This window comes from Vreelandella sp. 162(4c) (assembly GCF_058152265.1).
Genome location: NZ_CM176981.1, coordinates 4,518,490 through 4,576,160 on the forward strand (window position 1 = coordinate 4,518,490; position 57,671 = coordinate 4,576,160).

Here is a 57,671-nt window from a genome sequence, read left to right on the forward strand (position 1 = left end):
GAAAAGTTCTGTTTGATGCCCCTGTGGCCGCCTAGCGCGGTGGCGGAGCACTTCAGTTAACTCCTTGCTTCCCTGTCGTCGTTTATTGCGTTAAGCAATGGCACACAAAGGAAGCTGTCAAACCGCAAGGAGATCCCATGCGTCATTACGAAATCGTGTTTATGGTCCACCCGGATCAAAGCGAGCAGGTGCCGGCAATGGTCGAGCGCTACACCAGCATCGTTACCGAAAACAGCGGCACTGTGCATCGTCTAGAAGATTGGGGCCGTCGTCACTTGGCTTACCCGATCAACAAGATCCACAAAGCCCACTACGTGCTGATGAACGTTGAATGTAGCGGCGAGACTCTCGACGAGATCGAGAACATCTTCCGTTACAACGACGCCATTATCCGCAGCCTGGTTGTTCGCTGCAAAGAAGCTGTTACTGAAGCTTCCCCGATGATGAAACCGGCAGAAGAAAAACGTCCGCGTCGCGAAGAAAAACCGCGCGCTGAAGAAGAAACTGCCTGATTTTATTCACTGCACGTTTTAAGGAGCTAGTCCATGGCACGTTTTTTCCGTCGCCGTAAGTTTTGCCGCTTCACCGCTGAAGGCATCAAGCAGATCGATTACAAAGATCTGGACACGCTGAAGGCTTACATCACCGAAACCGGCAAGATCGTTCCAAGCCGTATTACCGGCACCAAAGCACGCTATCAGCGTCAGTTGGCGACCGCTATCAAGCGTTCGCGTTATCTGGCACTGCTGCCCTACTCCGATAGCCACCAGTAAGCGTTTAACGTGATGCTGGCACTAGCCCGATGGCTAATGCGGGGCACGCCTTACGCTGCAGGCGGGGCGGCCTTGGCAACGCTAGTGCCTTGGCTGTTCTGGTTAGGAGCAGCCATCGCTGCGTTGATGACGCTGCGCAGAGGTTTTGCCCCTGCGCTACCGGTCATCATCGCCGCAGCACTACCAGCCGGTTGGTGGTGGGCTCAGGGTGATGTGATTCCGCTTGCTAGCATACTGCTGGTTACGCTGATGGCCGTTATCCTGCGCGAGAGGATGCGTTGGGGAGAAACCTTGATTGTGGGGACGTTGGTCGCCTCTGTCATGGTTCAACTCGGCATCTTCAGTCCGCCAGGTGGCACTGAGCTAATGCTTGAGCAGTTGCGAGAAGGTTCAGAAGAAGTGGATCGCATGCTCACGGAATTTGCCAATCAAGGCTACGATACTCAAACCATTGCCGCACTGGTGGTGGGTGGAGTAACCGGGCTTGTGGTGCTGTTGGCAGCCATAGTGTGCTTGGCACTTGCGCGGAGTTGGCAAGCTGGGTTGTACAACCCAGGTGGCTTTCGCGAAGAGTTTCACGCACTGCGCTTGACCCCTAAAGAACTGGCCGTGCTGGTCGTCATTGGGGTGATAGGTATGCTGCTAGGCGCTCATGCGCTGGCGATGCTTGGTTGGATTCCGCTGTTGGTAGCTGGCGTTGCGTTAGTGCACGGGTTTATTGGAATAAAGGGGATGAACGGGCTGTGGCTGGTAGCATTTTATGTGCTACTGATCACGACCTGGCCCACGATTCTCATTGTGCTGCTGTTGGGGCTGATTGATACATTCGCGAACGTTCGCGCACGCCTTGCCCGCAGCAACTGACAAGAGGTTTACGAGATGGAAGTCATTCTGCTCGACAACATTGGTAAGCTGGGCGGCCTGGGTGACAAGGTCACCGTGAAGCCTGGTTATGGTCGTAACTACTTGGTGCCTTACGGCTTAGCCGTACCGGCCACCAAAGACAACATCGAAGCGTTTGAAGCACAGCGTGCTGAGCTCGAAGCGCAAGCCGCTGAGCGTAAGGCAGAAGCCGAAGCGCGCGCTGAGCAGCTAAACGACATCGAACTGTCTTTGGTTTCCAAAGCAGGCGATGAAGGCAAGCTGTTTGGTTCTATTGGTCCGCGTGACCTGGCCGACGCGATTTCCTCTGCTGGCATCGATATTGCCAAAAGCGAAGTCCGCATGCCAAATGGCCCAATTCGTCAAACTGGCGAATACGACATCACTCTTCACTTGCACGCTGAAGTGGATGCCGTTGTACGCGTAGTGGTAGTTGCAGAGTAATTGAGCGAGTAGTTAAGTTAGTAACGACGTAAAGTCGTTACTAACGGCAGCTAATACAGCTGCCTCAAAAGGCGCGGGGTTTCTCCCGCGCCTTTTGTTTTTCCGGGTATCCGCTAGTTCTGGATATTCGCTATTTTTTGGGCGTTGCCAAAACTATCCAGCCCATCCCCCGCTGGGTATTTTAAGACAACGCCTTGATCATGTTGGTAGTCGCACCGCATGCGGCTAAGATAAGCATCTTCACCGGCTACGCAGTAGTGTTTAAAGGAGCTCGCTATGCAGGACCAGCCTTCTGCTGATACAGAAACGGCAGCGCTAAAACTGCCGCCGCATTCATTAGAGGCGGAGCAGTCGGTACTAGGCGGGCTCATGCTAGACAACCAGGCCTGGGATAACGTTTCAGAGCGGTTGGTCGCTGATGACTTCTACCGCTATGAGCACCGTTTGGTGTTCAACGTGATGATTCATCTGGCTGAAGCCGGTCAGCCGCTGGATGTGGTGACGCTTTCTGAAGCGCTGGAAGCGCGTGATCACTTGGATACCGTAGGCGGCCTGGCGTTTTTGGCAGAGCTTGCTCGTAACACGCCCTCTGCCAGTAATATTCGCGCCTATGCTGATATCGTGCGTGAGCGGGCAACGCTGCGCAAGCTGATCCGTGCGGCTAATCAAATTGCCGATAGTGCCTTTACTCCCCAGGGGCGCCCGGCTGATGAATTGCTTAACGAAGCCGAGCGGTTAGTGTTCCAGATTGCCGAGGAGCGCCCCAAAACGGGCGGCCCCATTGGCATGAGCGATCTATTGACCAAGGCGGTGGATCGTATTGATGAGCTGTTTAATCTGAAAGGTGAAATGACCGGGCTTTCCACTGGTTTTCGTGATCTGGATGAAATGACCACCGGGTTGCAGCCATCCGATATGGTGGTCATCGCCGGTCGACCCTCGATGGGTAAAACGACCTTCGCTATGAACCTGGTTGAACATGCGGTGATTTCCAGCGACAAGCCAGTCATGGTGTTCTCCATGGAGATGCCCGCAGAGTCGCTCATGCTGAGGATGCTGTCTTCCCTGGGCCGAATCGATCAAACCCGTGTGCGTACCGGGCAACTGGAGGACGAGGATTGGCCGCGTTTAACCTCAGCGGTTAATCTGCTCAAAGACAAACAGCTGTTTATCGACGACACCGCGGCCTTGTCGCCTAACGAAATGCGCTCAAGGTTGCGCCGTGTGGTGCGTGAACATGGCAATATCGCACTGGTCATGATCGATTATCTTCAGTTGATGCAGATCCCTGGCTTTAGCGAAAACCGCACCGGTGAGATTTCCGAGATTTCGCGCTCCTTGAAGGGGTTGGCGAAAGAGTTTAACTGCCCTGTGGTGGCTCTTTCTCAGTTGAACCGCTCCTTGGAGCAGCGCCCCAACAAACGCCCGGTTATGTCGGATCTGAGGGAATCTGGTGCGATCGAGCAGGATGCCGACGTCATTGCCTTCGTTTATCGCGATGAGGTCTATAATCCAGATAATCCCGACAATCAGGGGATTGCTGAGTTAATTATCGGTAAGCAGCGTAATGGTCCTATCGGCACGGTGCATATGGCCTTTATCGGCAAATATACCCGCTTTGAGGATTTGGCTCCGGATAGTTACGGCCAAGCGTTCGGCGACTAAGTTAATGATGACTGGTTTGTGATGACAGGCTAGTGATAAGTAGCTTGAGGATGGGGGGCGAGTTCGTATAATGCCTCACCCACGATATGTAAAAACGGGAGCAGCAAATGGCAGGTGGATTTCGGCGCGGTAACCGGCAGCGTCTTCCTAAGTTAGAAGGTCGCGGTGAGCTAGAGGCGATAGAGCGCGAAGGCCCTTTTAAAGAGTGGCTAGGTATGCCGGATCTTTATCGCTACCATTTAGTGGTCGCAGGCGAGAAGTATAGTTACCAGACTGAAGATGGTGAGCTGCCTGTGACGGTGGGAGATAAGGTCGTGTTCCGCTACAAAGAGACTAAAGGCGGCAACTGGATTGACCGCAATTCGCTTGGCAAAGCGATCGACCCCTCTGAATATCAATAATCAATTGATATCTTGACCTTCCGGTCAGGAACTCTCTTGCACTATTGACCTCCTAGCTATTAATGTCTAGTTATTGCTTGTTGTCATTACATTGCAATGACGGGGCAACAGAAGTGTCATGGGGTACAGTCATGCTGTGCCCTGATGACATGCCGTCTGACATAACGTATGAAATAGCCAAATAATAGGAGGGAACCATGGAACTTAAGGATCTTAAGCAGTTTGTCGCCAATCACGACAATTTTGAAATTCGCGTGATTACCCATTCGGGCAGCCGTTTTTATCAGGTTGAGCTGGAAGACGTTGAAGGCGAGCGTCATATGCTGACGCAGCGTACCAAGCCAATGCTGTTTCGCTCGCTAGATGATGCCTATATGGATCTCAAGCGCGCCGGGATTCATCGCGCTTACCTGGTACAGCATGTGCCCCACGATGAAGTGATAGGCCGCGACGCGCACTATAGTGAGCCGCTCACATCGCGTATGCCGCTTGTTTTTTAACGCTGCTCTCACCCATCAACGTTTAGCCTGACGCTTTTCCCACCACTGCCCAAGCCGAATTCGGCGACGGGCAAAAAATCGGTAACCGGCATTCATTATGCCGTGTACTCCCGGTAAGCACGAAAACCTCACCAGCCGCCGATAGCCCAACACTGCATAGAGGGCACGGCTGGCATCCATGCCGATGTACCATCTCCCTTGACTATCACGCAGGTGCAACTGGCCCATCATGGCGTTAAATTCTTGCCCATACGCCTGAGCGTTAAAATCACGGGCCTGAATATCTATCAGCGCGATGTGTTCCCGATGGCGATGCTTTTCCAGCCACGCGACTTCCTGTTGGCAAAAGGGGCAGTGACCATCGTGAAATAGCGTAACTGGCGGTGCAGCATGTAGTGGCGTGTAGCGGCTCATGGTGACTCCTGGTTGGTATTGGCCGAATAACCTGCTGTGTGGCAGGGCTGCCCGTAGCCAGGCGATGTTTCCAATTGATCCAAAAAGTGCTCAGCCTGTTGGCGGATAGCCTCGCGCTTCTCGTCGGCCATGCGGTTGAGGGAGCCGTAAATCAGCTTCATGCGAGGGGTCTTACTCAGACGCTCAGCGTTGGTTTCGAGAAAGTGCCAGTAAAGGCTGTTGAAAGGGCAGGCTTTTGGCCCCGTGACCTGCTTGGGTGAGTAACGGCAGTGCTGACAATGGTCGGACATTTTGTCGATATACTTGCCCGACGCACAGTAGGGCTTTGAGCCCATTAAGCCGCCGTCGGCATGGAGCACCATCCCTAGGGTGTTAGGCAGCTCTACCCACTCACTGGCATCTGCATAAACCGCTAAGTACCAGTCGCATAGCGCCTCAGGTTTAACTCCGCATAGTAAGGCGAAATTGCCTGTCACCATCAGTCGTTGAATATGGTGGGCGTAGCTATTGTCGATGGTCATCTGAATAGCGCGCTGCAAGCAGCGCATATCGGTATCCGCGTCCCAGTAAAACGCTGGCAGGTCGCGCTCAAAACCTAGCTGATTAGACCCTTTGTAGCTGGGCATCTGCGTCCAGTAGAGCCCTCGCACATACTCACGCCAGCCAAGAATTTGGCGGATAAACCCTTCCACGGCGTTGATCGACACGTCACCGCCATAGTAACGCTGCTCGGCGGCTTCGCAGACTTCATGGGGCGACAGCAGGCCGATGTTCATCGCAGCTGAGAGGCGCGAGTGATACAAATAAGGTGCAGAGTCACTGATTGCATCTTGATAGCGGCCAAAATCAGCCAATCCATGGTCTATAAAATGGTGTAAATCCACCAACGCTTGTCGACGAGTGACTGGCAGGTTGAAATTATCCAGAGACCCCATATGGTCGCCAAAATGGCGCTTGGCATCGTTTAGCGCTTCTTGGGTGATCGCATCCTGACGATGTTGAGGTAGCTCAGGGAAATCCAGTTTGGCTTTGATAGGCTGGCGATTGTCGTGGTCAAAATTCCATTTGCCGCCAACGGGCTCGTCGCCCTCCATCAAGTACCCGGTACGTTTGCGCTGTTCTCGGTAAAAGTACTCAAGGCGCAGCTGTTTGCGTCCGCTTGCCCATTGGCTAAAGTCATCGGGTGTGGTGAAAAAGCGCTCATCCTCAAGTAGTCGCCACGGAATCGTTGCGTTTTCGCGCTGCTGCATCGTCTCCCATAGCCGCCATTCGCCAGGTCGGGCAACGCGTATCTCATTGCAGCCGTACTGTTGCGCGATGCGTTCGGCTTCCTCAATAAGGGAGTGGCAATTATCTGCATCATCCAGCGCGCTGTAGTGCACTTGAAAGCCTTTTTCGCGCAGTGCCTGGGCAAAGTGACGCATGGCAGCCAAAAAGAAGCCAATTTTATGGATATGATGGGGAACATAGCGCGCTTCCTCGCCAACTTCGCACAGGGCAACCACGGCATTGGCGGGCGCGTCTTGCAGCGTTGTGAGTGAAAACGAGAGCTGGTCGCCGAGCACCAAAAGCAAAGGCTTGGACATGAGTTAGCCTGTAATTATACAAATGATGCCGATAGTATAACTTTATACCGCCACTTTGCCGAAAAGTGATAGGATTTAATTAATTGATAGATGTACTGAGTACCATCGTTATTTTTCAGGAGCATGAGTAATGACCGAGAATGTCGTCAAGGATCAGCCGGGCGAGGGCCGCTTGGCCCATGCACCCAGCGATCATCCACCGGTAGCGCGAGCCAAGGTGGGTGTTGTGCTGGCAAACCTGGGAACCCCGGATGCCACCGACTACTGGTCAATGCGTCGTTACCTCAATGAGTTTCTTTCTGATAAGCGCGTGGTTGACTATGCCGGTTGGAAATGGCAACCGTTGCTACAACTGATTATTTTGACCAAGCGTCCCTTCTCATCGGGCAAGGCCTACCGGGGGATCTGGAATAACGAGAAAAACGAAAGCCCGCTGCTGACCACAACGCGTGCTCAGACCGAGAAGATGACCGCTCGATTAAAAGCGCTTTACGGTGATGACGTCGAAGTCGATTTCTGCATGCGCTATGGTAACCCCTCGACGGAAAGCGTGCTGACGCGATTAAAAGAGAAGGGTTGCGAGCGAATCGTGTTTTTTCCGCTCTATCCTCAATACGGTTCGCCCACCACGGCGACGGCGAATGATCAGGCGTTTCGCACCCTGATGAAGATGAAGTGGCAGCCTTATATACGTACGGTGCCCGCTTATTTTGAACATCCTGCCTACGTTCAGGCGTTGGCCAACTCGGTGCAAGAAGCCTACGACGGTCTCTCGACCCGGCCGACCAAGTTGGTTGCCAGCTACCATGGCGTTCCCGAGCGCTACCTGATGGAGGGGGATCCTTACCACTGTCAGTGCCAGAAAACGACGCGCCTGCTCCGTGAGAAACTTGGTTTTAGCAAAGAGGAAGTGGATACCGCTTTCCAGTCGCAGTTTGGTCCCGAGAAATGGGTCGGCCCGCAAACCGTTAAGCATGTGGCCGAACTCGCCCAGCAGGGGCATAAACACATTGCGATTATGTCGCCTGCCTTCTCTTCCGACTGTGTTGAAACCTTGGAAGAGATCGAAGAGGAGATCCGCGATAGCTTTATGGAAGCGGGTGGCGAAACGTTCAGCTATATACCTTGCCTGAATGATCGCGATGACCATATTGAGGCTCTGTTAGCCGTCATCAATAATGAATTAGCAGGATGGCTATCGACCCCAAACCCTAGCGTTTAGCTAGCTACTCGTCATAACTGAAAGCTAATAGCAGCCGCCCTGCGAAATTAATCGCTGTGCGGCTGTTTGCGTTTAAGCGTTTGACTGGTCAGTCAAAACTGCCTGTTATATGGTGTACAACTTTAGAATCACTATTATTCAACGCTGGCATATCATTGGCAAAGTAAGGTGTCTAACCGCTAGCGGCTGTCTTGGTGGTGAGCCTTTCGTTTTTCAGGAGGTTTCGCTTGATACAATTTGCCGTGTTAATGGGTTTCGTACTGGCGGCGCTATCGCCCATGTTAAACCACTGGTTCGGTCAGCGTACCAGCCTAGTACTGGCCCTATTTCCTGCCGGATTGGCGGCGTGGTTGGCACTTCAAGCCCCTGAGGTCATTGAGAACGGTAGCCTGCTTTTAGAGTGGCAGTGGGTGCCTTCTCTGGGAATCAGCCTTACCTTCCTGTTGGACGGTCTATCGTTGCTCTTTGGGCTATTGATTACCGTTATGGGGGCCTGCGTGCTGGTATATGCCGGCGGCTACCTTAAAGATCACCCTGATATTGCCCGATTTCACATCGCCTTGGTCGCCTTCATGGTGTCGATGCTGGGGCTGGTATTGGCTGATGGCCTATTAACGCTATTCGTTTTTTGGGAATTGACCAGCATTACCTCCTATTTGCTGATTGGTTTTAACCACGCTGATATCAATGCGCGAAAATCAGCGCGGCAGGGCTTATTCGTTACTGTGGCGGGCGGATTAGCATTAATGGCTGGGCTGGTGCTGCTAGGGATTGCCAGCGGTAGCTGGTCGCTGGCGGAGATTCTCGATCAGGAGGCTGACCTGCGTGAACATGCACTCTACACGCCTATGTTGATCTGTTTACTACTGGGGGCCTTCACCAAATCGGCTCAGTTTCCGTTTCACTTTTGGTTACCCAACGCCATGGCCGCGCCGACTCCGGTTTCGGCTTACCTGCACTCGGCCACCATGGTGAAAGCGGGTATTTATCTGCTGGCGCGCTTACACCCGGAGCTGGGCGGCACTGCGATGTGGGTTGGCGTTCTTTCCGTGGTCGGCGCGACCACTATGCTGGTGGGTGCGTTTTTAGCGATTCATCACACCAATATCAAAAAGCTGCTCGCTTACTCGACTATTATGGCGCTGGGCACGCTGACGATGCTATTGGGCATCGGTACCGAGTACGCGATGACCGCGTTTGTTACATTTCTTTTGGCGCACTCTCTCTATAAAGGGGCGCTGTTTATGGTCGCCGGTATTCTTGATCATGAAACCGGCACGAAAGATGTCACCCAGATGGGCGGGTTACGCTCAGTGATGCCGCTGACTGCCACCATTGCGTTGGTGGCTGCGCTTTCGCTTGCCGGTGTGCCGCCGCTACTCGGTTTTATCGGTAAAGAACTGATGCTTGAATCAGTTCTCGGCGCCGATAGCTTCCGAACACTGCTGGTGCTGTTCGCCTTTCTGGCCTCTATTTTAACTATCGCCGTTGCTTTCATTGTGGCGCTACGTCCTTTTTACGGTAAGCGTCACCAAACCCCGCTTGAGCCACATGAAGCCCCGCCTGGTATGCTGCTTGGGCCCGCGCTGCTCGCACTAGGGTCGCTCCTGTTAGGCTTGATGCCCGCTGTGCTGGGTGCTGATGCGTTGTTAACGGCAACCGCCACTGCTATATCCGGGCAAACAGTAGAAGTGGCGCTGTCGCTTTGGTATGGCATTAACGTCGCGTTGATAATGTCGATCGTTAGCCTTGGTTTAGGCTTTTTGCTGTTTAGGCGTTGGGACAGCGTGCGTGGCAAGCTCTCTGTATTGGCACCGGTGATGCGCCATGGCCCCGAGGCTGGGTATGAAAGCATGATGAATGGCATTGTGCACTTCTCAGAGTGGCAAACTCGGCTGCTCCAAAACGGCTATATGCGTAACTACATTTTAGTGATGTTAGCGACGCTTATTGCACTGATCGGTAATTCAATTCTATTACGCCATTCGCCTGTGTTTGCCGTTGACCTGGATGTGCGTTTTCACGAGGTAGTCGTGGCTGGCACTATGGTGATGGGGGCACTGTTTGCGACCATTTCTCGATCGCGGCTGGGGGCAGTGGTTTCCGTGGGCATCATGGGTTTTTCCATTGCATTGATTTTTGTTCTGTTCAGTGCGCCAGATTTAGCGATTACCCAACTGCTGGTAGAGACCTTAACGGTTATTTTGCTGGTACTGGTGCTGTTTCGCCTGCCACGCTTCTCGAATCTTTCCACCAGCTTGGAGCGCATACGCGACGGCGTGGTGGCCGCTATGGTGGGTATCTTGATCTGCCTACTGATTATGACCTCCTGGAGCATTCAACAGTTTGAGCCCATTTCGACCTACATGATTGAGAACAGCGCGCCTTTGGCGTATGGCCGCAACATCGTTAACGTCATTTTGGTCGACTACCGTGCCCTGGATACCTTAGGTGAGATGTTCGTGTTAGCGCTTGCCGCCATCGGCGTGATCGCCATGTTAAAGCTACGCAATAACACCAAAACCACCGACAGCAGTAAAGTAGCTGCCAAGGAGCCTTACGATGGTTAAGTCAGGCACGATTATTCTTAATACCGCCGCACGGTTTTTAATGCCGCTGCAACTGATGTTTTCTATTTTCCTATTGCTGCGAGGGCATGACGAGCCGGGCGGAGGATTTATTGCCGGCTTGGTAGCGGCAGGGGCGTTTACGCTGTATCTGTTTGCCTTTGGTGTAAGTGCCACCAAAGAAGTGCTGCGCATGGTCGACCCCCGAGACCTGATTGGGGTTGGGCTATTGCTGGGAATGATCTCGGTAGTGCCTGCCTGGTTTATGGGGCAGCCATTTCTGACAGCCCAGTGGTGGACTATCCCGGTTATCGACTTTAAAGCTTCCACGCCGCTGATTTTCGATGTAGGCGTCTATTTTGCTGTGCTGGGTTCGGTCACCGGCATGGTGATGACGCTTATGGAGGTCGACAAGGATGAACCTTGAGTTAACAGGAGGCACAGCATGGAACCATTAATGGCAGTGGCGATTGGCCTGCTGTATGCGACGGCTATTTTTATGATGTTGCGTCGTTCTATCGTCAAACTGGTGATTGGTCTGATGCTGCTCTCTAATGCCGCCAATTTACTGATTTTTACCACGGCGGGCATGACCCGTGGAGCACCTCCGCTTATCCCTGAGGGGATGATGCTGCCGCCCAGCGGGGTAGCCGACCCCTTACCCCAAGCGGTTGTGCTGACGGCCATTGTGATTGCCTTTGGGGTGCTTGCCTTTGCCGTGGTATTGATTCGACGCGCCTACGAAGTCGTTAAGGCTGATGATCTCGATAAGATGAAGGATACTGATACGTGAGGCCTGAAGTTGCTCTTCCCGTCCTCTTGCCCCTGCTAACCGGGGCAGTCTCCTTGTTGTTTTGGCGCGCGCGCCCCATGCAGCGCTTTTTGGCGGTGGCAGGTAATGTTGCGCTACTCATGGTTAGCCTGTGGCTGTTTGTATCTACGTTGTCAGATGGCTATGTCACCATGCAAATGGGTAGCTGGCCAGCTCCCTTCGGGATTACCTTAATAGCCGATCTGTTAAGTGCGGTGATGGTGTTAATGACGGCTATTATCGGTTTGGCAATGGGTGTTTACTCGCTGGCCACCACTGGCCGCGGCCACGAAAAATTTGGCTACTATCCGTTAATGCACCTGCTGCTCGCCGGGGTGATGGGGGCCTTCTTAACCGGCGATATCTTTAACCTCTATGTATGGTTTGAGGTAATGCTGGTGGCCTCTTTTGCGCTGCTGATTCTGGGGGGAGAACGCGCGCAGATGGAAGGGGCGATTAAGTACGTCACCTTGAACCTGTTGGCATCGGTCATCTTCCTGACCGCGGTGGGGCTACTCTATGGCATGGTGGGTACACTCAACATGGCCGACATTGCGTTGCGCATGGATGAGGCAGAGCACACCGGTATGGTGGAAGTGCTGGCGGTCATGTTTATGGTGGCCTTCGGCATCAAAGCCGCCGCCTTTCCGCTATTTTTCTGGCTGCCAGCCTCGTATCACACCCCACCGGTCGCTGTTTCGGCGCTGTTTGCCGGGTTGCTCACCAAGGTGGGGGTGTATGCGATGTTCCGTGTCTTTACCCTGATGTTCGATCAAACCATGGGCTATCTCCAGGAGATTATGCTCTGGGGTGCTGCCTTCACTATGGTAACAGGCGTGCTCGGTGCCGCCGCCCAGCATGAGTTTAGGCGAATCTTGTCGTTTCATATCGTCAGCCAGATTGGCTATATGATCTTAGGCTTAGCTCTTTACACACCTTTGGCGATCGCCGGTGGCGTGTTTGCCATCGTGCATAACATGGTGGTGAAGACCAATCTCTTCTTGATCAGTGGTATCACCCACCGTTTGCAGGGAACCTACCAGCTTAAAAAAATGGGCGGGCTGTACCGAGATCGCCCTTGGCTTGCCGTGGCGTTCTTTCTTTCTGCATTCTCGCTGGCGGGGGTGCCGCCGCTGTCAGGCTTTTTTGCCAAATTCGTGATTGTGCGTGCAGGCCTGGAAGTTGAAGCCTATGTGGTGACCGGCATTGCACTGGCGGTGGGATTGATGACGCTTTATTCCATGGTGAAAATTTGGAATGAAGTGTTTTGGAAGTCGTTACCCGAAGATAACGACGTGCCTGCGACTGCCACGCCAACTGGTGACGACGGTCGTCTGTTAAAGCCTAGCCTGTGGATGATGTATTCGCCCGTTATGGTGTTGGCGTTATTTTCTCTGCTCATTGGTGTGCTTGCAGAACCTATTATGTGGGTGATGATGGGTATTGGTGATCAACTGTTTGAACCTTCGGGGTACATCGAAGCCGTATTGGGTGCTTCAGCCAGTGCAGACGATGTTCTGCTGCAGCCAACGGGGGCGGCAGAAGATCAACCTGAGGCGGACGCCGGGGAGACAGCGCGATGACCGGAGCCATTTGGAACCTACTGCTAGGCCTTGCTTGGGTACTGTTAAGCGGTGATTTTAGCGGCTTAAACCTCCTTGTCGGGCTAATATTTGGCTACATTACGCTGATACTCATCGAACCTCAGCTTGATTCCCTAAAAGGCTATCCTGCGCGAGTACCGCGTTTTATCGGCTTTATTGGTTTTTTTCTAAAAGAACTTGTTCAAGCCAACTTGCGTGTCGCTTTTGATATTGTCACCCCCCCTTGGCATATGAAGCCTGGGGTCATTGCGATGCCGCTTTCCGCGCGTACCGAAATGGAAATTACTCTGGTAGCCAATCTGATTTCATTGACACCAGGAACGTTGAGCCTGGATGTATCAGATGACCGTAAAGTCTTGTATATCCACGCGATGTTTTTAGACAATGAAGAGGAGCTACGGCGCAACTTAAAAGAGATGGAGCACCGGGCTTTGGAGCTATTTCGCTAATGGATACCGTCATTTTAATAAGCCAAGTCATCATGAGCCTGGCGCTTATCTTTACTTTTGTGCGTGTAGTGCGCGGGCCGAGTTTGCCTGATCGGGTGGTGGCGTTAGAGCTTTTTTCTACCACCGTGGTGGGATTGGTCGGGGTTTATGCCATCAAGTCTGACGTGGCTAGCTTTCTGGATGCCGCCATTGTGATCGCATTAATGGGGTTCTTAGCGGCAATTGCGTTTGCGCGCTTTTTGGAAAGGGGAGGCCCAAGGGATGATTGATTTCATAAAGGGCGCGTTAATCATTGGTGGTGCACTATTTATACTGCTTGCCTCAGTCGGATTGCTGCGGTTGCCCGATTTGTTAACCCGCATGCATGCCACTACCAAGGCCGCGGCGTTAGGCGTTATCTTAATTATGTTGGCAGCGGCCATGCACTTTGCTGAAGTGGGGATCGTGGCCCGCTCATTTGCCATCATCGTGTTTATCCTGATGACCGCCCCCGTGGCGGCCCACGTGATTGGCCGTGCCGGGTACTTTGTTGGCTCGAAGCTGTGGAGCGGTACCGTAAAGGATGAGTTGCGCCCGAACTATGATCCCTTAACCCATGAGCTTAAAAGCGGCCTGGAAACCCAGGAAAACGCCAAGCGCCAACCCCGCGAGACTGACCCTGACTAGGCTTGACTAGAGCAAACCACAGCGTAGTAGCCATTGAATAACCGCTGCTAAGCCACCTTCGGGTGGTTTTTTTGCGTCTGGAGATGGGGTGTATTAAGACACGAGTAATTAGTTCGCCCTTAACAAATAATGTACAATAAAAACCATGTACAATAATTGTACTGTATAAGATAATGCGTTCATGTTTTACCCCATGCCCCGCAGAAATGTGATTAAACGTGACCATGCGACGCAAACAACACCTGCCACAGAAAGACTGTGCTCAATGCCAGCGACCGTTTCTCTGGCGGAAAAAATGGGCGCGCTGCTGGGACGAGGTGCGCTACTGCAGTGAGCGGTGCCGTCGTAGTGCCAAGTAGCCAAGCAAGCCACGGTGATAGCACCAAGTTCTGGGCAGGAATGTACCCCTAGGAGGCACAAGCATGTACAGCACGATTGATATTGTCTGGCTGCAAGACGACCTGCGTATTGCTGATAATCCTCTTTTACACTTTGCCTCTCCTCCTAGTTATCTGATGTGTATCTACGTGTTAGATGAGCGATGGTTCTTGCCATTATTTGACGGCGAATCAACGCCGCGTATTGGGCCTGCGCGGTTGCGCTTTTTATGGCAAAGCTTAATGGAGTTGCGTGGTGAGCTCCTAAAGCGTGGCAGCGATCTGCTGGTGCGCATTGGCAAGCCTAGTGATGTGGTGATTGAGTTGGCGTCAAAGCTAAACGCACGAGAGGTGCGTGTTGCTGACCATGCAGGGGTTGAGGAATTCGCGCATATTCAGGCGGTTGAGCAAGGCCTGCCTAGTCAAACTGCCCTCAATTGCATAGAGAGTGGGCTACTCATTGATCGAAAGGCGCTGCCTTTTGAGCGGGAAGCGCTGCCTGGGAGTTTTTCTGCCTTTAGGCGCAGTGTGGAGAGCGAATGTGCTGTGCCTGCCAGCCGCTGCGCTCCAATAACGTTGCCCCCTTGGCCCGAGGCGGCAAGGGGATTTCCGCCGCTAAAAGCCGTCTGTGAGCAGAGCGCTACCTGGCAGCCCGATCCTCGCCAAGGTTACGCTTATAGGGGAGGAGAGTCAGCGGCTCATGGGCGTCTGAAGGATTACTTGTGGCGTCAACAGGGCGGTGAAACCTACAAGAAAACCCGCAACGGGCTATTGGGGGCTAATTTTTCAACCCGCGTTTCACCCTGGCTGGCGCGAGGTTGCCTGTCAGCTCGTCAAGTCTATGAGGCTGTGAAAGCATGGGAAGCGGAAAACGGCAGTAATGAGTCAAGCTACTGGATTAGCTTCGAACTGCTCTGGCGGGAGTATTTTATCCGTGCCGCTCAGTTGGAAGGGACGAAAATGTTTGGCTCACGCCAGACTGACCAGCCGTGTGCCGCTTTCGATGCCTGGCGTAACGGCACCACGGGGTTGCCGTTTGTGGATGCCGCTATGCTGGAGCTTCGCCACACTGGCTGGCTATCCAATCGTGCCCGGCAAAACGTGGCCAGCTTTTTAGTTAAAGACTTAAAGGTAGATTGGCGTTTGGGGGCGTTATGGTTCGAGCACTGCCTGATTGATTATGACGTGGCCAGCAACTGGGGCAATTGGCGCTATATTGCTGGTGTTGGGCGCGATCCTCGCCAAGATCGTTACTTTAATGTGCTCAAACAGGCGGGCCATTACGATCCCCAGGGGCTCTATGTTGCTCACTGGCTGGAGCAGCTCGAAACACTGCCCAATGGCCTGGAGCGCCATCAGCCGTGGCGTGCAGACCCCTTGAGGTTTGATGCTCCCTGCGTTGTGCCCGAGCAGTGGGAGCGATGGCTAATTCCTCGCTGTGAAGTAGGCACTTTAGCTGAGTCGTCCGCCGTGGAGAGCGTTATAAAGTAATTATCACCTTCGGCCAGACCCTAGTATCTACCTCTTTTCTAGGCCATCATTCCAGATATGCCAAGGACTGCCTAAGGATCGATATAATGTCTGGTAATTTCTCTATTGGGCGGCGCTGCAGCCCTCTTTTGTGTGTTTCCATAGTCGCAGCGCTAAGCGCTCCTTTCGCGTCAAGCGTAGCGGTCGCTAACCCTCAGCTAATGTCAGAAGTCGATACCCAGGCTGCTTCTGAGGTTAGCTATGCTAATTTTCAGCAGTGGCTTCGAGATTTTCGCCAGTACGCTGCAGGCCAAGGGGTCAGCGAAGCCACATTAAGCAACGCCCTGGATGGCGTTCGTTATCGTGAGCGTGTGATTGAACTCGACGGCTACCAGCCCGAATTTGTTCGCCCTATTTGGGAGTATCTGGATACCGCGGTTTCATCCACGCGTATTACTAACGGTCAAGAAAAGCTGGCTGATCACCGTGACACTGCTCAGCAAATGGAGCAGCGCTATGGGGTGCCAGCAGAAATAATCGTCGCCATTTGGGGCATCGAAAGTAACTATGGCAGTAATTTTGGCGATTTTTCGACGTTGGAGTCCCTGGCCACGCTGGCTTACGATGGTCGACGCCGTGACTTTGCTCGAGGTGAGCTGCTCGCGGCGTTACGGATTATTGATCAAGGTGATATCGCTGCTGAAGACATGAAGGGCTCCTGGGCTGGGGCGATGGGACATACTCAGTTTATTCCCAGTAGCTTCGAAGCCTATGCCGTCGATGGCGACGGTGACGGTCGGCGCGATATTTGGGACAGCATCCCCGATGTCATGGCATCAACGGCCAACTATCTTGACCGAGCCGGATGGCAAACCGGTCAACCCTGGGGTATTGAGGTACGCCTGCCCGAAGGGTTTGATTACGCCCAGACCGAACGCCGCAGCAGTGCCGAGTGGCGCAACCAAGGCGTACAGGCGCAGCAGGGCGAATTGCCGAACTTCGATAGCGCCGCTATCGTGGTACCCGCTGGCGCTAATGGCCCTGCATTTTTGGTAGGTGCTAATTTCCGTGCGATTTTACGCTATAACAATGCCACCAGTTATGCACTGGCCGTTGCGACTTTAGGCGATGCGATCGCTGGACGCGAGGGCATTCAGCACAGCTGGCCCCGGGATCAAGCGCCACTTACCCGTGACAATGTTCAAGAACTTCAGCGCGCATTGAACCGGGTAGGATACTCTGTAGGCGGCGCGGACGGCATTATGGGGCCCAACACCCGGCAAGGTTTGCGGAACTTTCAGCGTGATCAAGGGTTAATACCGGATGGGTTTGCGACCCAGGAGCTACTTGAACAGCTACGCCAGCGTTCGCAGTAAGCAGTGTTAAAAGGGTGCTTCTAATTTCCAAGGATGATGTTATGCAGTTGATAGGTAAGATGTTTTTTAACAGAGTGATGTTAGGTGCCGTGTTGTTAGGTTCTGGTCTGTCTGCTTCCATGGCGATGGCAGATGATGACCAGGTATTCGGCTGGGTTGAAAAAGCCACCCTGCAACCCTGGGATATCGAGGTAAAAGCCAAGCTCGATAGCGGAGCATTAACCTCTTCATTAGACGCTCGCGATATAGAGATGTTCGAGCAGGATGACGAGGAGTGGGTGCGCTTTCGTTTGAAGCTTGAAGATCAAGGAAGCGGAGACGTATTCAGCGACCAAATTGAGCGGCCGCTTTATCGAGAATTGGCTGTTCGCGGAGCAGGCGGCCGCGACGAGCGTCCCGTGGTGTTGTTGGAAGTATGTATGGGCGACACCATTTACGAAGAGCAGTTTAGTCTACGTGACCGTGAAGAAATGAACTATCCGCTGCTGCTCGGTCGTCGTACCATTAGCCACCTTGGCTTGCTGGATGTGCGTGAAACCTTCTTGCAGGAGCCCGAGTGTGGGGAAAACGCCACCGTTGTGCCCCACGACCCAGAAGATGAACAGTCCTAACTTGCCTGTCGATAAACGCTTAAAACAGCCGTGATAGAAGCGCGGTCACGGCTGTTTCAACGCGTAAAATGCGCGGGCCAAGATGCATACCCTCGCAACCTGCTAGCATTAGTTGCTCTACCTCCCAAGCAATAAAACCGCCCTCTGGGCCTACCAATAGCAGGGTAGGTTCACTTATGCCTCTTGGGCAGGCGTTGGGCATGCCAGGATGGGCTACGAGTCCGCGGCGTTCGCTGAGTAAGCCAGGCAGTTGCTGCTCCAAAAAAGGACGAAAGCCTTTGCTCAGGGTGACCGATGGTAGCTGGGTGTCGCGGGCTTGCTCTAAGCCGAGTACCAAGTGCTGGTGGATTTTCTCCGGGCGTAACTCAGGGGATTGCCAGTAGCTCTTCTCAACCCGTTTAGTATGTAGCAGGGTGATCTCTTTGACGCCTAGTGCTGTCACATGCTCTAACGTGCGCGCCAACATACGTGGACGGGGCAGAGCTAATGCCAAATGTACGGGTAACGGTGGCGGCGGTGGCTCATCAAGGTTTTCCAATTGGAAATATGCGCGCTCAGCGGTGAGCTCTTTTAGCATCGCTTTGCCCATGGCGCCGCCTTGCACACCTACGGTGAGCAGGTCGCCAGGTGCCGATCGATGGACATCACGAAGGTGTTTTAGTCGGCGTGGATCGGTGATGCAGACGTGGCCGTCATTGGTGAGATCGTTGGGATTGAGCAGAATCAAATTCATAATGATGGTCTATTGGTCACAAAGCAGGCACGGTACGCCTTGCTAAACTATTAAGGTGGCTTGCATAGGCGCGTGGTGCAGGCACAATATCAGCAACGGAACCAGTAACGGGAATAAAAAGTCCCTATCGCGTTTAAGGAGATGCGCCGTGCGCGTAATTCGCAAATATGCAAACCGCAGGTTGTACGATACTCAGCAGAGTCGTTATGTGACGCTGGAAGACCTGCGTCGTTTAATCATCGAAGAAGAGCCGTTCAGGGTGGAAGATGCCAAAAGCGGAGAAGACCTGACGCGGACTATTCTGCTCTCTATCATTATTGAGCAGGAGCAAGCGGATAGCGAAGCGGAAGTGTTTTCAAACGATCTTCTAGCGCAGCTTATCCGGGTTTACGATATGACCTCACCGTTGCCGCTGTCGCGTTACCTCGAACAGGGTACGCAACTGATGTTGGAGCAGCAGAAACGTTTGCAGAGCCAGTGGAAACAGGCAATGCGCAACACGCCGTTAGAATTTATGCGTGAGCTTGCCGAAGAGAACATGCGCTTTTGGCAAAATACCTTGAATCAGCCGGGTCAAGCCGATGAGTCGAGTGATGCTGAGCAGCCTGAGAGCGATAGCAACGATACCAGCAAAGATAACAAACCCTCCTCCTGACCCCACTTGGTGCTGCGCTGTGGCATAATGCCGCCGATATACGCTCTCCCGTTTGAGAAGGATGCACATGAAGGTTTTGATGATAGGCGGCGGTGGTCGCGAGCACGCCCTGGCTTGGAAATTGGCGCAATCTACCCAGGTTGAGCAGGTCTTTGTCGCCCCCGGCAATGCCGGCACCGCGGCGGAAGCGAAGCTGACCAACGTAGCGATTGCCGCAACGGATCTCGACAGCCTGGTCGCTTTTGCCCGTGATGAGCAGATTGGCTTGACCGTGGTGGGGCCGGAGGCTCCCTTGGTTGAAGGTGTTGTTGACCGGTTCCAAGCGGCCGGTCTGACTATCTTTGGCCCTACTCAGGCGGCTGCTCAGTTGGAAGGCTCAAAATCATTTACCAAGGACTTCCTGGCCCGTCATGATATTCCTTCGGCTGACTACCAAACGTTTACTGACGTAGACTCTGCGCTTGCCTATTTAAGCAAAATGGGCGCACCCATTGTGATTAAGGCGGATGGCCTAGCAGCGGGCAAAGGCGTCATCGTGGCGCTGAGTGAAGCCGAAGCTGAGGCTGCTATTCGCGATATGCTGGAGGCCAATGCCTTCGGCGGTGCAGGCGCTCGCGTGGTTATCGAAGAGTTTCTGGAGGGCGAAGAGGCGAGCTTTATTGTCATGGTGGACGGCGAGCATGTGGTACCCATGGCCACCAGCCAAGACCACAAACGCGCTTATGATGGTGATACCGGCCCTAATACCGGCGGTATGGGCGCCTATTCACCAGCGCCTGTGGTCACGCCCGAGGTTGATGCACGTATCATGGAGCAGGTCATTCTGCCCACCGTGAGGGGCATGGCTGCAGAAGGCAATGCTTATACAGGGTTCTTATATGCAGGCCTGATGATCGACGCGGCGGGTAACCCCAAGGTTATTGAGTACAACTGCCGCTTTGGTGATCCTGAAACTCAGCCAATCATGCTGCGCTTAACCTCTGACTTCGCTGAGCTTTGCTTAGCGGGTGCCCAGGGCAAGCTGGATGGGCAACGCTGCGAATGGGATTCCCGTGCAGCGGTGGGCGTGGTGCTGGCGGCCGGAGGCTACCCTGGCAGCTACCGCAAGGGTGATGTGATTCACGGCTTAGCTGCGGCTGAAGAAACGGGCTGCAAAGTGTTTCACGCCGGTACCGCGCAGGATTCCCAGGGCGAGATTATTACGGCAGGTGGCCGTGTGCTGTGTGTAACGGCATTGGGCAATAGCGTCTCCGCGGCGCAGCAGCAAGCGTACCAAGGCGTTAATGCTATTCACTGGGATGGCGTCGAGTGTCGCCGTGATATCGCCTTCAGGGCGATTGCCCGAGAGGAGTAAGCACGCCTTACGCTAAGCGAATACTGACGAGGAAACAGGCATGGAGCGTGTCAAGCTGGACTTTCCCGCTGAGGCGGTCATACATCGTCACCCCTTGACCGTGAGGGTAACCGATATGAACTACGGCCGTCACTTGGGGCATGATGCGCTGGTATCACTGCTCCACGAGGCGCGCATTCAAGCCTTTGCTGCCCTGGATCTGCCTGAGTGGGATATGCATGGATACCCTTCGGTGGTCGCTGATCTCGCCGTTCAGTATCAAAGTGAAGCGCGCTGGCCCGATGGCCTAACGATTGCCACCGCTGTACCCGAGCCCCAAGGCAAAGCGTTGACGATCTATCAGCGCATCTACCAGGCAGATTCTCAGCAGGTAGTCGCTACCGCACGGATCAATCAGCTACTGATTGATCGTGCTACTGGGCGTCCTGTCGAAGTACCCGAGCAGGTTAAACAAGCGCTTTCCCACGCGAGGTATGGCTGATGTCTCGGGAGTATCCGATTATCGCGGTAACCGGTTCCTCAGGGGCGGGTACCACCACCGTGAAGCGCAGCTTTGAGCGCATGTTTCTGCGCGAAGATGTGCATGCAGCAATGGTCGATGGCGATGCCTTTCACCGCTATACCCGTGATGACCTGCACCGCATCTTCCGAGAAGAGCCAGAACGCAAAGACGAACTTTCGCATTTTGCCGTAGAGGCGAATTTGCTGGATCGTCTGGAAGGGTTGTTTAGTGAGTATGGCGAACACGGTTCGGGTACTTTTCGGCACTATATCCATGCTGAAGATAAGCAGAAAATTGAAGCAGGCTGCCGGGTAGGTACTTTCACCGAGTGGCAGTCGCTGCCCTGTGGTACCGACCTGCTGTTTTATGAAGGCTTGCACGGTGGGCTGGTCACTGAGGAGTATGACATTGCCCGCCATGTGGATCTGTTGGTTGGTGTGGCGCCAACCATGAATCTTGAGTGGATTCAAAAGATCGACCGTGATACCAAGCTGCGGGGCTACTCACAAGAAGCGGTCATTGACACTATCCTGGGTCGGATGGATGACTATGTGCGCTACATCCAACCGCAGTTTTCGCGTACTCACATCAATTTTCAACGTGTGCCCACCGTCGATACCTCTAACCCCTTTGAAGTGCAGGATATTCCCACCGACGCTGAGTCGTTCGTGGTCATCCGTTTTCGTGATCCCTCCACCGTTGATTTCCCTTGGCTGCTGGCGATGATTAAGGACTCGTTTATGACCCGTCCGCACACGTTGGTGGTGCCGGGGGCGCGGATGTCGCTGGCGATGGAGTTGATTCTTGCCCCCTTGGTTAGGCATCTTCTTTCCCAGAGACGCTTTCGTTAAAAGGTAGCGGGCTTGAAGCTACCTCTCACCGGTGCAATTCATCGGTGCAATCATCAGACTGGCAGAGATAATTCGACACTTAAGTGGCAAGTAGTTAATAAAGGAGAGCTGTATGGATTGTCTGTTTTGTAAAATCATTAACCGTGAAATTCCCGCTGATATCGTTTATGAAGATGACCACGTGTTGGCATTCAATGATATTGGCCCCCAGGCGCCTACTCATCAGCTAATCATTCCTAAAAAGCATATCGCCACGCTCAATGATATCGATGAGGCTGATATTGCCACAGTAGGGCGGCTTCAGTTTACCGCCGCCAAGCTTGCCCGCGAGCAGGGGTTTGCTGAAGATGGCTACCGCGTGGTGATGAACTGCAACGAAATGGGCGGACAAACGGTCTACCATATTCATATGCATCTACTCGGTGGGCGTGCATTCACATGGCCTGCCGGTTGAGTTCGGCAGATCGCTATCGCAAGTCAACGGAGTGTTGCCATGGATCGTCAACAGAGTCGTTCAGATCGCCTGATACATCAGTTCGATACCGTTTTACGAACGCTTATGCCACACGCTGCTTCACCACAGCGCACCAGCCCCGCTGAAGGTGTGGCTGAGGGAACGTTCGACGATCAAGAGCGCCGCCATGCAGCAGGTTTGATGCGTATCAACCATACTGGTGAGGTGTGTGTTCAAGCGCTGTATCAGGGGCAGGGCGTGACCGCTAAACTTCCTCATGTGCGTCACCAGATGGAGCAGTCGGCGCTAGAGGAGATCGATCATCTTGCCTGGTGTGATGAGCGTCTAGAGCAGTTGCAGAGCCGAACAAGCTGCTTAAACCCGTTGTTTTATGCCGCTTCCTTTGGCATTGGCGTGGCCACTGGGGCGGTCAGTGATCGTATTAGTTTGGGATTGGTCGCCGCGACCGAAGAGCAGGTAGGTAAGCATCTTGATTCACACCAACAGTCGCTACCCCGTGGCGACAACCGCTCCCGCGCCATACTGCGCCAGATGGCAGTTGATGAAGCTCACCATGCTCAGCTTGCCTTAGAAGCGGGGGGCGTTCGCTTTCCGGCACCGGTGAAGTGGGGCATACGGCTGGCCTCTAAGGTAATGACTAAAAGCGCCTATCATCTCTGAGACATATTCACGTTGCATAATGGGTTAAGTGGCGGTGTAGGGAAGTCGTTACCAAGGAGAGGAGCAAGAAGATGCTAGGCAATGCAGTGCTGTTTTTAATTATTGCGATCATCGCTGGGGCGGTCGGTTTTTCTGGCATTGCCGGGGCGGCGTCCACCATTGCGCAAATTTTGTTTGTGCTGTTTCTTATTTTGTTTCTTGTGTCATTTTTTACCGGCCGCAGACGTTAGGGCTTTGCGCTAGCGTCAGTGCAAACACAAACTAAAAGGCCCCGCTCTGCGGGGCCTTTTGCTGTCAGCATTGACTGCCAGCGTGATGCTAATGATTAAGCATCAATACGCTTATACTTCATGCGCTTAGGCGTATCGTTTCCGACCCGCTTTCTATGATCCTCTTCGTACTCCGCGTAGTTGCCTTCAAATAAGACCACTTCAGAGTCACCTTCAAAGGCCATAATGTGCGTGGCGATACGGTCAAGGAACCAACGATCGTGAGAGATCACCATAGCGCAGCCCGGGAAGGCTAGAAGCGCGTCCTCCAGTGCCCGCAGGGTTTCAATATCCAGGTCGTTGGAGGGCTCATCGAGCAGCAGCACGTTAGCGCCTTGCTTGAGCGTTTGGGCAAGCTGTAAGCGACCGCGCTCACCACCGGAAAGCTCCGACAAACGCTTCTGCTGGTCGTTACCCTTAAAGTTGAAGCGACCCACATAGGCACGCGAGGAGACTTCGTAGCCGTTAATATTAAGGATATCCTGACCATCCGAAACGGCTTCCCACACGCTCTGCTTGTCATCTAAGCCGTCGCGTAGCTGTTCGACGTAAGCGATATCGACCGTTTCACCCACCAGGACTTCGCCTTCGTCCGGCTGCTCTTTACCGGTAATCAGTTTAAAGAGCGTCGATTTACCCGCACCGTTACCACCGACGATACCAACGATCGCACCCTGGGGAATGGTGAAGGAGAGGTTCTGGTAGAGCAGCTTGTCATCGAAGCGTTTAGCCACATCACGAAACTCAATGACGTTATCGCCCAGGCGCGGGCCAGGCGGAATATAAATTTCATTGGTCTCATTACGCTTTTGGAAGTCGCCAGACTGCATCTCTTCAAAGCGGTTGAGGCGTGCTTTGCTCTTTGCCTGGCGGCCTTTGGCGTTACTGCGCACCCACTCAAGCTCTTGCTTGATGGCTTTCTGACGCGAGGCTTCCTGCTTGGCTTCCTGGTTCAAACGCTGATCTTTCTGCTCCAGCCACTGGGAGTAGTTACCCTCGAAGGGTATGCCTTGGCCACGATCAAGCTCCAAAATCCAACCCGCCACGTTGTCCAGGAAGTAGCGGTCGTGGGTGATCGCCACTACTGTACCGTTATAGTCGTGAAGGAAGCGTTCAAGCCAAGCCACCGATTCTGCATCCAGGTGGTTGGTAGGCTCGTCAAGCAGCAGCATATCGGGGCTGGAGAGCAGTAAGCGGCAGAGTGCTACACGACGGCGCTCACCACCTGAGAGGTTACCCACTTTGGCATCCCAGGGGGGGAGTCGCAGTGCTTCGGCAGCAACGTCAAGTTTGCGTTCCAGGTTATGCGCATCAGCAGCTTCGATAATATTTTCAAGCCGGGCCTGCTCGCTGGCTAGCGCATCAAAGTCGGCGTCGGGCTCTGCGTAGGCCGCATACACCCCATCCAACTTCTCCTGGGCATCTTTGATCGCCCCCAGTGCTTCTTCGACGGTGTCGCGGACGTTTTTCTCGTCATCTAGCTGCGGCTCCTGTGGAAGGTAGCCAACATTGATGCCAGGCATCGGACGAGCTTCACCTTCAAACTCTTTATCGACACCGGCCATAATGCGCAGCAGTGTGGATTTGCCCGAACCGTTAAGCCCCAGAACGCCGATTTTGGCGCCAGGGAAAAACGAGAGCGAAATATCCTTGAGAATTTGCTTTTTGGGCGGCACTACTTTGCCAACCCGGTTCATGGTGAAAACGTATTGCGCCATGGAGATCCGTTAAGTTGTTGAAAAGAAGAAAGCGACAGCAGCAGACTGCTGGCTCTTATTGCTGGCTGAAGCGTGATGATAGTGGTCTGCACCAGGAAAGGCTAGGCTACTTGAGGTGTTGGCTAGCCAGGCCCGCTCATTTGCTGAGAAGGCCAAGCTGCTCAAGGATTACTCTTCTTCGTCCCAGTCATCTTCGATGGCGCGCTGAAGTCGTCGCTCTTCCAACCACGCCTCGACTTGGCGCCGCGCGCGTAAGCTGTCAGCTTTGCTCGGTTTGCTTCTGTTGTAGTGGTCGTCATTGACGGCGTCTAAGCTTTCGAACTCATCTGAGTCGAGTGTTTCGTTGCCTAAGGTTTCATGACTTAGGGTCTCACGACTTAGGGGATCACGGCTCATGTGATGTCCTCCAACCCAGCCGGCGTGCCGGCGTAACAACGGCTTCACGCGAGTACATGTGCAGTTTATTAAACACATGCCAACTGCAAAGTGAAGCGCCTAGCGCAATTCAAGCGCCTTGCCGCTATATAACGCCAGTTGGGATGAAGTTCAAGCTTTATAGTTTTTTTTAGTGAGAAAGTTAATGATTAGCTGTTTTCTCGCTGCTTTTGTAACTCCGCTAGCGCAAGCTGTGTTTCTACACGCTCCGTTACATCTTTTTGCACGCCAATGTAATACATCAGCTTGTCTGCTTCGTCATAGACCGGCGTAATGGAAAGTTCATTCCAAAACATGGTGCCGTCTTTGCGATAATTACGCAGTACTTCTCGAGAAGGTCGGCCCTCGTTTAGCGCATCTCGAATGGCGACAAGCGCGTCCTGGTCGCGGTCTTCGTTCTGTAAAAAGCGGCAATCGCGATACAGAATTTCATCAGCACTATAGCCCGTCAAGCGCTCAAAGCCTTTGTTGACGTAGATGAGGATATTTTCATCCCCTTCCTGTTCGGCAACGACAATGCCGTCTTCCGATGCGTCAACAATACGTTCGAGCAATTCTGGACTGATCAATGGAGATCGTTTCATCAAGGGGTTCCTGTTGCAGCTCCAATCCTTTCCGTCGTTCACAGTCGCTTTCGCCCATGAGCTAACGGAGTTTCCAATCACTTATTATAGGCAGCATAGCAAAGGCGCCACTACATCACTGCTATTCGGCCCTATCATGGCGAGCGTTGTCACGCATTGCAATCGCGAACGCTACGCTAATGTAGGTAGAGCTCTCGATAGCACGCTTGAATACATGTGGTTACCAGTGGCGCGTCACTCGACTTCAGGTAATTGATGGGTGCTAAGTATGGCCCCCACGGCGGTAGCCGCTAGCATGAGGAGTAATGTGCCGCTACCAAACCACTGGGCAAAGGCGCCAATAAGGCCACCTACAATCAACATTAATACGCCGGTTAAGGTATTCGAGAGCGCCACGTAAAGCGCACGATTATCTTGGCTGGCCATATCGACGAGGTAGGTTTTACGCCCTAAGCGTACGCCGTGGTGAACAATCACGAGTAGTGCATAAACTGCCGCATAGGGCCATATGCTGTGTGTCCACTCGCCGGGTAACCAAGCTAAACTAGCGCCCATTATGCAGCAAATGGCGGTACCGATCGCCGCATCGCGCATCACGCCACGGCTCGACTGATCCGCCCGTTTCCCCCATACCGGGCTAGCTACCATCGCGGCCAGCCCCGACACCACAATCAGTATGCCCAGGCCTCCCAGGTCGGTGCCGCTTTGGTTTTGCCCTAGCAGGGCGATGTAGGGTAGGGCGAGTGCACTTGAGAGCAGCAGCGCCCTGGCAAGGTTGAAGTGTAAAAAAGTACGGTCATCTTTTAACAGCGACAGTCCCTGTTTAATACTGTCCCAGCCGTTTTCGCCGCCTTCTACTGCCCCAGGGGCTTCTTTGATGCGTGCGGCGGCGATGGCATTGATTAGCCACCCGCAGGCAGCTATGGCCAGCAGTATCGCCACCACTAAATGGCCGGGTCGGCTCTCAAACAACATTAGCAGTGTCCCAGCGACCAGCGTTGCACCACCAGCAATGCTGCCGCTCCAGCCCATTAGCGTACCGCGGCGGCGCTTGGCAATGGTTTTGCCCAGCACATCTTTTGTGGCAATTGAGGATAAGCCACGTGCCAGTGAGAGCAGAACTAATGCTGTGAGCACTAACGCTCCGCCCAAGGTGCCGGTGGCGAACAACGCCAGTACGGCAAGCGTTAAGGCAGCGAAGGCTTGGGTCAGCGCGCCGACCACCCACACCCATTTGCGCTTAGGTTTTAAGCGAATAAACCCCGCTACGAAGATTTGCGGCAGCAGGGCACCCGATTCTCGGATGGGGACCAGCAGACCTACCATCCAGATGGGAGCGCCAATAATGCCCATCAGCCAGGGTAAGACTAAACGCGCGCTCGACAGCTCGTCAGCCAGTTTATTGCCCAAAGAGGCCCATATATGTAGAAAAAAATTACGCGGTTGTTCGTCGCAGGCGCTTTCAGGTATGTCGTCGCACATGCGGCTGTCGTCATCGCCCGTTAGCCACTCATACAGGCGAGTTTGTGAAACGTTATGTTCGGCCATTGGGACTCCTTCTTAATCGACCTATCTCAAGCGACCTGTCTCAAGAGAGCTATTTCAAGAGAGCTATCTCAAGCCATCTCAAAATGACAGAATATCCTTTTAGAATGCCACATTAACTTGCCTGGGAGATCAGGGATGTCACGTATTCAAATCCGTTATTGCACGCAATGCCAATGGCTGCTGCGCAGTGGTTGGTATGCACAGGAGTTGCTCTCAACCTTTGGTGAAGATTTAAGCGAGGTCTCATTAGCCCCTTCCCATGGCGGTACGTTCGAGATCTGGTGTGATGATCTGCTGTTATGGGAGCGCAAGCGCGATGGCGGTTTCCCAGATATCAAGCTTCTTAAGCAGCGTGTACGCGACCAGTTGGAGCCGGGTCGAGATTTAGGGCATATCGACCGATGAATCAGGATAGGCAAGCAATCCTGTTTGGCTTAGGGGCCGTCGCATTATGGTCGACGGTGGCAACGGCCTTCAAAGTGGCACTCGCTTGGATGAGCCCTCTAGAGCTGATGTGGCTCGCAGCGCTTGTTTCTTGGGCACTGATGGGGGCGCTGGTCATCAAGCAGGGAAATATCGCCACAGCGTTGCGCACCGGTTGGAAGACAGCAGCGTGGGCAGGGCTTATGAACCCAGTGGCTTATTATTTGGTGCTCTTCGCCGCCTATGACCGTCTCCCAGGGCAAGAGGCGATGGCACTAAATTACACCTGGGCCTTAGCGATGGCGTTTTTGGCCGTGCCTTTGCTCGGGCAGCGCTTAACGCGTATGGATATTGTTGCTGGGCTGGTCGCCTACGCAGGCGTATGGGTGATAGCAACACGAGGCGCGGTTTTAAATGTCTCTTTTGCCGACCCGTTAGGGGTCGTGCTGGCACTCGCTTCGACTCTTCTTTGGGCGCTGTATTGGCTGCTTAATGCGCGGGATAGCCGACCACCCCTTGTTGGCCAGTGGCAAAACTTTAGCGTTGGCCTACCTGTGTTGACCCTATTGCTATTACTGGGCCCTGGTTACCAGTGGCACGGTTGGCCTGCCTTTGGTGCTGGTGTGTATGTGGGGCTATTTGAAATGGGGGTGGCCTTCATTCTGTGGCAGTTGGCAGTGCATAAAGTGTCGCGCACGGCCAAAGTCTCCAACCTGATTTTTCTCTCACCTCCTGTATCACTGCTGTTACTTTTCCTGGTAGTGGGAGAGCCTATTTTGCCTTCAACGTTGATTGGGCTAGTGCTGATACTGCTGGGTCTCGGGCTGCAACAAGCACAGAAAAACGAATAATTCTGAATATTTTTTTGTGTTTTAATGGTGTTCTTATTGTAATTTTTTGTGACATTTGGTTTTATAGCCTCAGGATGAGTAGGAAATTAACTAAATTAGGCTAAGCTCAGCTAATTAAGTTTTATCTACCATGTGTTTACTTCAAAAATTGGGCGCTCGTAGAGGGACACAGGCTCACTTCGGGATGAGACTTCGCGGGCTTACGCTTGAAGCAATAGTGCAGCATGGCTCAATGGGTCACACGAATAATGAGCTGCGTGCGATGAGTGCCACATCATAGGGAACGCTGACGATGAAAAAAAATGCCGTATCGAGACTAAAAAAAACCTTCTGTCACCATGTTTTTAAGCCGCTGACAATGACCACGTTAGCGTGTGTCCCGCTTACGGCATTAGCGCAGTCGCTACCCGCTAGCCTCTACGCGCCAGGTGCCACTGATCTTCCCAGTACTATTCAACAAACGATCATTACTAATCCCGATGTAAACGCTGCATGGGCGAACTTTAGCGCTTCTGGGAGCGATGTCAGAGTCGCAAAGGGTAATTATTTGCCTTCTATTGATATCTCTGCGGGCGTGGGTCGGCAAGACCAGCAAAATGATGGGCGCGGAAGCTATAGCAGTGACTTTGCTGAGCTCACGCTCACCCAAATGGTGTTTGATGGGTTTGCCACCCGTAGCGAAGTAGAGCGTTTGGATCGCACTCGGCTGATTGCCTATTTTGAGCTGCTGGGTGCAAGTGAAGAGGTGACGCTTGAAGCTTTTCGCACCTACCTTGATGTGCTTCGCTACCGCGAGATGGTGCGTTTAGCTCAAGATAATTACCGCGAACACCAACGTGTGTTCTCGCAAATTGAAGAGCGTGCGCTTTCCGGGGCGGGCCGTGGCGTTGACCTAGAGCAAATTAGCGGCCGTTTGGCATTAGCCGAATCCAACTTGATGACCGAGGCGTCGAACCTGCACGATGTAACGGCTCGCTATCAGCGTATCGTAGGCGAACTTCCTCCTCAGAATATGTCGCCTGCACCTAGCTTGGCCGATGAACTACCCGCTGGTGTCAACCAAGCGATCGAAATGGCATTTGAGGGGAACCCTGAGTTCCATGCCGCGATTGAAAATATTGCTGTGCAACGTGCGGAACAAGAGGCTGCGAAGGCCGCCTTTATGCCCCGCCTGGATATACAGGGACGTACGGGCACCAATAATCAAGACGACTCGATAGCTGGGCGCAGTGATGAGCACAGTATTCAACTGGTCGCCAGCATGAACCTCTATCGCGGTGGTTCTGATAGTGCAGCTTTTGATGCGGCGGCCACGCGTATTGAACAAGCTGTCAACCAGCGCGAAACGGCCTGTACAAACGTACGTCAAACCACGCAAATTGCTTATAACGATACCCAGCGTTTGGGTGAGCAATTGAGCTATCTGAATGATCATCGCCAATCGATCAACCGGGTTCGTGGGGCTTACCAGCAGCAGTTTGATATTGGTCAACGTACTTTGTTGGACGTGCTTGATAGTGAAAACGAGTACTTCGAAGCCAGTCGAGCCTACGCGAATGCAGAGTTTGACTTAACTTTGGCTCAAGCGCGTACGCTAGCAGCAATGGGGCAACTTATGCACACCCTTGAAGTGGTGCGTGACGATATCCCCACTCTTGACGAATTGGGGTACGACGACGCCACACTTAGCGCTGAGATGGCCTGTGGAACGGAAGGGCCTCGTGGCTTTAATTTAGAAGACTTTACGCGCGGTATTTCTTCGCTACCCACTCAAGTAGATATGATAGCTTTGTCTTATTCCGCCAATGAGGAGCCAGTCATTACTTCTCAAAATCTACAATTGAGTCACGAGGATACGTTTGTCACTAACGGCTAACGTGTCTGGATGTTTCTGTATAAAAAAACAGGGTTGTTCGTCGTCTGGCGGCGAAGGATTAGCGGCTTTCGCTAATCATAGGGGAAATAGATGCCTAAATAGGCATTAGGGGAATGAGGTCTCTGTGACACAAACCAAGCTGGAAAGGCCGGCCGCTGCAAATGCTAGCGAGCAGCCAGTAGGCGATGAGTTACTCGAATGTTTGAAAGCGGTTGCCTCATTTCATCAGCATGAGGTGTCATCAGAGGCCCTTAGAGCTGGCTTGCCCTTGGAGCAGGGCAAGCTAACGCCTTCCGTATTTGGTAGGGCTGCCTCCCGTGCTGGACTGACGGCGCGAATTGTTAAAAGCAAGCTGTCGGCGCTTAACCCAGCGCTCTTCCCCGCTATTCTATTGTTGGAACCAGGTAGGGCGTGCGTGCTGTTGGGAATTGATCTCAAACAGCAAAAAGCGAACGTCATTTTTCCTGAACTATCTGAATCAAACGTTGAACTGCCCCTAGATGAACTCTATGCGGGCTATAGCGGTGAAGCTATATACGTTCGTCCTAAGTTTCTAGTGGATAACGCGTCTGAACCAGGCGTCAAGAAGCGCCGCGACCAGCACTGGTTTTGGGGCGTCATTCGCGAAAATAGATCTCTCTACCGCGATATCGTGTTGGGGTCGGTGGCGATCAATGTGTTCGCCATCGCCATGCCGCTGTTCGTGCTTAACGTCTATGACCGAGTAGTGCCCAATCAGGCAACGGAAACGCTATGGGTGCTGGCAATAGGCATCTTTATAGTGCTGTGCTTTGATTTGGTACTCAGGCTAATGCGCAGCAGCTTTGTCGACTTAGCTGCTAGCCGTGCGGATGTGAAGCTCTCTTCCTCAATCATGGCTAAAGCATTGGGCCTTCGTTTAGAAGAGCGCCCCGCATCAACCGGCTCGTTCACTTCGACGCTCCAGTCTTTTGAGTCGGTACGCGCGTTTATTGGTTCTGCGACCATTCTGGGGATTGTCGATCTTCCGTTCGTACTGATGTTTGCGGCGATTATCGCGCTGATTAATCCCTGGCTAGTGCTGCCGGTATTGGTGGGCATCGTGTTTGTGCTGCTCTACGCGCTGGCTGCTCAGGGTAAGCTTCATGAACTTTCTCAAACTACCTGGGAAGTCGGCGCACAGCGCAACTCACTGTTGGTGGAGTCTATTTCCCAATTAGAAAATGTTAAGGCCCTGCGGGCTGAAAGCCGTATCCAGCGCCATTGGGAAAAATCATCGGCCTTCCTTTCCCGTACTGGCGCGCAGCTTAAGATGGTGAGCACCTCAGTCTCCAGCGTGGCCCAGTGGGCGCAGCACAGTGTGGCGGTGTGCGTCATTATCGTCGGTGTGTATCAAATCATCGAAGGTAACCTCACCCAGGGTGGGTTGATTGCCGCTTATATGCTCTCTTCCCGGGCGATGGCACCTATAAGTCAGGCTGCAGCGCTGCTGGCGCAATATCATCAATCCTCCACGGCGCTTGAGTCACTCAATGCGGTAATGGATAAGAAGGTTGAGCGCCATGAAGGCAAGGCTTATGTAGAAAAGCCCAGCTTCGCCGGCAATATACGCCTTGAGAAAGTCACTCTTCGTTACCCCAATGAAGAGCGCGAGGCGCTAAAGGATGTATCGATAACTGTCAAAGCCGGTGAGAAAGTTGCGCTACTTGGCCGCATTGGTTGCGGCAAATCTTCATTAAACAAGCTAGTGCTAGGGTTTTATCAGCCAACCTCGGGGGCCGTGCTGGTTGATAACGTGGATATTCGCCAGTTAGACCCACTGCAGCTGCGCCGTCATATTGGCTATGTTCCTCAAGACGTTAGCCTGTTTTCAGGATCTCTGCGGGACAATATTGTGGCGGGTGGCGGTAGCGACCGCGTTGAGGATGAGGCATTGCTTAGAGCGATTGACTTGGCCGGCCTAGAGTCACTCGTCAACAACCATCCACATGGCGTGGATTTGCAAGTAGGTGAACGCGGCCAAGCACTTTCCGGCGGGCAAAAACAGTCTGTCGCCATTGCCCGTGCGCTAGTGCAGGATCCGCCTATTTTGCTGTTAGATGAACCGACAAGCTCTATGGATAATGCTAGCGAAGAAGCGTTTAAAGCCAACCTTAAAAACGTCGCTGCTGGCAAAACCATCCTAGTGGTCACGCACCGTACCTCGCTCCTCTCATTGGTCGACCGAATTATTGTCATGGATGCCGGCAAGGTCGTGGCGGATGGCCCGAGGGATACAGTGGTAGAGGCATTGCGTAAAGGCCAGATCGGGAGGGCATCGTAATGGCGCGTAAACCCTCTTCCACGACCGAGCAAAAAGGTTTTGACGCCATTGGCCGTTTCTCAGAAAAAGGCCAAAAACCATTTCGCCCTTTTATGGATCGGTTGTTTGCCAAGCGTGTGACCTCTGCCCACCTAAACCGCGATTGGGCAAGCGATACCGACTGGGCGCGTATGCAGCAAGAGCCCATTCGTGCACGGTTATTCCTCTATACCGTCCTGCTCACTGTGGTTGCGTTGTTAGTGTGGGCGTATTTTGCTTCTATCGATGAAGTAACCCGTGGGGCAGGGCGAGTGATCCCTGCAAGCCAACTACAGCGTATCCAGTCTTTTGATGGTGGCGTTGTTGAACAGATCTTTATTCGCGAAGGGCAGGTCGTCGAGGCAGGTCAAGTGCTGATGCAGATCGACCCTACGCGCTTTGTTTCTGATTTTCGAGAAAACCGTGCCCAGCGTTATGCGCTTCAGGCGCGTGCTGAAAGGCTACGTGCGCTAGCAACGGGCACTGCGTTTGAGCCTTCCGAAGAGCTCCGTCAAGAAGTGCCTGACATTGTGATGCAAGAGCGCGAGGTTTATGAAAGCCGTCGTGAAGAGTTGCGCGAACAAGAAAATGTGCTTAATGACCGCATTCGTCAGCGTCAGGAAGAGCTGCGAGAGGCGCAAGCTCGCCGTGATACAGCCCAGCGTGAAGTCAATATGGCCAGTCAAGAGCTTAACTTGACTCGCCCGCTGTTGGCTTCGGGGGCTGTGTCTGAGGTAGAAGTGCTACGCTTAGAGAGAGATGTATCTAGTGCCACAGGGGAGCGTAACCAAGCGGATGCCGCTGTTTCACGTTTAGAGGCCGGGGTGGAAGAAGCAGAAGGGCAATTGCTGGAGCTGGGTGCCGAACGCCGGAGTGAGTGGCGGAATGATCTGGCTCAAACGTTGGGCGACCTAAATGCATTGCAACAATCGGGAACTGGTTTGCAGGATAGGGTACGACTGACCGAAATTCGCTCGCCGGTTGATGGTATTGTTCAGCGCATACATATCAACACCATAGGTGGTGTTGCTCAGCCAGGGGGAGAGGTTGTTGAAATCGTGCCTACTGACGACCAACTGCTGGTTGAGGCGCGCATCGCCCCGCAAGATATCGCCTTTTTGCATCCTGGGCAGCCTGCGACTATCAAACTGACGGCCTATGACTATGCCATTTATGGTGGCTTACAGGCCGAGCTTGAGCGTATTAGCGCCGATACCATTACTGATGATGACGGTAATACCTTCTATCAAGTGCGGGTGCGCAGTTTAGAAAACGAAAATGTCGCCGATAAACTACAAGTAATTCCCGGCATGACGGCGCAAGTGGACATAGTAACGGGCAAGCGCACAGTGATGCAGTTTATGCTGAAACCTGTCTTAAGAGCGTGGCGTGATTCCATGGGGGAACGCTGATGAAGCATTGGTTCATTACGACGGATGGAAACTTAAAAGCGCGTTGGAAAAAAGCGTTTCCCGAGATGGTAGCCTCCAAACCAGATGTGTTTATTAATAAAACACAGCCTAATGATGTGGTTTGGCTGTCTACGACTGTTGAAGGGTGGTCAGAGCTTATCGGTACCGTAACTGCCAAGGGAGCTGTTGTTGTTGTACTAAGTTACTCGCCGGATGACCGTGAGGCGTTAAGGTCACTGGATCTGGGGGCGCGGGGATATGTTCATACGCTTGCTGCGCCCGAGGTACTTAAGCAAGTGGCGTTGGTGGTCACTAACCAAGGCGTGTGGGTTGGTCAAGAGTTGCTTGCTAAGGTGCTTGGAGGCTCTTTTAAAGCGTTGCAGCAAAGGGCTGAAGGTGGCAGTTCTTTCAATACAGAGCAGCTTGGAGATTTAACCGACCGTGAACGGGGCGTTGCACTTGCTGTGGTGCGCGGCGCTACAAATAAGGAAGTCGCGCGTCAGTTAGATATTACGGAGCGTACAGTAAAAGCGCATCTTAGCGCTATTTTCAAAAAGCTGGCTGTTCGAGACCGCTTACAGCTTATTTTGAAGCTAGCACCGGTAGTGGAACGCATTCCAGAGCGCTTTTAATGTTTATAACTTAGCGCGAGCAGCGCCTCTATATGTTGCAGCGCTTATTCAATACATTTCTGTCCCTCACATTAGCCTCTATTATTGAGCAACTTAATGCCGGGTATTAAAGATTCTTCACTGTATTGCTCGCTTCCATTAAGTAAGTCGAGTGCTGAACACTCCTCCCGAGCGGCGGAAATTTCGCATGTGTTGGATAGCATGGGTGACACCGTGATGCCTATGTGGTTGGACAGACACACAGAGTTTGCGGAATTTTCGCAGGTAATGTTGATTTCAGTAAGCGATGGCTATGAGCGTGCACAAGTCACGTCTGTGCAACTTGATTTGAGCAGCTTGCAGGCAGGCAACTGGGCGGCGTTATTACCCACTTTGAAGCAAGCAGTGACAAGACTGGAGCGAAAGTTCTCCCATCCTTTGGTGTGGTGTCGGTTGGAATGGCCTTTTGCCGTACGAGAGTGGCAGTGGCAGGCGCTAAAACAGGAGATGAAGCGCTATAAGCGCAGCTATTTTCGCAGCGGCCTAGCCTTTGTTGGTAAGAGGCTCCCGCGACTTTTGTTGACTGAGATGGAGCTAAACGCCAATGCCTGTTTGTACGCAGGAGGGCATGTTGAGCATGCTGAAGTCAACCAACATCACCTTGAGCGCTACATGAAAGCGCGTCACGGCTCAAGCCAGATGCCGGACTTTGCCGACAACATGACGATGTGGAGTTTTTCCACTACCGGCATATTTGTGGATGTTAGCGGTGAGACAACAAGTGTGCATGCACTGGAAACCCGACCAAGGCGCTGGAGTAGGCGGGAGATGCCACCGCTGACAGTGGCTTCCACAGGGGAACTGATAGCCCGCTCGACCCGCTTTTTAGGCAAACAGGTTGGCCAGGATGGTCGATACATATATGGCTATTTTCCTTGTTTTGATCGCCTCATTAATACTTACAATGTATTACGTCACGCCAGCAGTACTTATGCTTTGTTGGAGGGGTATGAGGCTTGCTCTGATCAACTGCTTTTAAGTGATGAGCAGCTTGGGCTGGTACGCCAACAGATATCTTGGGCGCTTTCGGGCTTATGTTCCGAGTTTGTCGTTCATCGCCAAGGGGCGGCCTATGTGGTGGATAGGGGCGATATCATCAAGTTGGGAGCCAATGCGGTCGCCATTCTTGCGTTGGTGAAGTATCACCAAGTCATGGGAGATGATCGTTATGCTGATTTGGTGGATGCACTGGCGCTAGGGATTTCAAGAATGCAGGAAGCCGACGGTAGCTTTGTGCACGTACTCAATGCTGCGGATTTATCGGTTAAGGAAAAGACCCGGATAATTTATTACGATGGTGAAGCCGCTTTTGCTCTGATGCGACTTTACGATCATACCCGCAATAGTCGTTGGCTGGACTGCGTTGTCAAAGCGTTTGACTACTTTATCGCTAACGGGCACGAAAAGGCACATGACCATTGGCTTGCTTATTGCGCAAATGAATTGGTGGCGCATTGTCCAGAGCGACAATATTTTGCGTTTGCGGTGCGCAACATAGAAGGTTATGTCGATTTTATTCGCGAGCGGGTGACCACTTTTCCAACACTGCTTGAGCTGTCAATGGCGTTTCACAAGACGCTGCTCAAGCTGGAGACACGCCCTGATTTAATCGATGTGCTGAACGGTTTTGATATCAATGCGTTTTATCGGGCACTGCACGCCAGAGCGAACTATCTTCTGAATGGTTTTTTCTGGCCGGAAGTAGCGATGTACTTTAAGTCACCCGCTACTATCCTGGATGGTTTTTTTATTCGCCATCACGGTTTTCGCGTAAGGATTGACGATGTAGAGCACTACCTTTCAGGGCTGGTGGCCTATCAGCAACTGCTGTGTAAGGGAAAATATGCCAGTATCAAGCCACCGTTAGAAAATAAGCTTGATGCAGAGGCTATGGCCTCGGCAACGGGGGGAGAATGGATAACATCTCCTCCTGATAAATGGTTGGCAAGTGGAGTATGCTGCTGGCCGAAATCCTTTCAACCTGGGCAGGTGGTTGTCGCTCGGGGCAAGGAGATGAGCAAAGGTTTTTTGCCATTCGCGGCGGTGAAATCACTGGTCACTAAAGGTGCTTCCTCAGTGCTTTGTGATGATGGCGAGGTATATCGTGATATCGGTGTGCCCGTGTTACAGGTAGACGATATTCGCGCAGCAACACTGGCCATAGGGCAGTGGCAACGGCGCTGCTACGCAGGTCGTGTCGTTGGTATTACCGGAAGCGCAGGCAAAACAACGGCAGTGGCGATGCTAGCCCATGTGCTGAGCTACAACAGTTCAGTAGGGCAAACGCAAGGCAGTGCCAACCTGCCGATTGGTATTGCCTGGAACATCGCTTCAATGCCTCCAGAGGCGCCATACTGGGTTGTTGAAATGGCCATCGGCTCCATGGCCCACAATACGGATATTGCTCGCCCTGATATCGCCATTGTTACGAATATCGCTGCGTCGCACCTGGAATATCACCACTCGTTGGACGAAATTGCTCGTAAGAAAGCGCTTATTTTTCAGGGTATGCCAGCCAATGGGGTCGCAATTCTCTATCGTGATATGCCGCAGTATGCCTATCTTGCTGAGCAGGCAAGGAGCTACCACCTAAAAGTAGTCAGCTTTGGCGAGCATGCTGACGCTGACATACGCATGCTTGAGTTTTCAGGCAATAGCGGGCGCATTACGTTCGATGGCGCTTCGTATGAACTATGCATGAGCGCCGCTGGGCGTCATATGCTGCTTAACGCTATGGCAGTGCTGGCAGTGGCCAGGCACGACAACCTTCCTTTAGACACCGTTATGGCTCGCCTAGCCTCTTTTCAGGCTGTGGCAGGGAGGGGGGAGGTGCGGGCCATTGATTACCACGGAGTGGCGATCACTGTGTACGATGAAGCTTATAATGCCAATCCGTTATCGATGCGTATGGCACTGGAAGCTTTCTCCGCACTACCTGTCGATGCGGATCACAAGCTATTGATTATTGGCGATATGCTGGAGCTTGGCTCAGAATCAGAGGTGCTGCACCTGGAGCTTGTTCCCATACTTAACGCGTTATCGGCCAGGCAAATACTGCTGTGCGGTCAACATTGCCAAGCGTTAGCGCCACTACTGGGAGGGGAGGCCGCCGGAGTGTTTCATTTCTCGGGTGTCAAAGCACTTGAAGCAGCATTGCCTAACCACATGATGTCGCAAGATAGCGTACTTGTTAAGGCATCCCATGGTATTGGGTTACACGCGCTTTTTTCACACCTGACCCGTGGATAAATACTTATCGTCAAGCCGGCGCTGGTGGGGCGCTCTGCTATTGCTTTGTGCGATAGGCAAGCTAGCGCCTGCTGTTGCTCAGTCGCAGCATGAAGCCGGTGAATGCTACTACCTGCAGGGTGATGGATCGCTCGAGGAGTTGGCAAATGAGCCGAATCCTGCGAAGGGTTTTGATGACATTCACTTCTTTGTCGAGAGCCCTGACCAGAGTGCGGCGCTAAACGCAACGCAACTTGAAGACTTGGAGCTTCAGTTGGCGGCTGCCGATGCGCTTTATCGCGACGTGCTGGGGCTCACACCACCTTTGCTCATGCCACGCTATCAGCGTGCGCACTTCATTATGGTGGTTTTACGTACTGATCAAACACGTAGCGGGCAGGCTTATGACGAAGTTGTACGCAGCGCTGCCTCGCCAGATTGTCATATTCGCATGGCTCTGGGTGGGCATGTGAATGCAGCACGGAGCTTAACGCCTGCACATGAACTGTTTCATCTATACCAAAACGCACACATGATGTTCAAGCAAGGTTGGGTGCATGAAGGGTTGGCTCGCTGGTCGGAATCGCTGTTGAGAGGGGATGTACAACAGGGGGATTCCCTGCCCGCTAATATCGAGGCGCTTGAGAGGGTGATGCAAGAGAGCTACGGCGCAGCGCCATTTTGGCAGCGGTTGTTTTACCTGCTTGACCCCCAAGGGGATATATCCATTCCTGATGCGCTTCGAGATATACGCTATCACGATGGCAGCCAAGTAGTGGCGGTGACCGAGCTTTATGGGAGCGCGTTTCTGCCGCTGCTATTCTCTTCACTAAACGAGGCCGGGAAGGCCCTTGCGACCCAAGAACAATGGCCAGTGTACAGCTGGGCAGAGGCACAGCAGCGCAGTCTGCGCCACAATGAGGCCATCCTATCTGCAGTGCATCATGCAGTTTCAACGTATATGTCGGTAGCAGATCAGCCGGAAGAGTTACGTGTATTCATGCAACTTATTAAGCCAATGACTGATTGATGAGCAATCTGGTGACTGAGACGAATGAGATCCATGGCGATCAGGTTCGTGACTTAATGATGGCGCTGGCTCGCGAGGTGCTGTGGCCATTTCGCTGGCGCGTGGCCACTATCCTGTTGATGCAGATCGCAACTCAAGTAATGCTGTTGGCAAGCTTGGTACTCCCCTGGCAACTGCTCCAAATGTTGATAACTGGCCGTAGCCGCATCGACGGATGGGTTTTCTGGACGGATGCCAACAGTGAAAAAATAGCGGTTCTGATCGCATTGGCAGTACTCTGTTTTTGTGCCTATGCCTTGCTTAAATGGCTAGTTAAAAAAGCCATTGCCAGCCTTTCAGCTTCAATACTGCAGCACTTGAATAAAACTCGGCTAGTTGCCAACCATCGATTACTTGGTAAACGTGTACTGGGTGTTGTGTTAGGCGCCTTATCATCAGCAGTTATTGCCATACTGTTCTGTCTGATGATCGCTCTTCTACATCCTCTTCTAGCACTATTGGCTGTTTTATGTGTGCTTGGGTTGGTGATGGTGGTGGGCTTTTACTACCGCTTTGAAAGGGTGCAAAAAATCCAGGATACGCTTCAAGGCAATGTTCTCACAGTGATCAATATCAGTTTTGTACTGGGTTTTCTGATCATTGTGCTGGATTATCTTAATGGCACTATGCGGCCACTGTTGACGCTATTCATACTGCTGCTGGGAGTACGCCAATTAATGGCGGCGAGTGTCAATGGGCTAGTAAGCTTTTTGAGCATCATCAAGCGTTTTCAGCAGATTAACATGTTGCTTTTGCCGCGCTCTCAACAGATATCTCTCTTTTCAACCACGGATTTTGTTCAACGTTTTGAACAAAGGGCTCTCAAACAGTGGCTGTTACCGTGGCTGGTTGAGCGTAAGCACTGCAACAGCGACATTGATGTTTTACAGTGCCGCCTGATTCATGGGCGAGCTATAGCACAGGTATTGATTCGTGATACTGATGCCAGCGGTGTCCCACGTTATAAATTGCTCAAGTGTTATGTCTCAGCGCGAGAAAATGAAGCTCTGCATGAAACCGCGCTGCTGAACGAAGTAAATGGCCATTACCATGGTGTCATTCCCGCTGTGCCGATCTTGTTGGAGAGTGGTAGGTTGCCGTGGTGCTCTTTTGTATTGTTGGAGATAGGTGGCCAACTTCCTCAGTGGAAAAACTCAGAAGAACGAAAACCCTGGATGACTGAGCTGCGTCAATGTCTGCTTCATGTCCCTTTGCCTAACCGGCTTATTGCGCAATACACAGCAACTTTTGCCTCTTTACCCGAGCGCATGAAGAAAATAGACGCTTCGCATTTTGGGTATTTGACGCAAGAGGATAAAGAAAGCTTTCAAATTGATCATTTTATGCGGTTATGGCCCCTTATGGTGGCTGAGGTGGAAAGGATTCCCAAGAGCCTGACGGTGCAAAATCCGAGTAGTGCACGCATGGCGAATATAGATGGCCATATGCTTCTGATGGACTGGTTTGGTTGGGTATACGACACGGTTGGGGCATTCTGGCCATTATCTGCAAAACTGCATGCCGAAGTGCTTGAAGTGATTGGCAACCAGTGGGAGGGTTCAAATACTCAGCCACGCTGGTTTGAATTTGATACCCCGGTCACTGCTGCGAACTACGTTGCATTGGCTGCACGCGCGCACGAATTTTGTCAGCGTTGTCATGCTAATAACGATTCTGGTGCACTCAATATGATGGCTGGTCTTATTAAAGCTTATGAGGCAGTCAATCATAGCCATTCTTTCTCTACCCTGCGGCGTGATATTGCCAGCTTGCACCATAGTGTAAATTAGGAGAAAGGGTAGCTACTGTTCATCAGCTCCTGTATCAGCTTCTTTGATCAGCTAGCGTTAGCGATCTCTGTTCTTTTGTTCGGTGAATTGGCTGTAAGTGCCCCCTGACACGACAGTTGCGAACCTCACCAACACACTCTTCCTATTATTTTGCCCGTATTGTCCACCGGTACAATATGCAACTGTCTTAATCAAGACTAGCCTTGTTCCAAAATGCCGCTAATAGCTATTTTTCACAGGGCTTGGCAAAGCGGCGACCTCTTTAATTAAACGGTGGGTGGAGAACAGCGCATGGCAACGGCGACGGTTACAGCGATTTCAGGTCAGGCATGGGCACGTGACGAAGACGGCAACTTGCGCGAACTGCGCATTGGCGACGTTCTTCAGGAGGGCGAAACGCTCATCACATCTGAGGATGGTCGTGTGGAGCTAGACTTTGCCGACGGAACAGGCGCTAACGTTGTCGAGGGTGGCCAAGAAGTTGCTGTTACGCCCGAGCTTGATGTTGACGCAATTGTAGCCACAGATGCCAGCGCCCAAGACGACGATCTTGAAGCGCTACTTGCCGCTCTTGACGACGAAGAAGGAGATCTCCTCGATCTTCTTGACGCGACTGCTGCCGGTGGTGGCGCCGGCGGCGGTGGTGGCGGTAGCGATTTCGTTCGCGTTGCACGTATTGCTGAAGAAACCGACCCATTAAGTTTCGAGGCTGCTGAAGGCGGTTTAGACTCCGCTGAGCTTGTTGAATTTGATGATGTTGCGTTGGCTGCCGACGCGGATGCGGACGCAGATGCAGATGCAGATGCTGATGCGGATGCAGACGCCGATGCGGATGCAGACGCCGACGCAGATGCAGACGCAGACGCTGATGCTGATGCTGATGCCGACGCCGATGCCGATGCCGATGCGGATGCTGATGCGGATGCGGATGCGGATGCGGATGCAGACGCTGACGCGGATGCGGATGCAGATGCGGATGCAGATGCCGATGCGGATGCAGACGCCGATGCAGACGCGGATGCCGACGCAGATGCAGACGCTGATGCCGATGCTGACGCGGATGCAGATGCCGATGCAGATGCAGATGCAGATGCAGATGCCGATGCAGATGCCGATGCAGATGCCGACGCGGATGCAGATGCAGATGCCGACGCGGATGCCGATGCCGATGCTGACGCTGACGCTGACGCTGACGCTGACGCTGACGCAGATGCGGATGCTGACGCCGATGCCGATGCGGATGCAGACGCGGATGCTGATGCCGACGCCGACGCCGACGCCGACGCCGACGCCGACGCCGACGCCGACGCCGACGCCGACGCCGACGCAGATGCCGATGCGGACGCTGATGCAGATGCTGACTCAGATGCCGATGCGGACGCTGATGCGGATGCCGATGCCGATGCAGATGCCGATGCAGACGCGGACGCTGATGCAGACGCCGATGCGGATGCTGATGCAGACGCCGATGCAGATGCCGACGCTGATGCCGACGCTGATGCCGATGCAGACGCGGACGCTGATGCAGACGCCGATGCGGATGCTGATGCAGACGCTGATGCAGATGCCGACGCTGATGCCGACGCTGATGCCGATGCAGACGCGGATGCTGATGCCGACGCCGACGCCGACGCCGACGCAGATGCTGACGCGGATGCCGATGCGGACGCTGATGCAGATGCAGATGCTGACTCAGATGCCGATGCGGACGCTGATGCGGACGCGGATGCCGACGCCGACGCCGACGCGGATTCCGATGCAGATGCGGATGCCGATGCGGACGCTGATGCAGATGCCGACGCGGATGCCGACGCGGATGCCGATGCCGATGCTGACGCAGATGCGGATGCTGACGCTGACGCTGACGCGGACGCCGATGCAGATGCAGACGCGGATGCTGATGCCGACGCGGATGCTGATGCCGACGCCGACGCCGACGCCGACGCAGATGCTGACGCTGACGCGGATGCCGATGCGGACGCTGATGCAGATGCAGATGCTGACTCAGATGCTGATGCGGATGCAGATGCCGACGCCGACGCGGATTCTGATGCTGACGCAGATGCCGATGCAGATGCGGATGCCGATGCGGACGCTGATGCAGATGCAGACGCCGATGCTGATGCAGACGCGGATGCCGATGCAGACGCTGATGCGGATTTAGAAGCCACCATCACCATCGACACCATCGCCGGTGACGACGTGATCAACGCTGCCGAGGCTGAGCAGAACTTCACAGCTGTCAGCGGCACGGTGAGTGGTGACGTGGTAGCGGGTGATCAAGTCACGTTGAGTGTAAATGGCAACAGCTACACCACTAACGTGGTCGACGACGGTGCGGGCAACCTGAGCTACAGCACTACCGTGGCAACCGCCGACCTGATCGCCGACAACAGTGTGGAAGCGAGCGTGACCGCCACCGACGCGGCGGGTAACAGCCAGACCGCGACCGAAACACGTGACATCACGGTTGACACCGAGATCGCCGCGGGCATCACCATCGACACCATTGCCGGTGACGACGTGATCAACGGTGAAGAAGCCGCTGAAACCAGCACCACCATCACTGGCACGGTGAGCGGTGACGTGGTAGCGGGTGATCAAGTCACGTTGAGTGTAAATGGCAACAGCTACACTACTAGCGTGGTCGATGACGGTGCAGGCAATCTGAGCTACAGCACTACCGTGGCAACCGCTGACCTGATCGCTGACAACAGCGTGGAAGCGAGCGTGACCGCTGCCGACGCGGCGGGTAACAGCGAGACCGCCACCGCCACGCGTGACATCACGGCCGACACCGAGATCGCCGCGGGCATCACCATCGACACCATTGCCGGTGACGACGTGATCAACGCCGAAGAAGCCGCTGAAACCAACACCACCATCACTGGCACGGTGAGCGGTGACGTGGCGGCGGGTGACCAAGTCACGCTGAGCGTGAACGGTAACAGCTACACCGGCGATGTGGTGGACGATGGCGCAGGCAACCTGGGCTACAGCATCGACGTGCTCACAGCCGACCTAATCGCTGACAACAGTGTGGAAGCGAGCGTGACCGCTACCGACGCGGCGGGTAACAGCGAGACCGCCACCGCCACGCGTGACATCACGGCCGACACCGAGATTGCCGCGGGTATCACTATCGACACCATCGCCGGTGACGACATGATCAACGCTGCCGAGGCTGAGCAAAACTTCACAGCTGTCAGCGGCACGGTGAGCGGTGACGTGGTAGCGGGTGATCAAGTCACGTTGAGTGTAAATGGCAACAGCTACACTACTAGCGTGGTCGACGACGGTGCGGGCAACCTGAGCTACAGCACTACCGTGGCAACCGCCGACCTGATCGCCGACAACAGTGTGGAAGCAAGCGTGACCGCCACCGACGCGGCGGGTAACAGCCAGACCGCGACCGAAACACGTGACATCACGGTCAACACCGACGCCTCCGCCACCATCACCATCGACACCATCGCCGGTGACGACGTGATCAACGGCGAAGAAGCCACCCAGACCATCAGCGTCACCGGCAGCGTGGGCGGCGACGCCGGCGAAGGCGACACCGTCACCCTGAGCGTGGGCGACGAGAGCTACAGCGGCCAAGTGGACGCCGACGGCAACTACGCCATCGACGTGCCCGGATCGGTGCTGGCCGAGAACGACAGCATCAGTGCTGAAGTGACCGGTGAAGACGCCGCGGGCAATGGCTACAGTGCCGACACTGCGCGTGACTACGGCGTGGACACCGACGCCTCCGCCACCATCACCATCGACACCATCGCCGGTGACGACGTGATCAACGGCGAAGAAGCCACCCAGACCATCAGCGTCACCGGCAGCGTGGGCGGCGACGCCGGCGAAGGCGACACCGTCACCCTGAGCGTGGGCGACGAGAGCTACAGCGGCCAAGTGGACGCCGACGGCAACTACGCCATCGACGTGCCCGGATCGGTGCTGGCCGAGAACGACAGCATCAGTGCTGAAGTGACCGGTGAAGACGCCGCGGGCAATGGCTACAGTGCCGACACTGCGCGTGACTACGGCGTGGACACCGACGCCTCCGCCACCATCACCATCGACACCATCGCCGGTGACGACGTGATCAACGGCGAAGAAGCCACCCAGACCATCAGCGTCACCGGCAGCGTGGGCGGCGACGCCCAAGCCGGCGACACCGTCACCCTGAGCGTGGGCGACGAGAGCTACAGCGGCCAAGTGGACGCCGACGGCAACTACGCCATCGACGTGCCCGGCAGCGTGCTGGCCGAGAACGACAGCATCAGCGCTGAAGTGACCGGTGAAGACGCCGCGGGCAATGGCTACAGTGCCGACACTGCGCGTGACTACGGCGTGGACACCGACGCCTCCGCCACCATCACCATCGACACCATCGCCGGTGACGACGTGATCAACGGCGAAGAAGCCACCCAGACCATCAGCGTCACCGGCAGCGTGGGCGGCGACGCCGGCGAAGGCGACACCGTCACCCTGAGCGTGGGCGACGAGAGCTACAGCGGCCAAGTGGACGCCGACGGCAACTACGCCATCGACGTGCCCGGATCGGTGCTGGCCGAGAACGACAGCATCAGTGCTGAAGTGACCGGCGAAGACGCCGCGGGCAATGGCTACAGCGCCGATGCTGCGCGTGACTACGGCGTGGACACCGACGCCTCCGCCACCATCACCATCGACACCATCGCCGGTGACGACGTGATCAACGGCGAAGAAGCCACCCAGACCATCAGCGTCACCGGCAGCGTGGGCGGCGACGCCGGCGAAGGCGACACCGTCACCCTGAGCGTGGGCGACGAGAGCTACAGCGGCCAAGTGGACGCCGACGGCAACTACGCCATCGACGTGCCCGGATCGGTGCTGGCCGAGAACGACAGCATCAGTGCTGAAGTGACCGGTGAAGACGCCGCGGGCAATGGCTACAGTGCCGACACTGCGCGTGACTACGGCGTGGACACCGACGCCTCCGCCACCATCACCATCGACACCATCGCCGGTGACGACGTGATCAACGGCGAAGAAGCCACCCAGACCATCAGCGTCACCGGCAGCGTGGGCGGCGACGCCGGCGAAGGCGACACCGTCACCCTGAGCGTGGGCGACGAGAGCTACAGCGGCCAAGTGGACGCCGACGGCAACTACGCCATCGACGTGCCCGGATCGGTGCTGGCCGAGAACGACAGCATCAGTGCTGAAGTGACCGGTGAAGACGCCGCGGGCAATGGCTACAGTGCCGACACTGCGCGTGACTACGGCGTGGACACCGACGCCTCCGCCACCATCACCATCGACACCATCGCCGGTGACGACGTGATCAACGGCGAAGAAGCCACCCAGACCATCAGCGTCACCGGCAGCGTGGGCGGCGACGCCGGCGAAGGCGACACCGTCACCCTGAGCGTGGGCGACGAGAGCTACAGCGGCCAAGTGGACGCCGACGGCAACTACGCCATCGACGTGCCCGGCAGCGTGCTGGCCGAGAACGACAGCATCAGTGCTGAAGTGACCGGCGAAGACGCCGCGGGCAATGGCTACAGTGCCGACACTGCGCGTGACTACGGCGTGGACACCGACGCCTCCGCCACCATCACCATCGACACCATCGCCGGTGACGACGTGATCAACGGCGAAGAAGCCACCCAGACCATCAGCGTCACCGGCAGCGTGGGCGGCGACGCCGGCGAAGGCGACACCGTCACCCTGAGCGTGGGCGACGAGAGCTACAGCGGCCAAGTGGACGCCGACGGCAACTACGCCATCGACGTGCCCGGATCGGTGCTGGCCGAGAACGACAGCATCAGCGCCGAAGTGACCGGCGAAGACGCCGCGGGCAATGGCTACAGTGCCGACACTGCGCGTGACTACGGCGTGGACACCGACGCCTCCGCCACCATCACCATCGACACCATCGCCGGTGACGACGTGATCAACGGCGAAGAAGCCACCCAGACCATCAGCGTCACCGGCAGCGTGGGCGGCGACGCCCAAGCCGGCGACACCGTCACCCTGAGCGTGGGCGACGAGAGCTACAGCGGCCAAGTGGACGCCGACGGCAACTACGCCATCGACGTGCCCGGCAGCGTGCTGGCCGAGAACGACAGCATCAGCGCTGAAGTGACCGGTGAAGACGCCGCGGGCAATGGCTACAGTGCCGACACTGCGCGTGACTACGGCGTGGACACCGACGCCTCCGCCACCATCACCATCGACACCATCGCCGGTGACGACGTGATCAACGGCGAAGAAGCCACCCAGACCATCAGCGTCACCGGCAGCGTGGGCGGCGACGCCGGCGAAGGCGACACCGTCACCCTGAGCGTGGGCGACGAGAGCTACAGCGGCCAAGTGGACGCCGACGGCAACTACGCCATCGACGTGCCCGGCAGCGTGCTGGTCGAGAACGACAGCATCAGCGCTGAAGTGACCGGCGAAGACGCCGCGGGCAATGGCTACAGTGCCGATGCTGCGCGCGACTACGGCGTGGACACCGACGCCTCCGCCACCATCACCATCGACACCATCGCCGGTGACGACGTGATCAACGGCGAAGAAGCCACCCAGACCATCAGCGTCACCGGCAGCGTGGGCGGCGACGCCCAAGCCGGCGACACCGTCACCCTGAGCGTGGGCGACGAGAGCTACAGCGGCCAAGTGGACGCCGACGGCAACTACGCCATCGACGTGCCCGGCAGCGTGCTGGCCGAGAACGACAGCATCAGCGCCGAAGTGACCGGCGAAGACGCCGCAGGCAACGCCTACAGTGCCGATGCCGACCGTGACTACGGCGTGGACACCGACGCCGCGGCCACCATCACCATCGACACCATTGCCGGTGACGACGTGATCAACGGCGAAGAAGCCACCCAGACCATCAGCGTCACCGGCAGCGTGGGCGGCGACGCCCAAGCCGGCGACACCGTCACCCTGAGCGTGGGCGACGAGAGCTACAGCGGCCAAGTGGACGCCGACGGCAACTACGCCATCGACGTGCCCGGCAGCGTGCTGGCCGAGAACGACAGCATCAGCGCTGAAGTGACCGGTGAAGACGCCGCGGGCAATGGCTACAGTGCCGATGCTGCGCGTGACTACGGCGTGGACACCGACGCCTCCGCCACCATCACCATCGACACCATCGCCGGTGACGACGTGATCAACGGCGAAGAAGCCACCCAGACCATCAGCGTCACCGGCAGCGTGGGCGGCGACGCCCAAGCCGGCGACACCGTCACCCTGAGCGTGGGCGACGAGAGCTACAGCGGCCAAGTGGACGCCGACGGCAACTACGCCATCGACGTGCCCGGCAGCGTGCTGGCCGAGAACGACAGCATCAGCGCCGAAGTGACCGGCGAAGACGCCGCAGGCAACGCCTACAGTGCCGATGCCGACCGTGACTACGGCGTGGACACCGACGCCGCGGCCACCATCACCATCGACACCATTGCCGGTGACGACGTGATCAACGGCGAAGAAGCCACCCAGACCATCAGCGTCACCGGCAGCGTGGGCGGCGACGCCCAAGCCGGCGACACCGTCACCCTGAGCGTGGGCGACGAGAGCTACAGCGGCCAAGTGGACGCCGACGGCAACTACGCCATCGACGTGCCCGGCAGCGTGCTGGCCGAGAACGACAGCATCAGCGCTGAAGTGACCGGTGAAGACGCCGCGGGCAATGGCTACAGTGCCGATGCTGCGCGTGACTACGGCGTGGACACCGACGCCTCCGCCACCATCACCATCGACACCATCGCCGGTGACGACGTGATCAACGGCGAAGAAGCCACCCAGACCATCAGCGTCACCGGCAGCGTGGGCGGCGACGCCCAAGCCGGCGACACCGTCACCCTGAGCGTGGGCGACGAGAGCTACAGCGGCCAAGTGGACGCCGACGGCAACTACGCCATCGACGTGCCCGGATCGGTGCTGGCCGAGAACGACAGCATCAGCGCCGAAGTGACCGGCGAAGACGCCGCGGGCAATGGCTACAGTGCCGACACTGCGCGTGACTACGGCGTGGACACCGACGCCTCCGCCACCATCACCATCGACACCATCGCCGGTGACGACGTGATCAACGGCGAAGAAGCCACCCAGACCATCAGCGTCACCGGCAGCGTGGGCGGCGACGCCCAAGCCGGCGACACCGTCACCCTGAGCGTGGGCGACGAGAGCTACAGCGGCCAAGTGGACGCCGACGGCAACTACGCCATCGACGTGCCCGGCAGCGTGCTGGCCGAGAACGACAGCATCAGCGCTGAAGTGACCGGTGAAGACGCCGCGGGCAATGGCTACAGTGCCGACACTGCGCGTGACTACGGCGTGGACACCGACGCCTCCGCCACCATCACCATCGACACCATCGCCGGTGACGACGTGATCAACGGCGAAGAAGCCACCCAGACCATCAGCGTCACCGGCAGCGTGGGCGGCGACGCCGGCGAAGGCGACACCGTCACCCTGAGCGTGGGCGACGAGAGCTACAGCGGCCAAGTGGACGCCGACGGCAACTACGCCATCGACGTGCCCGGCAGCGTGCTGGTCGAGAACGACAGCATCAGCGCTGAAGTGACCGGCGAAGACGCCGCGGGCAATGGCTACAGTGCCGATGCTGCGCGCGACTACGGCGTGGACACCGACGCCTCCGCCACCATCACCATCGACACCATCGCCGGTGACGACGTGATCAACGGCGAAGAAGCCACCCAGACCATCAGCGTCACCGGCAGCGTGGGCGGCGACGCCCAAGCCGGCGACACCGTCACCCTGAGCGTGGGCGACGAGAGCTACAGCGGCCAAGTGGACGCCGACGGCAACTACGCCATCGACGTGCCCGGCAGCGTGCTGGCCGAGAACGACAGCATCAGCGCCGAAGTGACCGGCGAAGACGCCGCAGGCAACGCCTACAGTGCCGATGCCGACCGTGACTACGGCGTGGACACCGACGCCGCGGCCACCATCACCATCGACACCATTGCCGGTGACGACGTGATCAACGGCGAAGAAGCCACCCAGACCATCAGCGTCACCGGCAGCGTGGGCGGCGACGCCCAAGCCGGCGACACCGTCACCCTGAGCGTGGGCGACGAGAGCTACAGCGGCCAAGTGGACGCCGACGGCAACTACGCCATCGACGTGCCCGGCAGCGTGCTGGCCGAGAACGACAGCATCAGCGCTGAAGTGACCGGTGAAGACGCCGCGGGCAATGGCTACAGTGCCGATGCTGCGCGTGACTACGGCGTGGACACCGACGCCTCCGCCACCATCACCATCGACACCATCGCCGGTGACGACGTGATCAACGGCGAAGAAGCCACCCAGACCATCAGCGTCACCGGCAGCGTGGGCGGCGACGCCCAAGCCGGCGACACCGTCACCCTGAGCGTGGGCGACGAGAGCTACAGCGGCCAAGTGGACGCCGACGGCAACTACGCCATCGACGTGCCCGGATCGGTGCTGGCCGAGAACGACAGCATCAGCGCCGAAGTGACCGGCGAAGACGCCGCGGGCAATGGCTACAGTGCCGACACTGCGCGTGACTACGGCGTGGACACCGACGCCTCCGCCACCATCACCATCGACACCATCGCCGGTGACGACGTGATCAACGGCGAAGAAGCCACCCAGACCATCAGCGTCACCGGCAGCGTGGGCGGCGACGCCCAAGCCGGCGACACCGTCACCCTGAGCGTGGGCGACGAGAGCTACAGCGGCCAAGTGGACGCCGACGGCAACTACGCCATCGACGTGCCCGGCAGCGTGCTGGCCGAGAACGACAGCATCAGCGCTGAAGTGACCGGTGAAGACGCCGCGGGCAATGGCTACAGTGCCGACACTGCGCGTGACTACGGCGTGGACACCGACGCCTCCGCCACCATCACCATCGACACCATCGCCGGTGACGACGTGATCAACGGCGAAGAAGCCACCCAGACCATCAGCGTCACCGGCAGCGTGGGCGGCGACGCCGGCGAAGGCGACACCGTCACCCTGAGCGTGGGCGACGAGAGCTACAGCGGCCAAGTGGACGCCGACGGCAACTACGCCATCGACGTGCCCGGATCGGTGCTGGCCGAGAACGACAGCATCAGTGCTGAAGTGACCGGCGAAGACGCCGCGGGCAATGGCTACAGCGCCGATGCTGCGCGTGACTACGGCGTGGACACCGACGCCTCCGCCACCATCACCATCGACACCATCGCCGGTGACGACGTGATCAACGGCGAAGAAGCCACCCAGACCATCAGCGTCACCGGCAGCGTGGGCGGCGACGCCGGCGAAGGCGACACCGTCACCCTGAGCGTGGGCGACGAGAGCTACAGCGGCCAAGTGGACGCCGACGGCAACTACGCCATCGACGTGCCCGGCAGCGTGCTGGCCGAGAACGACAGCATCAGCGCTGAAGTGACCGGTGAAGACGCCGCGGGCAATGGCTACAGTGCCGATGCTGCGCGCGACTACGGCGTGGACACCGACGCCTCCGCCACCATCACCATCGACACCATCGCCGGTGACGACGTGATCAACGGCGAAGAAGCCACCCAGACCATCAGCGTCACCGGCAGCGTGGGCGGCGACGCCCAAGCCGGCGACACCGTCACCCTGAGCGTGGGCGACGAGAGCTACAGCGGCCAAGTGGACGCCGACGGCAACTACGCCATCGACGTGCCCGGATCGGTGCTGGCCGAGAACGACAGCATCAGCGCCGAAGTGACCGGCGAAGACGCCGCGGGCAACGCCTACAGCGCCGAGGCCGACCGTGAGTATGCGATAGATGCAGCCCCAGAGACTGCGGATGGACAAGTAACAGGTGAGGAAGACACTGCTTTAATATTGAAATGGAGTGACTTTAATATCACTGACGATTCACCTGCTGATGAACAGGGAATTGTGATTACCAATTTGCCAGCCTCTGGAACATTGGAGTTCCAAGATACCGATGGGCAATGGCAGATTGTGGCTGAAGATGCAAGTTTCTCCAGAGCAGAAATAGATGCTGGGCAACTGCGCTTTATGCCAGACACTAATGAGTCGGGCTTCGACAGTTATGGCGGTGAAGGGGTAGGGAACCAGGAAGCTGACTATGCTCAGTTGCAGTTCCTGCCCACTGATGCCCTCAATGAAGGGGCTGAAGCTACCCTCACAATTGACATCAGGCCGGTGGCCGATGCGCCCGCTATCTCAGTGTCGCTGGGTGACACACTAGAGTCTGTACGTGCCTCTGTCATTACGGTTGAGCATAACGGCTCTACTATCACCATTGAGGGCTCTGACATCAGTGCTGAAGGAATCAGTGGTGAGGTTATCAAACCACCGTTTAGTGACGGCAATCTAAATCCTGGTAGTGCCAATAATACTAGCGGTGTGGATGTCATTGCGCTTACCGGTGACTTCGATAAGCTGGTGAATGGCAGCCAGGCAGTCAATTCGATCAATGGTGATGACAAAGACTATGTCTACTTAAACAAGCCATTGACAAGCTATGCCGTTAATCTGGGCGAGCAGCATCAAAACTCAGGCTATGACGGTACTATCACCGATTTGGCAACGGGCGTGACTATTAGTGTTAATAACATTCGTGGGGTCATATATGGCGATGGCTCAACTATGTTGCCCTCTGATGCGACTACCACTATTACCCAAACCGGCTATGACGTTATCGAAGTCGAGCTCTCTACGCTATTAGCGGATGAGGACGGTAGCGAGGTACTTTCAGATATTGTTTTGACGAACATCCCAGCAGGCGTGGAGCTGACTGGTGAGGGCGTAGTTAGCCAGTCGGATGGCAGTTGGCTGGTGACTAATCCTACAGGGGATAGCATCGAACAGTTGATGTTGACGATGAAAGTGCCTGTGAGTGCCGGAGCGTTTGATATCACGGCTACGGTAACTTCTAGCGAGATATACGAAGATGCCGCTGGAGACCAGCAAGTCATAGATAGTGAAACAAGCACTGATACCACCGCAGTGGAGCAATATAATATCGTGGTGGGTTCACCCGGCGGAGACTCTATTGGAGGTAGCAGTGCGAATGACATCATTATTGGTGATGTTGCTGGTCTCCAGTTGGTGCCAGGTGAAAACTATAACCTGGCATTCATGATGGATACATCGGGCAGTATGTCGAATGCCGATATTGCCAATGCTAAGGCATCTCTGACCGAGGTGTTCAATACTCTTAAAGAGAGTGTAGGCGAGGATAATGCCGGCACTGTAAACATCTTCTTGGTAGAGTTTGATACTCAGGCAGGCAGCAATGTCAGTGTTGATCTGTCGGATCCACAAGCGCTGTCGAAACTGCAGACAGTGTTAGATGGATTCCAGAAAGGTGGCGGTACCAACTACGAAGACGTTTTTAAGACGACGGCCAACTGGTTCAATACAGATTCTGTCCAAGCCAATTCTGGTACTAACCTGACTTACTTTATTACCGACGGTTTGCCAACGTATTATCAGGGCAATGAACAGGAGAGTGTAGTTATAGGCTCCAAAGGAGGTAGCCGCTGGAATCTTACAGTCGACGATATTGACTATGTCCCAGGTCAAGCCTACTCGATGAATATTGATGGACATGTTCGTGAAGTTATTGACTCAAGCGGAAACGTAAATCAGTGGACTCATAGCTCTGGCTGTGGCGGAGGAAGTTGGAGTAGCAGTGTTATCGGTCAAATAAGGCCCGATGGAGATGGCGCATACGAGATTTCTGCGCTTGCTGGTGATGGTAGAAGCACCACGAATACGGTTGTCCAGAACTCGTCGGAAGCGTTTGAGCTATTAGACGGTATGTCGTCGGTTAATTCAATTGGCTTGGGCAGCAGCTTGAATGAAAGCAGCCTCCAGGCTTATGACTCCGATGGCATTGTCCAATCGAATATCGACCCTGAACAACTTGCTGATGCTATTCTTGGCGAAAATGTCCAATTGCTGTCCGGCGACGACACAGTATCCGGGGGTGAGGGCAATGATATCCTGTTTGGAGATCAGGTGACCTTTGCAGGTATTGAAGGTAATGGCTTACCATCCATAAAGTCTTACATTGCCGGGCAGTTGGGTATCGCAGATCCTAACCAAGTTTCTGCCGAGCAAATTCATCAGTACATCACTGACAATCATGAAGAGTTTAATAACTCTATGGAGACAAGCGGTAATGATATCCTCATCGGCGGTGATGGCGATGACATTCTATTTGGACAAGGTGGCAATGATACTCTGATTGGGGGGGCTGGTGACGATATGATGTATGGTGGTACCGGTGCCAATACATTTATGTGGGAGTCTGGGGATCAAAACCAGGATGCAGAGCAAGCTCCTGCTATAGACCAGATAACCGGGTTTAATATGGGTAAATTTGGAGCCGATTCAGAGTCTGATCGCTTGGACATCGCAGACCTTCTTCAGGGAGAAAATGCAGATAACCTAGATCAGTATATAATGGCTGAACAGCAGGGAGATGATGCGGTATTGCATGTTAAATCTGATGGAGGCTTAGCATCAGATGGCAGTAATGCTGATCAACGTATCGTCTTGAAGGGCGTGGAAATTCCGCAGGGTGGTAGCTCTTCCGACTTTATCCAAAGCATGCTGGATGATGGTCAACTTAAAATCGATCAGTAATTAGTACTGTTTGGCAATAAAAAATGCCCCGCACGCTATGTGTGGGGCTTTTTTCAATTGTGAGGGGGGAATATGTATTTTGATGAGATACAGCTTTTACGTTGGATGAAAGGTGATAAATTAGCCGTTGAGTATATAGAAATTATTTGTGATGTTGCTCATAAATGGGATGACTTGATTGATAAGGATAAAGTGCTTAGCGACGACGATATTAATAAGCTTTTTTTTGATATATTGATTAAGCTTCCAAGGAATACTTTTTATCGTAAGAATTTTGAACACATGAATTCAGTGTTGATGAATGCTATCTCTAACTGGCAAGTTGCAACCCAGTTGGAAAGGGAGGGGGGAGACTACGAAACGAGCATAGCATTTATACTGCGCTCCTCCTATGTAGATCTAATTACGCAAGCTGCTTTGATATGTGGTGGAAATAAATGGGCATGCCAAGTGGGAAAAGAAGTAAGAAAGATTACCCATAATGAAACCTATGAGGGCTATCTTACAAATCTAGCAACTGAAAAAAATGCTCGTTTAGCGAAAAAATAAAGAATCGAACCTATTCTCATTAGTAGCCAGTGAACCTGCATGGGAGTGATCTATGCTCTACACCAAACGTAATACATCCGGCGAGATCCTGATGCTCAGCAAAGAGCCAACGTCAGAGTGCAACGAAACGATTGATCCTGATTCACCTGAGGTACTGGCTTTCCTTGCTGATCAGCCAGGATCCTCAGCACACTTTATAGCGTCTGACTTAGCGTTTGTGAGGGTGGTAGAAGATATTCTTGAGGTGTTACTAAACAAGGGAGTCATCACTTTCACTGACCTTCCGGAAGCTGCACAGGCGAAAGTGATGGAGCGTAAGTCCTTGCGGGTTAAAAATGATGTAGGTTTGCTAAGCGACGACGACACTATCTAGTCGTCGTCGATTGCGTTTATGCGTTAAAGGCGTACGCCTGGTCCGGTGGCTCCATCGACACCCACGCGGAACAGGCAGGCTATTTCCTCATCGTCTGCAACGCCTTCCCCTATCACCTGAATGCCCAATGAATGGCAGAGCGTAGCCATGCCGCGGACAATGGTTTGCTGCTCATTCGAAGCATGCAGTTGGTGAATAAGACTGCTATCCATTTTTAAGTAAGCAAGACCCACATCGTGTAAATCTGCAAGTTTGGTGAACTCTGCCCCCACATGCTCTATACCAAACGTGCAACCAAGGGGCCGTAAGGCGGTACAAAGCCCTCGTAAGCTACCAATCGCGTGCGTGCTAAGCGTGGCGGGCACTTCAAAGCAGAGCTGCTTGGCCAATAGTGGGTGTGCTGCCAACAGAGTCCGTAGCTCGTTAACGAACTGTGTATTAGTGATCGATGCCGCAGAGAGGTTAATGCCTACCGGCTTTAGATCATCTTCTAGATTAGCGAGCGCTTTTTTGACCACGGCTAAATCAAGTGCAGGCTCCATCTCAAAGCGGGTGATCCAGGGAATAAAGACTCCGGCGGTTTGCCACTCCCCACCTAGCAGTAAGCGAGCCGGGCATTCGTAATGGATGATGTCTCCGTGAGCGTCTACTACCGGGAAGTACGCTAACTCAGGGCCAACCAGGATTGCTGCTTCCAGTGCATTTCGCCATTCGGCATGGCTGCTGTAGAGTGAAATACGCTTGCGCTGACGCACGACTACCTGTTCAAAGGACGTTAGGCTTTCGGCTTGTGCCAAAGCGTCATCCAGGGTGGCTAACAGTGTGCCGCGATCATCATGTGGAGCATAAGGAACAATCGCCGTTGGTAGATAAATCTCCACGTCGGGCTGCGTGGCGGCTACCTCGGCTAACGCTGCCATCACCTGAATTCGAAGCTCCTCTACATCATCCATAAGCGGCAGCATAAAGATAAAATCGCTGCCGTTAAGGCGGCCTACCATTGGTTCTGCCGACGCGCTGTCCAATTGCCCCAACTGGGTAACCAGCGTATTTAATAGTTGGTCTGTGGCAGCGTAGCCGAGCTGCTCATTGAGTGACTCTAATGCCTGTACGCGAACCATAATCAACATGCCCGTTGCGCGGGCATCTTCACTGCCCAATTGAGACGAAAGCTTACCCATAAACACGTCGCGATTCAGCGCACCGGTGACTCGGTCATGCTGTAAATGGCGGCGTAACTCGTCCAGCTTATGGCTTTCATGACTGAGCATCTGATGGACATTGGCAGAAAGCACGTTCATTGCTTGAGTGACTTGGCGTAACTCCAGCGTGCGTGGCTCCTTAATAGTGGTAAACCGCCGCGCACTGATATCTTGCGCCTGAGTGACGACGCGGGAAAGGGGGTGCTTAATACCACGAACGATCACGGTAGCAATCGCTAAACTAATTACTCCGGCAAGTAAAAACCAAGCAGCGAGTTCCAGCATGCTGCGCCATAAAGAAGCGTAGGCAAAACTGTGTTGGCTCTCAAGCTCCAACGTACCGTACTGTCGCCAGCCATCTTGAATCGTCGCGGTGCCGTTGGGCACATCAAACTCAATAAGCTGACGAAACCAGGCGGGCACATCGCCACTATACTCTTCGGCGGAGCGTTCAATAAGTACGCTATCGTCCGTATCGCGCAGGGTGATTCGGCGGTAGTAGCCGGTGTCAAATTGAGCTGCGATTAACAGTTCGAGGGTGACAAGGTCTTTATCGAGCTGGCTCATTGAAAGCGCCAGAGCGGTAGCATTGTCAGCGTTCTTAATGCGCACTTCCTGTTCGATATAATCGCGGCTAGTGGTAATACTAATGGCAAGACTACCAATGAACGACAGCAGCAGCAGG

General features: G+C 54.6%; 46 protein-coding genes (1 of these 46 running past the window's edge). 38 read left to right on the forward strand and 8 right to left on the reverse strand.

Going from position 1 to position 57,671, the window contains the following annotated elements:
* Positions 1–137 precede the first annotated feature (137 nt).
* The 7 genes from rpsF to AC4EYZ_RS20845 all read left to right on the forward strand — a co-directional run bounded on the left by rpsF (position 138) and on the right by AC4EYZ_RS20845 (position 4,665).
* The gene (gene rpsF, locus AC4EYZ_RS20815) at positions 138–512 is read left to right on the forward strand and encodes a 30S ribosomal protein S6 (protein WP_490203999.1); all 375 of its coding nucleotides are present in this window, start codon (positions 138–140) and stop codon (positions 510–512) included.
* A 33-nt stretch (positions 513–545) separates the two neighbouring features.
* The gene (gene rpsR / locus AC4EYZ_RS20820; RefSeq protein ID WP_008958980.1) at positions 546–773 is read left to right on the forward strand and encodes a 30S ribosomal protein S18; all 228 of its coding nucleotides are present in this window, start codon (positions 546–548) and stop codon (positions 771–773) included.
* Between the two features lie 12 nt (positions 774–785).
* Positions 786–1,637: a hypothetical protein gene (locus tag AC4EYZ_RS20825; RefSeq protein ID WP_027960144.1), complete on the forward strand. Its 852-nt coding sequence runs from the start codon at positions 786–788 to the stop codon at positions 1,635–1,637.
* Between the two features lie 15 nt (positions 1,638–1,652).
* On the forward strand, positions 1,653–2,099 hold the full coding sequence (gene rplI, locus AC4EYZ_RS20830) for a 50S ribosomal protein L9 (protein ID WP_022522724.1): 447 nt from the start codon (positions 1,653–1,655) through the stop codon (positions 2,097–2,099).
* Positions 2,100–2,375: 276 nt separating this feature from the next.
* On the forward strand, positions 2,376–3,764 hold the full coding sequence (dnaB, locus tag AC4EYZ_RS20835; RefSeq protein WP_009287667.1) for a replicative DNA helicase: 1,389 nt from the start codon (positions 2,376–2,378) through the stop codon (positions 3,762–3,764).
* Positions 3,765–3,871: 107 nt separating this feature from the next.
* Positions 3,872–4,165 (forward strand): hypothetical protein, encoded by a 294-nt coding sequence (locus tag AC4EYZ_RS20840; protein ID WP_022522725.1) that lies wholly within the window; start codon positions 3,872–3,874, stop codon positions 4,163–4,165.
* 197 nt (positions 4,166–4,362) lie between these two features.
* Positions 4,363–4,665, forward strand: coding sequence for a DUF6482 family protein (locus AC4EYZ_RS20845; protein WP_027960145.1), 303 nt, complete (start codon positions 4,363–4,365; stop codon positions 4,663–4,665).
* A 15-nt stretch (positions 4,666–4,680) separates the two neighbouring features.
* Here the strand turns inward: AC4EYZ_RS20845 and AC4EYZ_RS20850 are convergent, their stop codons facing one another.
* Positions 4,681–5,079: a thiol-disulfide oxidoreductase DCC family protein gene (locus AC4EYZ_RS20850; protein ID WP_161462963.1), complete on the reverse strand. Its 399-nt coding sequence runs from the start codon at positions 5,077–5,079 to the stop codon at positions 4,681–4,683.
* Complete coding sequence (locus AC4EYZ_RS20855; RefSeq protein ID WP_474191473.1) at positions 5,076–6,665, reverse strand: cryptochrome/photolyase family protein; 1,590 nt, start codon at positions 6,663–6,665, stop codon at positions 5,076–5,078. Before AC4EYZ_RS20855 ends, AC4EYZ_RS20850 begins: the two co-directional genes overlap by 4 nt.
* A gap of 130 nt (positions 6,666–6,795) precedes the next feature.
* On the opposite strand from AC4EYZ_RS20855, the gene hemH reads away from it, so the two are divergent.
* From hemH to rloA3, 12 genes are all read left to right on the forward strand, one after another.
* Positions 6,796–7,887 (forward strand): ferrochelatase, encoded by a 1,092-nt coding sequence (hemH, locus tag AC4EYZ_RS20860; protein WP_474191474.1) that lies wholly within the window; start codon positions 6,796–6,798, stop codon positions 7,885–7,887.
* Between the two features lie 230 nt (positions 7,888–8,117).
* The gene (locus AC4EYZ_RS20865) at positions 8,118–10,457 is read left to right on the forward strand and encodes a putative monovalent cation/H+ antiporter subunit A (protein WP_474191477.1); all 2,340 of its coding nucleotides are present in this window, start codon (positions 8,118–8,120) and stop codon (positions 10,455–10,457) included.
* Positions 10,450–10,881: a Na+/H+ antiporter subunit B gene (locus tag AC4EYZ_RS20870; protein WP_022522731.1), complete on the forward strand. Its 432-nt coding sequence runs from the start codon at positions 10,450–10,452 to the stop codon at positions 10,879–10,881. The genes AC4EYZ_RS20865 and AC4EYZ_RS20870 overlap by 8 nt, the downstream gene beginning before the upstream one ends.
* An 18-nt stretch (positions 10,882–10,899) precedes the next feature.
* Positions 10,900–11,247 carry a Na+/H+ antiporter subunit C gene (locus AC4EYZ_RS20875; RefSeq protein WP_022522732.1) on the forward strand — a complete coding sequence of 116 codons (348 nt, stop codon included), beginning with the start codon at positions 10,900–10,902 and terminating at the stop codon, positions 11,245–11,247.
* Positions 11,244–12,848 carry a Na+/H+ antiporter subunit D gene (locus tag AC4EYZ_RS20880; protein ID WP_009287671.1) on the forward strand — a complete coding sequence of 535 codons (1,605 nt, stop codon included), beginning with the start codon at positions 11,244–11,246 and terminating at the stop codon, positions 12,846–12,848. The genes AC4EYZ_RS20875 and AC4EYZ_RS20880 overlap by 4 nt, the downstream gene beginning before the upstream one ends.
* A complete protein-coding gene (locus AC4EYZ_RS20885; RefSeq protein ID WP_022522734.1) occupies positions 12,845–13,318 on the forward strand; it encodes a Na+/H+ antiporter subunit E in 474 nt (157 codons plus the stop codon). The genes AC4EYZ_RS20880 and AC4EYZ_RS20885 overlap by 4 nt, the downstream gene beginning before the upstream one ends.
* Entirely contained in the window at positions 13,318–13,587 is a 270-nt protein-coding gene (locus AC4EYZ_RS20890) for an MrpF/PhaF family protein (protein WP_022522735.1), read from the forward strand. Before AC4EYZ_RS20885 ends, AC4EYZ_RS20890 begins: the two co-directional genes overlap by 1 nt.
* Positions 13,580–13,984, forward strand: a complete 405-nt coding sequence (gene mnhG, locus AC4EYZ_RS20895) for a monovalent cation/H(+) antiporter subunit G (RefSeq protein WP_007113321.1) — start codon at positions 13,580–13,582, stop codon at positions 13,982–13,984. The genes AC4EYZ_RS20890 and mnhG overlap by 8 nt, the downstream gene beginning before the upstream one ends.
* Before the next feature lie 224 nt (positions 13,985–14,208).
* Positions 14,209–14,343 (forward strand): DUF2256 domain-containing protein, encoded by a 135-nt coding sequence (locus AC4EYZ_RS20900; RefSeq protein WP_083868814.1) that lies wholly within the window; start codon positions 14,209–14,211, stop codon positions 14,341–14,343.
* Between the two features lie 63 nt (positions 14,344–14,406).
* A complete protein-coding gene (locus AC4EYZ_RS20905; RefSeq protein ID WP_474191475.1) occupies positions 14,407–15,852 on the forward strand; it encodes a DASH family cryptochrome in 1,446 nt (481 codons plus the stop codon).
* A gap of 86 nt (positions 15,853–15,938) precedes the next feature.
* A complete protein-coding gene (locus AC4EYZ_RS20910; RefSeq protein ID WP_009287673.1) occupies positions 15,939–17,207 on the forward strand; it encodes a lytic murein transglycosylase in 1,269 nt (422 codons plus the stop codon).
* A 41-nt stretch (positions 17,208–17,248) separates the two neighbouring features.
* Complete coding sequence (rloA3, locus tag AC4EYZ_RS20915; RefSeq protein WP_051052079.1) at positions 17,249–17,818, forward strand: retropepsin-like aspartic peptidase RloA3; 570 nt, start codon at positions 17,249–17,251, stop codon at positions 17,816–17,818.
* Between the two features lie 19 nt (positions 17,819–17,837).
* On the opposite strand, the gene AC4EYZ_RS20920 is transcribed toward rloA3, so the two are convergent.
* Complete coding sequence (locus AC4EYZ_RS20920; RefSeq protein WP_474191476.1) at positions 17,838–18,551, reverse strand: 16S rRNA (uracil(1498)-N(3))-methyltransferase; 714 nt, start codon at positions 18,549–18,551, stop codon at positions 17,838–17,840.
* 148 nt (positions 18,552–18,699) lie between these two features.
* Here AC4EYZ_RS20920 and phaR point away from each other — a divergent pair, with 148 nt between their 5' ends.
* The 7 genes from phaR (at position 18,700) to AC4EYZ_RS20955 (ending at position 23,278) form a co-directional block, all read left to right on the forward strand.
* Positions 18,700–19,206 (forward strand): polyhydroxyalkanoate synthesis repressor PhaR, encoded by a 507-nt coding sequence (gene phaR, locus AC4EYZ_RS20925; protein WP_009287676.1) that lies wholly within the window; start codon positions 18,700–18,702, stop codon positions 19,204–19,206.
* Positions 19,207–19,273: 67 nt separating this feature from the next.
* The gene (gene purD, locus AC4EYZ_RS20930) at positions 19,274–20,560 is read left to right on the forward strand and encodes a phosphoribosylamine--glycine ligase (protein WP_022522741.1); all 1,287 of its coding nucleotides are present in this window, start codon (positions 19,274–19,276) and stop codon (positions 20,558–20,560) included.
* 40 nt (positions 20,561–20,600) lie between these two features.
* Positions 20,601–21,041, forward strand: coding sequence for an acyl-CoA thioesterase (locus AC4EYZ_RS20935; protein WP_457547295.1), 441 nt, complete (start codon positions 20,601–20,603; stop codon positions 21,039–21,041).
* Positions 21,041–21,913: a phosphoribulokinase gene (locus tag AC4EYZ_RS20940; protein WP_009287678.1), complete on the forward strand. Its 873-nt coding sequence runs from the start codon at positions 21,041–21,043 to the stop codon at positions 21,911–21,913. The genes AC4EYZ_RS20935 and AC4EYZ_RS20940 overlap by 1 nt, the downstream gene beginning before the upstream one ends.
* 112 nt (positions 21,914–22,025) lie before the next feature.
* The gene (locus AC4EYZ_RS20945) at positions 22,026–22,367 is read left to right on the forward strand and encodes a histidine triad nucleotide-binding protein (RefSeq protein ID WP_022522743.1); all 342 of its coding nucleotides are present in this window, start codon (positions 22,026–22,028) and stop codon (positions 22,365–22,367) included.
* A gap of 39 nt (positions 22,368–22,406) precedes the next feature.
* Complete coding sequence (gene coq7 / locus AC4EYZ_RS20950) at positions 22,407–23,048, forward strand: 2-polyprenyl-3-methyl-6-methoxy-1,4-benzoquinone monooxygenase (RefSeq protein ID WP_027960152.1); 642 nt, start codon at positions 22,407–22,409, stop codon at positions 23,046–23,048.
* Between the two features lie 71 nt (positions 23,049–23,119).
* Entirely contained in the window at positions 23,120–23,278 is a 159-nt protein-coding gene (locus AC4EYZ_RS20955; protein WP_022522744.1) for a DUF1328 domain-containing protein, read from the forward strand.
* Between the two features lie 95 nt (positions 23,279–23,373).
* Here AC4EYZ_RS20955 and ettA read toward each other — a convergent pair whose 3' ends face one another.
* The 4 genes from ettA to AC4EYZ_RS20975 form a co-directional block, all read right to left on the reverse strand.
* Positions 23,374–25,035, reverse strand: a complete 1,662-nt coding sequence (ettA, locus tag AC4EYZ_RS20960; RefSeq protein ID WP_009287680.1) for an energy-dependent translational throttle protein EttA — start codon at positions 25,033–25,035, stop codon at positions 23,374–23,376.
* Between the two features lie 168 nt (positions 25,036–25,203).
* Positions 25,204–25,431, reverse strand: a complete 228-nt coding sequence (locus AC4EYZ_RS20965) for a PA3496 family putative envelope integrity protein (RefSeq protein ID WP_022522745.1) — start codon at positions 25,429–25,431, stop codon at positions 25,204–25,206.
* A 188-nt stretch (positions 25,432–25,619) separates the two neighbouring features.
* The gene (locus tag AC4EYZ_RS20970) at positions 25,620–26,054 is read right to left on the reverse strand and encodes a PAS domain S-box protein (protein WP_022522746.1); all 435 of its coding nucleotides are present in this window, start codon (positions 26,052–26,054) and stop codon (positions 25,620–25,622) included.
* 234 nt (positions 26,055–26,288) lie between these two features.
* Entirely contained in the window at positions 26,289–27,602 is a 1,314-nt protein-coding gene (locus tag AC4EYZ_RS20975) for an MFS transporter (protein WP_022522747.1), read from the reverse strand.
* A gap of 135 nt (positions 27,603–27,737) precedes the next feature.
* Between AC4EYZ_RS20975 and AC4EYZ_RS20980 the strand changes: the two genes are divergently transcribed.
* From AC4EYZ_RS20980 to AC4EYZ_RS21035, 12 genes are all read left to right on the forward strand, one after another.
* Positions 27,738–28,007 (forward strand): Rdx family protein, encoded by a 270-nt coding sequence (locus tag AC4EYZ_RS20980; protein WP_022522748.1) that lies wholly within the window; start codon positions 27,738–27,740, stop codon positions 28,005–28,007.
* Positions 28,004–28,876 (forward strand): DMT family transporter, encoded by an 873-nt coding sequence (locus AC4EYZ_RS20985; protein ID WP_009287682.1) that lies wholly within the window; start codon positions 28,004–28,006, stop codon positions 28,874–28,876. Before AC4EYZ_RS20980 ends, AC4EYZ_RS20985 begins: the two co-directional genes overlap by 4 nt.
* 358 nt (positions 28,877–29,234) lie before the next feature.
* On the forward strand, positions 29,235–30,752 hold the full coding sequence (locus AC4EYZ_RS20990) for a TolC family outer membrane protein (RefSeq protein ID WP_238326090.1): 1,518 nt from the start codon (positions 29,235–29,237) through the stop codon (positions 30,750–30,752).
* 124 nt (positions 30,753–30,876) lie between these two features.
* Positions 30,877–33,054 carry a type I secretion system permease/ATPase gene (locus AC4EYZ_RS20995; protein ID WP_009287684.1) on the forward strand — a complete coding sequence of 726 codons (2,178 nt, stop codon included), beginning with the start codon at positions 30,877–30,879 and terminating at the stop codon, positions 33,052–33,054.
* Positions 33,054–34,484 carry an HlyD family type I secretion periplasmic adaptor subunit gene (locus tag AC4EYZ_RS21000; RefSeq protein WP_022522750.1) on the forward strand — a complete coding sequence of 477 codons (1,431 nt, stop codon included), beginning with the start codon at positions 33,054–33,056 and terminating at the stop codon, positions 34,482–34,484. Before AC4EYZ_RS20995 ends, AC4EYZ_RS21000 begins: the two co-directional genes overlap by 1 nt.
* Positions 34,484–35,116 carry a response regulator transcription factor gene (locus AC4EYZ_RS21005; protein ID WP_022522751.1) on the forward strand — a complete coding sequence of 211 codons (633 nt, stop codon included), beginning with the start codon at positions 34,484–34,486 and terminating at the stop codon, positions 35,114–35,116. The genes AC4EYZ_RS21000 and AC4EYZ_RS21005 overlap by 1 nt, the downstream gene beginning before the upstream one ends.
* A 267-nt stretch (positions 35,117–35,383) precedes the next feature.
* On the forward strand, positions 35,384–38,404 hold the full coding sequence (locus tag AC4EYZ_RS21010) for a UDP-N-acetylmuramoyl-tripeptide--D-alanyl-D-alanine ligase (RefSeq protein WP_238326091.1): 3,021 nt from the start codon (positions 35,384–35,386) through the stop codon (positions 38,402–38,404).
* Between the two features lie 40 nt (positions 38,405–38,444).
* Positions 38,445–39,413: a hypothetical protein gene (locus tag AC4EYZ_RS21015; protein WP_236557307.1), complete on the forward strand. Its 969-nt coding sequence runs from the start codon at positions 38,445–38,447 to the stop codon at positions 39,411–39,413.
* Positions 39,413–41,242, forward strand: a complete 1,830-nt coding sequence (locus tag AC4EYZ_RS21020) for a hypothetical protein (protein WP_022522754.1) — start codon at positions 39,413–39,415, stop codon at positions 41,240–41,242. The genes AC4EYZ_RS21015 and AC4EYZ_RS21020 overlap by 1 nt, the downstream gene beginning before the upstream one ends.
* A 291-nt stretch (positions 41,243–41,533) precedes the next feature.
* Positions 41,534–54,862 carry an Ig-like domain-containing protein gene (locus tag AC4EYZ_RS21025; protein ID WP_490204000.1) on the forward strand — a complete coding sequence of 4,443 codons (13,329 nt, stop codon included), beginning with the start codon at positions 41,534–41,536 and terminating at the stop codon, positions 54,860–54,862.
* A gap of 72 nt (positions 54,863–54,934) precedes the next feature.
* Positions 54,935–55,411, forward strand: coding sequence for a hypothetical protein (locus AC4EYZ_RS21030; RefSeq protein ID WP_022522756.1), 477 nt, complete (start codon positions 54,935–54,937; stop codon positions 55,409–55,411).
* 52 nt (positions 55,412–55,463) lie between these two features.
* Complete coding sequence (locus tag AC4EYZ_RS21035) at positions 55,464–55,784, forward strand: hypothetical protein (protein WP_022522757.1); 321 nt, start codon at positions 55,464–55,466, stop codon at positions 55,782–55,784.
* Between the two features lie 23 nt (positions 55,785–55,807).
* Here AC4EYZ_RS21035 and AC4EYZ_RS21040 read toward each other — a convergent pair whose 3' ends face one another.
* A protein-coding gene (locus AC4EYZ_RS21040) for a bifunctional diguanylate cyclase/phosphodiesterase (protein WP_022522758.1) crosses the window boundary here: on the reverse strand, positions 55,808–57,671 show its 3' portion. The gene runs 38 nt beyond the window's last position; only the last 1,864 of its 1,902 coding nucleotides appear in the window; the start codon falls outside the window, past its right edge; it ends in the stop codon at positions 55,808–55,810.

Coding starts and splice junctions, on each gene's coding strand:
- dnaB (WP_009287667.1), top strand. CDS start 2,376: ATGCAGGACCAGCCTTCTGCTGATACAGAAACGGCAGCGCTAAAACTG.
- purD (WP_022522741.1), top strand. CDS start 19,274: ATGAAGGTTTTGATGATAGGCGGCGGTGGTCGCGAGCACGCCCTGGCT.
- AC4EYZ_RS20840 (WP_022522725.1), top strand. CDS start 3,872: ATGGCAGGTGGATTTCGGCGCGGTAACCGGCAGCGTCTTCCTAAGTTA.
- AC4EYZ_RS20940 (WP_009287678.1), top strand. CDS start 21,041: ATGTCTCGGGAGTATCCGATTATCGCGGTAACCGGTTCCTCAGGGGCG.
- AC4EYZ_RS20945 (WP_022522743.1), top strand. CDS start 22,026: ATGGATTGTCTGTTTTGTAAAATCATTAACCGTGAAATTCCCGCTGAT.
- AC4EYZ_RS20955 (WP_022522744.1), top strand. CDS start 23,120: ATGCTAGGCAATGCAGTGCTGTTTTTAATTATTGCGATCATCGCTGGG.
- AC4EYZ_RS21005 (WP_022522751.1), top strand. CDS start 34,484: ATGAAGCATTGGTTCATTACGACGGATGGAAACTTAAAAGCGCGTTGG.
- AC4EYZ_RS21035 (WP_022522757.1), top strand. CDS start 55,464: ATGCTCTACACCAAACGTAATACATCCGGCGAGATCCTGATGCTCAGC.
- rpsF (WP_490203999.1), top strand. CDS start 138: ATGCGTCATTACGAAATCGTGTTTATGGTCCACCCGGATCAAAGCGAG.
- AC4EYZ_RS20970 (WP_022522746.1), bottom strand. CDS start 26,054: ATGAAACGATCTCCATTGATCAGTCCAGAATTGCTCGAACGTATTGTT.
- AC4EYZ_RS20855 (WP_474191473.1), bottom strand. CDS start 6,665: ATGTCCAAGCCTTTGCTTTTGGTGCTCGGCGACCAGCTCTCGTTTTCA.
- AC4EYZ_RS20905 (WP_474191475.1), top strand. CDS start 14,407: ATGTACAGCACGATTGATATTGTCTGGCTGCAAGACGACCTGCGTATT.
- hemH (WP_474191474.1), top strand. CDS start 6,796: ATGACCGAGAATGTCGTCAAGGATCAGCCGGGCGAGGGCCGCTTGGCC.
- AC4EYZ_RS20885 (WP_022522734.1), top strand. CDS start 12,845: ATGACCGGAGCCATTTGGAACCTACTGCTAGGCCTTGCTTGGGTACTG.
- AC4EYZ_RS20825 (WP_027960144.1), top strand. CDS start 786: ATGCTGGCACTAGCCCGATGGCTAATGCGGGGCACGCCTTACGCTGCA.
- AC4EYZ_RS20870 (WP_022522731.1), top strand. CDS start 10,450: ATGGTTAAGTCAGGCACGATTATTCTTAATACCGCCGCACGGTTTTTA.
- AC4EYZ_RS21025 (WP_490204000.1), top strand. CDS start 41,534: ATGGCAACGGCGACGGTTACAGCGATTTCAGGTCAGGCATGGGCACGT.
- ettA (WP_009287680.1), bottom strand. CDS start 25,035: ATGGCGCAATACGTTTTCACCATGAACCGGGTTGGCAAAGTAGTGCCG.
- AC4EYZ_RS21000 (WP_022522750.1), top strand. CDS start 33,054: ATGGCGCGTAAACCCTCTTCCACGACCGAGCAAAAAGGTTTTGACGCC.
- rpsR (WP_008958980.1), top strand. CDS start 546: ATGGCACGTTTTTTCCGTCGCCGTAAGTTTTGCCGCTTCACCGCTGAA.
- AC4EYZ_RS20935 (WP_457547295.1), top strand. CDS start 20,601: ATGGAGCGTGTCAAGCTGGACTTTCCCGCTGAGGCGGTCATACATCGT.
- AC4EYZ_RS21020 (WP_022522754.1), top strand. CDS start 39,413: ATGAGCAATCTGGTGACTGAGACGAATGAGATCCATGGCGATCAGGTT.
- AC4EYZ_RS20900 (WP_083868814.1), top strand. CDS start 14,209: ATGCGACGCAAACAACACCTGCCACAGAAAGACTGTGCTCAATGCCAG.
- AC4EYZ_RS21030 (WP_022522756.1), top strand. CDS start 54,935: ATGTATTTTGATGAGATACAGCTTTTACGTTGGATGAAAGGTGATAAA.
- AC4EYZ_RS20910 (WP_009287673.1), top strand. CDS start 15,939: ATGTCTGGTAATTTCTCTATTGGGCGGCGCTGCAGCCCTCTTTTGTGT.
- AC4EYZ_RS20890 (WP_022522735.1), top strand. CDS start 13,318: ATGGATACCGTCATTTTAATAAGCCAAGTCATCATGAGCCTGGCGCTT.
- AC4EYZ_RS20990 (WP_238326090.1), top strand. CDS start 29,235: ATGACCACGTTAGCGTGTGTCCCGCTTACGGCATTAGCGCAGTCGCTA.
- AC4EYZ_RS20920 (WP_474191476.1), bottom strand. CDS start 18,551: ATGAATTTGATTCTGCTCAATCCCAACGATCTCACCAATGACGGCCAC.
- AC4EYZ_RS20965 (WP_022522745.1), bottom strand. CDS start 25,431: ATGAGCCGTGATCCCCTAAGTCGTGAGACCCTAAGTCATGAAACCTTA.
- coq7 (WP_027960152.1), top strand. CDS start 22,407: ATGGATCGTCAACAGAGTCGTTCAGATCGCCTGATACATCAGTTCGAT.
- AC4EYZ_RS20980 (WP_022522748.1), top strand. CDS start 27,738: ATGTCACGTATTCAAATCCGTTATTGCACGCAATGCCAATGGCTGCTG.
- AC4EYZ_RS21010 (WP_238326091.1), top strand. CDS start 35,384: ATGTTGATTTCAGTAAGCGATGGCTATGAGCGTGCACAAGTCACGTCT.
- rloA3 (WP_051052079.1), top strand. CDS start 17,249: ATGCAGTTGATAGGTAAGATGTTTTTTAACAGAGTGATGTTAGGTGCC.
- AC4EYZ_RS20975 (WP_022522747.1), bottom strand. CDS start 27,602: ATGGCCGAACATAACGTTTCACAAACTCGCCTGTATGAGTGGCTAACG.
- AC4EYZ_RS20850 (WP_161462963.1), bottom strand. CDS start 5,079: ATGAGCCGCTACACGCCACTACATGCTGCACCGCCAGTTACGCTATTT.
- rplI (WP_022522724.1), top strand. CDS start 1,653: ATGGAAGTCATTCTGCTCGACAACATTGGTAAGCTGGGCGGCCTGGGT.
- AC4EYZ_RS20845 (WP_027960145.1), top strand. CDS start 4,363: ATGGAACTTAAGGATCTTAAGCAGTTTGTCGCCAATCACGACAATTTT.
- AC4EYZ_RS20875 (WP_022522732.1), top strand. CDS start 10,900: ATGGAACCATTAATGGCAGTGGCGATTGGCCTGCTGTATGCGACGGCT.
- mnhG (WP_007113321.1), top strand. CDS start 13,580: ATGATTGATTTCATAAAGGGCGCGTTAATCATTGGTGGTGCACTATTT.
- AC4EYZ_RS20985 (WP_009287682.1), top strand. CDS start 28,004: ATGAATCAGGATAGGCAAGCAATCCTGTTTGGCTTAGGGGCCGTCGCA.